Source organism: Micromonospora sp. NPDC050187 (genome assembly GCF_044459745.1).
GTDB lineage: Bacteria > Actinomycetota > Actinomycetes > Mycobacteriales > Micromonosporaceae > Micromonospora.
Window position 1 is genome coordinate 1 of the sequence record NZ_JBITJH010000030.1, and the last position, 57,671, is coordinate 57,671.

At 73.5% G+C, this 57,671-nt stretch carries 43 protein-coding genes and 1 pseudogene; 18 read left to right on the forward strand and 26 right to left on the reverse strand.

Annotation, left to right across the window (positions count from 1 at the left end; genetic code table 11):
- Positions 1 to 150 precede the first annotated feature (150 nt).
- Positions 151 to 1,176, forward strand: coding sequence for a LacI family DNA-binding transcriptional regulator (locus ACIBJE_RS28905; protein ID WP_396753438.1), 1,026 nt, complete (start codon positions 151 to 153; stop codon positions 1,174 to 1,176).
- A 78-nt stretch (positions 1,177 to 1,254) separates the two neighbouring features.
- Complete coding sequence (locus tag ACIBJE_RS28910; RefSeq protein ID WP_396753479.1) at positions 1,255 to 2,913, forward strand: glycoside hydrolase family 13 protein; 1,659 nt, start codon at positions 1,255 to 1,257, stop codon at positions 2,911 to 2,913.
- Between the two features lie 109 nt (positions 2,914 to 3,022).
- Here ACIBJE_RS28910 and ACIBJE_RS28915 read toward each other — a convergent pair whose 3' ends face one another.
- Genes ACIBJE_RS28915 through xylA form a run of 4 tightly spaced genes read right to left on the reverse strand, consistent with a single transcriptional unit; the run spans position 3,023 to position 8,418 of the window.
- The gene (locus tag ACIBJE_RS28915) at positions 3,023 to 4,426 is read right to left on the reverse strand and encodes an MFS transporter (protein WP_396753439.1); all 1,404 of its coding nucleotides are present in this window, start codon (positions 4,424 to 4,426) and stop codon (positions 3,023 to 3,025) included.
- A 53-nt stretch (positions 4,427 to 4,479) separates the two neighbouring features.
- Positions 4,480 to 5,679, reverse strand: coding sequence for a DUF5925 domain-containing protein (locus ACIBJE_RS28920; RefSeq protein ID WP_396753440.1), 1,200 nt, complete (start codon positions 5,677 to 5,679; stop codon positions 4,480 to 4,482).
- Between the two features lie 40 nt (positions 5,680 to 5,719).
- Complete coding sequence (locus ACIBJE_RS28925) at positions 5,720 to 7,219, reverse strand: xylulokinase (protein WP_396753441.1); 1,500 nt, start codon at positions 7,217 to 7,219, stop codon at positions 5,720 to 5,722.
- Positions 7,220 to 7,230: 11 nt separating this feature from the next.
- Complete coding sequence (gene xylA, locus ACIBJE_RS28930) at positions 7,231 to 8,418, reverse strand: xylose isomerase (RefSeq protein ID WP_396753442.1); 1,188 nt, start codon at positions 8,416 to 8,418, stop codon at positions 7,231 to 7,233.
- A gap of 80 nt (positions 8,419 to 8,498) precedes the next feature.
- Between xylA and ACIBJE_RS28935 the strand changes: the two genes are divergently transcribed.
- The 3 genes from ACIBJE_RS28935 to ACIBJE_RS28945 all read left to right on the forward strand — a co-directional run bounded on the left by ACIBJE_RS28935 (position 8,499) and on the right by ACIBJE_RS28945 (position 12,642).
- Positions 8,499 to 9,737, forward strand: a complete 1,239-nt coding sequence (locus tag ACIBJE_RS28935) for an ROK family protein (RefSeq protein WP_396753443.1) — start codon at positions 8,499 to 8,501, stop codon at positions 9,735 to 9,737.
- Positions 9,738 to 9,880: 143 nt separating this feature from the next.
- A complete protein-coding gene (locus ACIBJE_RS28940; RefSeq protein WP_396753444.1) occupies positions 9,881 to 11,653 on the forward strand; it encodes a PP2C family protein-serine/threonine phosphatase in 1,773 nt (590 codons plus the stop codon).
- A 77-nt stretch (positions 11,654 to 11,730) separates the two neighbouring features.
- Complete coding sequence (locus ACIBJE_RS28945) at positions 11,731 to 12,642, forward strand: B12-binding domain-containing protein (RefSeq protein ID WP_396753445.1); 912 nt, start codon at positions 11,731 to 11,733, stop codon at positions 12,640 to 12,642.
- 5 nt (positions 12,643 to 12,647) lie between these two features.
- On the opposite strand, the gene ACIBJE_RS28950 is transcribed toward ACIBJE_RS28945, so the two are convergent.
- The gene (locus ACIBJE_RS28950) at positions 12,648 to 13,247 is read right to left on the reverse strand and encodes a MarR family winged helix-turn-helix transcriptional regulator (protein ID WP_396753446.1); all 600 of its coding nucleotides are present in this window, start codon (positions 13,245 to 13,247) and stop codon (positions 12,648 to 12,650) included.
- Positions 13,248 to 13,343: 96 nt separating this feature from the next.
- Between ACIBJE_RS28950 and ACIBJE_RS28955 the strand changes: the two genes are divergently transcribed.
- Positions 13,344 to 14,474: a PP2C family protein-serine/threonine phosphatase gene (locus ACIBJE_RS28955; protein ID WP_396753447.1), complete on the forward strand. Its 1,131-nt coding sequence runs from the start codon at positions 13,344 to 13,346 to the stop codon at positions 14,472 to 14,474.
- A gap of 15 nt (positions 14,475 to 14,489) precedes the next feature.
- Here ACIBJE_RS28955 and ACIBJE_RS28960 read toward each other — a convergent pair whose 3' ends face one another.
- From ACIBJE_RS28960 to ACIBJE_RS29000, 9 genes and pseudogenes are all read right to left on the reverse strand, one after another.
- On the reverse strand, positions 14,490 to 15,941 hold the full coding sequence (locus ACIBJE_RS28960) for a sugar transferase (RefSeq protein WP_396753480.1): 1,452 nt from the start codon (positions 15,939 to 15,941) through the stop codon (positions 14,490 to 14,492).
- A gap of 230 nt (positions 15,942 to 16,171) precedes the next feature.
- Positions 16,172 to 17,908: a substrate-binding domain-containing protein gene (locus ACIBJE_RS28965; protein ID WP_396753448.1), complete on the reverse strand. Its 1,737-nt coding sequence runs from the start codon at positions 17,906 to 17,908 to the stop codon at positions 16,172 to 16,174.
- Between the two features lie 143 nt (positions 17,909 to 18,051).
- Entirely contained in the window at positions 18,052 to 19,089 is a 1,038-nt protein-coding gene (locus ACIBJE_RS28970; RefSeq protein WP_396753449.1) for a lactonase family protein, read from the reverse strand.
- Positions 19,090 to 19,196: 107 nt separating this feature from the next.
- Positions 19,197 to 19,793: a GTP-binding protein gene (locus tag ACIBJE_RS28975; protein WP_396753450.1), complete on the reverse strand. Its 597-nt coding sequence runs from the start codon at positions 19,791 to 19,793 to the stop codon at positions 19,197 to 19,199.
- Positions 19,774 to 20,163 (reverse strand): DUF742 domain-containing protein, encoded by a 390-nt coding sequence (locus ACIBJE_RS28980; RefSeq protein ID WP_396753451.1) that lies wholly within the window; start codon positions 20,161 to 20,163, stop codon positions 19,774 to 19,776. Before ACIBJE_RS28980 ends, ACIBJE_RS28975 begins: the two co-directional genes overlap by 20 nt.
- A complete protein-coding gene (locus tag ACIBJE_RS28985; protein WP_396753481.1) occupies positions 20,153 to 20,512 on the reverse strand; it encodes a roadblock/LC7 domain-containing protein in 360 nt (119 codons plus the stop codon). The genes ACIBJE_RS28980 and ACIBJE_RS28985 overlap by 11 nt, the downstream gene beginning before the upstream one ends.
- Before the next feature lie 191 nt (positions 20,513 to 20,703).
- Positions 20,704 to 23,013: pseudogene (locus ACIBJE_RS28990) on the reverse strand (nitrate- and nitrite sensing domain-containing protein); the annotation flags it as partial.
- Between the two features lie 252 nt (positions 23,014 to 23,265).
- Positions 23,266 to 24,282, reverse strand: coding sequence for a cupin-like domain-containing protein (locus ACIBJE_RS28995; protein ID WP_396753452.1), 1,017 nt, complete (start codon positions 24,280 to 24,282; stop codon positions 23,266 to 23,268).
- The gene (locus tag ACIBJE_RS29000; RefSeq protein ID WP_396753453.1) at positions 24,279 to 24,560 is read right to left on the reverse strand and encodes a hypothetical protein; all 282 of its coding nucleotides are present in this window, start codon (positions 24,558 to 24,560) and stop codon (positions 24,279 to 24,281) included. The genes ACIBJE_RS28995 and ACIBJE_RS29000 overlap by 4 nt, the downstream gene beginning before the upstream one ends.
- Before the next feature lie 160 nt (positions 24,561 to 24,720).
- Here ACIBJE_RS29000 and ACIBJE_RS29005 point away from each other — a divergent pair, with 160 nt between their 5' ends.
- The 5 genes from ACIBJE_RS29005 (at position 24,721) to ACIBJE_RS29025 (ending at position 29,717) form a co-directional block, all read left to right on the forward strand.
- Complete coding sequence (locus ACIBJE_RS29005; RefSeq protein ID WP_396753454.1) at positions 24,721 to 26,658, forward strand: sensor histidine kinase; 1,938 nt, start codon at positions 24,721 to 24,723, stop codon at positions 26,656 to 26,658.
- The gene (locus ACIBJE_RS29010; RefSeq protein WP_396753455.1) at positions 26,655 to 27,311 is read left to right on the forward strand and encodes a response regulator; all 657 of its coding nucleotides are present in this window, start codon (positions 26,655 to 26,657) and stop codon (positions 27,309 to 27,311) included. Before ACIBJE_RS29005 ends, ACIBJE_RS29010 begins: the two co-directional genes overlap by 4 nt.
- Positions 27,312 to 27,485: 174 nt before the next feature.
- Entirely contained in the window at positions 27,486 to 28,088 is a 603-nt protein-coding gene (locus ACIBJE_RS29015) for a hypothetical protein (protein WP_396753456.1), read from the forward strand.
- A gap of 13 nt (positions 28,089 to 28,101) precedes the next feature.
- Positions 28,102 to 29,139 (forward strand): hypothetical protein, encoded by a 1,038-nt coding sequence (locus ACIBJE_RS29020; protein ID WP_396753457.1) that lies wholly within the window; start codon positions 28,102 to 28,104, stop codon positions 29,137 to 29,139.
- Between the two features lie 209 nt (positions 29,140 to 29,348).
- On the forward strand, positions 29,349 to 29,717 hold the full coding sequence (locus ACIBJE_RS29025) for a hypothetical protein (protein ID WP_396753458.1): 369 nt from the start codon (positions 29,349 to 29,351) through the stop codon (positions 29,715 to 29,717).
- Positions 29,718 to 29,831: 114 nt separating this feature from the next.
- Here the strand turns inward: ACIBJE_RS29025 and ACIBJE_RS29030 are convergent, their stop codons facing one another.
- Positions 29,832 to 31,610, reverse strand: coding sequence for a glycoside hydrolase family 6 protein (locus tag ACIBJE_RS29030; RefSeq protein ID WP_396753459.1), 1,779 nt, complete (start codon positions 31,608 to 31,610; stop codon positions 29,832 to 29,834).
- Positions 31,611 to 32,104: 494 nt separating this feature from the next.
- On the opposite strand from ACIBJE_RS29030, the gene ACIBJE_RS29035 reads away from it, so the two are divergent.
- Complete coding sequence (locus tag ACIBJE_RS29035) at positions 32,105 to 33,256, forward strand: hypothetical protein (protein WP_396753460.1); 1,152 nt, start codon at positions 32,105 to 32,107, stop codon at positions 33,254 to 33,256.
- Positions 33,240 to 33,965, forward strand: a complete 726-nt coding sequence (locus ACIBJE_RS29040; protein ID WP_396753461.1) for a class F sortase — start codon at positions 33,240 to 33,242, stop codon at positions 33,963 to 33,965. Before ACIBJE_RS29035 ends, ACIBJE_RS29040 begins: the two co-directional genes overlap by 17 nt.
- Positions 33,966 to 34,038: 73 nt before the next feature.
- Here ACIBJE_RS29040 and ACIBJE_RS29045 read toward each other — a convergent pair whose 3' ends face one another.
- A complete protein-coding gene (locus ACIBJE_RS29045) occupies positions 34,039 to 39,120 on the reverse strand; it encodes an NAD-glutamate dehydrogenase (RefSeq protein WP_396753462.1) in 5,082 nt (1,693 codons plus the stop codon).
- 275 nt (positions 39,121 to 39,395) lie between these two features.
- On the opposite strand from ACIBJE_RS29045, the gene ACIBJE_RS29050 reads away from it, so the two are divergent.
- Positions 39,396 to 41,351 carry a penicillin-binding transpeptidase domain-containing protein gene (locus ACIBJE_RS29050; RefSeq protein WP_396753463.1) on the forward strand — a complete coding sequence of 652 codons (1,956 nt, stop codon included), beginning with the start codon at positions 39,396 to 39,398 and terminating at the stop codon, positions 41,349 to 41,351.
- Between the two features lie 323 nt (positions 41,352 to 41,674).
- Here the strand turns inward: ACIBJE_RS29050 and ACIBJE_RS29055 are convergent, their stop codons facing one another.
- From ACIBJE_RS29055 to ACIBJE_RS29080, 6 genes are all read right to left on the reverse strand, one after another.
- Positions 41,675 to 42,775 carry an arginase family protein gene (locus ACIBJE_RS29055; RefSeq protein ID WP_396753464.1) on the reverse strand — a complete coding sequence of 367 codons (1,101 nt, stop codon included), beginning with the start codon at positions 42,773 to 42,775 and terminating at the stop codon, positions 41,675 to 41,677.
- 68 nt (positions 42,776 to 42,843) lie between these two features.
- Positions 42,844 to 43,761 (reverse strand): tetratricopeptide repeat protein, encoded by a 918-nt coding sequence (locus tag ACIBJE_RS29060; RefSeq protein ID WP_396753465.1) that lies wholly within the window; start codon positions 43,759 to 43,761, stop codon positions 42,844 to 42,846.
- Between the two features lie 126 nt (positions 43,762 to 43,887).
- Positions 43,888 to 45,576, reverse strand: a complete 1,689-nt coding sequence (locus tag ACIBJE_RS29065; RefSeq protein WP_396753466.1) for a methylmalonyl-CoA mutase — start codon at positions 45,574 to 45,576, stop codon at positions 43,888 to 43,890.
- Between the two features lie 84 nt (positions 45,577 to 45,660).
- Positions 45,661 to 46,074, reverse strand: a complete 414-nt coding sequence (locus ACIBJE_RS29070) for an Asp23/Gls24 family envelope stress response protein (RefSeq protein WP_396753467.1) — start codon at positions 46,072 to 46,074, stop codon at positions 45,661 to 45,663.
- An 85-nt stretch (positions 46,075 to 46,159) separates the two neighbouring features.
- Entirely contained in the window at positions 46,160 to 47,095 is a 936-nt protein-coding gene (gene meaB, locus ACIBJE_RS29075; protein WP_396753482.1) for a methylmalonyl Co-A mutase-associated GTPase MeaB, read from the reverse strand.
- Between the two features lie 50 nt (positions 47,096 to 47,145).
- Positions 47,146 to 48,345, reverse strand: a complete 1,200-nt coding sequence (locus tag ACIBJE_RS29080) for an acetyl-CoA C-acetyltransferase (RefSeq protein ID WP_396753468.1) — start codon at positions 48,343 to 48,345, stop codon at positions 47,146 to 47,148.
- Positions 48,346 to 48,409: 64 nt separating this feature from the next.
- Between ACIBJE_RS29080 and mce the strand changes: the two genes are divergently transcribed.
- The 4 genes from mce (at position 48,410) to bla (ending at position 53,718) form a co-directional block, all read left to right on the forward strand.
- Positions 48,410 to 48,874, forward strand: coding sequence for a methylmalonyl-CoA epimerase (gene mce / locus ACIBJE_RS29085; protein ID WP_396753469.1), 465 nt, complete (start codon positions 48,410 to 48,412; stop codon positions 48,872 to 48,874).
- Positions 48,875 to 49,340: 466 nt separating this feature from the next.
- Complete coding sequence (locus tag ACIBJE_RS29090) at positions 49,341 to 50,600, forward strand: DivIVA domain-containing protein (RefSeq protein WP_396753470.1); 1,260 nt, start codon at positions 49,341 to 49,343, stop codon at positions 50,598 to 50,600.
- 182 nt (positions 50,601 to 50,782) lie between these two features.
- Positions 50,783 to 52,771: a hypothetical protein gene (locus tag ACIBJE_RS29095; RefSeq protein ID WP_396753483.1), complete on the forward strand. Its 1,989-nt coding sequence runs from the start codon at positions 50,783 to 50,785 to the stop codon at positions 52,769 to 52,771.
- Between the two features lie 11 nt (positions 52,772 to 52,782).
- Complete coding sequence (bla, locus tag ACIBJE_RS29100; protein WP_396753471.1) at positions 52,783 to 53,718, forward strand: class A beta-lactamase; 936 nt, start codon at positions 52,783 to 52,785, stop codon at positions 53,716 to 53,718.
- A 19-nt stretch (positions 53,719 to 53,737) separates the two neighbouring features.
- On the opposite strand, the gene ACIBJE_RS29105 is transcribed toward bla, so the two are convergent.
- The 4 genes from ACIBJE_RS29105 to ACIBJE_RS29120 form a co-directional block, all read right to left on the reverse strand.
- Positions 53,738 to 54,538 carry an alpha/beta hydrolase gene (locus tag ACIBJE_RS29105; protein ID WP_396753472.1) on the reverse strand — a complete coding sequence of 267 codons (801 nt, stop codon included), beginning with the start codon at positions 54,536 to 54,538 and terminating at the stop codon, positions 53,738 to 53,740.
- A gap of 67 nt (positions 54,539 to 54,605) precedes the next feature.
- Entirely contained in the window at positions 54,606 to 54,935 is a 330-nt protein-coding gene (locus ACIBJE_RS29110) for a hypothetical protein (protein ID WP_396753473.1), read from the reverse strand.
- Positions 54,936 to 55,052: 117 nt separating this feature from the next.
- Positions 55,053 to 56,843 (reverse strand): 3-hydroxyacyl-CoA dehydrogenase family protein, encoded by a 1,791-nt coding sequence (locus ACIBJE_RS29115; RefSeq protein ID WP_396753474.1) that lies wholly within the window; start codon positions 56,841 to 56,843, stop codon positions 55,053 to 55,055.
- A 103-nt stretch (positions 56,844 to 56,946) separates the two neighbouring features.
- The gene (locus ACIBJE_RS29120) at positions 56,947 to 57,414 is read right to left on the reverse strand and encodes an FHA domain-containing protein (protein ID WP_396753475.1); all 468 of its coding nucleotides are present in this window, start codon (positions 57,412 to 57,414) and stop codon (positions 56,947 to 56,949) included.
- Positions 57,415 to 57,671: the final 257 nt, after the last annotated feature.

Here is a 57,671-nt window from a genome sequence, read left to right on the forward strand (position 1 = left end):
TCCCCTTGGTCGTACCGTTGTTGGTGGCCGGGGCCCTGCTGGGTTAGTGGGGGGGGGGGGGGGGGGGGGGTGGGGGGGGGGGGTGGGGGGGGGGGGGCCCGCCCCGGGGGGGTGGGGGGGGGCGCCCGACGTGGGCGGATCGGGGAGACCGTGACCAGGATTGATGACGTTGCCCGGCTCGCGGGGGTCTCCACGGCCACCGTGTCCCGGGCGCTGCGCGGGCTTCCGACGGTGTCGGCGGCGACCCGAAGACGGGTGCTCGCCGCCGCCGAAGAACTCGACTACGCCGTCTCACCGAGCGCCTCCCGCCTGGCCGGGGGCCGCACCGGCACGGTTGCGGTGGTCGTCCCCCGGATCACCCGGTGGTTCTTCGGCACCGTGGTCGAGGCGGTCGAGGAGGTCCTCCACTCCGCCGGGTACGACCTGCTCCTCTACAACCTCGGCGGCCAGGCCCAGGCGCGGCAACGGGTGCTGCGGACCGCCAACCTGCACAAACGGGCCGACGCGGTGCTGCTGGTCGCCACCCCCCTGCGGTCGGCGGACCTGACCGCGCTCACCGCGCTCGACCTGCCCGGCGTCATCGTCAGCTCCGGCACCGTCGTCCCCGGCTGGCCGTACGTACGGATCGACGACGTGGCCGCCGCCCGGACCGCCACGACGCACCTGCTCGACCTCGGCCACCGCCGGATCGCGCACCTCTCCGGCGACCCCGAGGACGAACTGGCGTTCACCACCCACATCGACCGGCGGCGCGGCTACCAGGAGGCGCTGCGGGCGGCCGGGGTGCAGCCGGACCCGCGCCTGGACGTGGAGTCCCAGTTCACCATCGACGGCGGCAACCAGGCCACCGTCGAGCTGCTGCGCCGGGGTGACCCGCCCACGGCGATCTTCGCCGCCTGCGACGAGATGGCGATGGGCGCGATCGCCGCGCTGCGCGAGGCCGGGCTACGGGTGCCGCAGGACGTCAGCGTCATCGGCATCGACGACCACGACCTCTCCACCGTGCTGGGGCTCAGCACGGTGGCGCAGCCCGCCGCCGAGCAGGGCCAGCTCGCCGCCCGGATCGTGCTCGACCCGCTCGTCGGCGCCGCCGGGGCCGGTCGGCCCGCCTCGTCGGTGATTCTCCCCACTCGCCTGGTGGTACGTGATTCCACCGCCCCTCCGCGGGCACACTGAACGGATTCGACCGCCCCGGCCGGGCAGCGTGGCGACGGCCGGTGAGAACCCGTCCGGCTCGACACTCGGGAGAAGGCCCTGAACACCCACCACGACCCGCAGGCATCCTCCGGTGGCCCGGTCACCGGCTGGTGGACCGAAGCCGTCATCTACCAGATCTACCCACGATCCTTCGCCGACTCCGACGGCGACGGCATCGGTGACCTGCCGGGCATCACCGCCCGGCTCGGGCACCTCGCCGACCTCGGGGTGGACGCGGTCTGGCTGTCCCCGTTCTACCCGTCGCCGCAGGCCGACGCCGGCTACGACGTGGCCGACTACCGGGACGTCGAACCGCTCTTCGGCACGCTCGCCGACGCGGACCGGTTGATCGCCGACGCGCACGCCCGCGGCATGAGGGTGATCGTCGACCTGGTGCCCAACCACACCTCGTCGGCGCACGCCTGGTTCCGGGCCGCGCTGGCCGCCGCTCCGGGCAGCCCGGAGCGACAGCGGTACGTCTTCCGGGACGGCCTCGGCCCGGACGGCGCGGAGCCGCCGAACGACTGGGAGAGCGTCTTCGGCGGGCCGGCGTGGACCCGGGTGGAGGACGGCCAGTGGTACCTCCACCTGTTCGACACCGCCCAGCCCGACCTGAACTGGGACAACCCCGAGGTACGGGCGGAGTTCCTCGACGTGTTGCGGTTCTGGCTGGACCGGGGCGTCGACGGCTTCCGGGTCGACGTCGCGCACGGACTGATCAAGCAGGCCGACCTGGCGGACTGGCAGGAGCCTCAGGAGATCCTCTCCTCCGGCCAGGAGGTCGACAAGCCCCGTCCGCCGATGTGGGACCAGGAGGGCGTGCACGACATCTACCGCGACTGGCGTCGCCTGCTGGACAGCTACGACGGTGAACGCATCCTGGTCGCCGAGGCGTGGGTGGAGCCGGCCGAGCGGCTGGCCCGCTACGTCCGCCCCGACGAGATGCACCAGGCGTTCAACTTCGAGTACCTGCTCGCCTCCTGGACCGCGCCGGCCCAGTACGCGGTGATCACCCGCTCGCTGGAGGCCACCGACGCGGTCGGCGCGCCGACCACCTGGGTGCTCTCCAACCACGACGTGGTCCGGCACGCCTCCCGGCTCGGGCTGCCGATCGGCACGCCCCGCCCCAACGGCATCGGCGTGGACGACCCGCAGCCGGACGCCGCGCTCGGCCTGCGCCGGGCGCGGGCGGCCACCCTGCTGATGCTCGCCCTGCCCGGCTCGGCCTACCTCTACCAGGGTGAGGAGTTGGGGCTGCCGGAGCACACCTCCCTCCCCGACGAGGTCCGGCAGGACCCGACCTGGGAGCGCAGCGGGCACACCGAGCGGGGCCGGGACGGCTGCCGGGTGCCGATCCCGTGGGAGGCCGACGCCCCGTCGTACGGCTTCGGGCCGACCGACGCGAGCTGGCTGCCGCAGCCGCCGCTCTGGGCCGAGTACGCGCTGGACCGGCAGCGCGACGTGCCCGGCTCGACGTACGAGCTGTACCGCACCGCGCTGCGCCTGCGCCGGGAACACGGCCTGGGCCGGGGCACCCTGCGCTGGCTGGCCGCCGGCGACGAGGTGCTGCACTTCGACAACGGCGCGGTGGGTGTGCTGACCAACTTCGGCGCGGCGTCGGTGCCGCTGCCGGACGGCGCCGAGCCGCTGCACGCCAGCGGCCCCCTCGACGACGGCCTGGTCCCCACCGACGTCACGGTCTGGTACCGCGCCTGAGGTGGTAGCAGGGGTCCCCTGTTACCGCTTTTTGCCGTGCAGGGGTCCCCTGCTACCGCGCAGGCGGGTGCGGGGGGCTCCTGCTACCGCGCCCGGGGGTGCGGGGGGGTCAGAGGCGTTCGGCGCGGGTGTGCAGGAGCGTGTGCACGTCGGCGATGTCCCGGGCCGAGGTCCGCGACGCGAGCCAGTACATGATTCCGGTCGGGATGAAGAAGAGCTGGAACGCGGCCAGCCCGACGGCGAAGTTCAACGGCGGCGGGAACGCCCCCCGCAGGGCGTGGAAGACCACCCCGACCAGACCGTTCCCGGCCGCCCGGCCGACCCCGTTCACCAGATTGCCGAGACTGTAGACGGTGCCCCGGTGCTCGGGCGGGTTGACGTCGGCGATCAGGGCGAACCAGTTCGGCGAGTTGGCCGAGGTCAGGGCGAGCGCCAGGATGGCGGTGAGCAGGCTCAGCCCGACCGTCGGTTCGGTCAGCACGCTGGCCAGCACCGCGGCGGTCACCGCACCGGCGCCCGCGCCGTCCGGCACGTCGATCCGGATCGGTACGAAGAAGAGCACCACGTACAGCGGGACGGCCGCGAGGATGCCGACCGAGGCGACCAGGGCCCGGCCGCGCGGGGTGCGTCGTTGCAGCGCGTCGCCGACCAGGCCGCCGACGATGGAGAAGACCCCGCCGAGCTGGAACAGGGTGGCGAAGATGCTGCCCACCACGATCGCGGTGGCCGGAGAGTATCCCTGGTCCTCGGCCCGTTCGGTGAACAGCACCGGCAGCCAGACCAGCGAACCGAAGGCGGCCTGCGCGGTGAGTCCCTGGAGGACCAGCCAACGGTTGGTCCGCCGGTCCAGGATCCGGGGCAGGTCGGACCGGCTGATCCGGTAGTCGTACTCGGCGCCGTGGGCGAGCGCGCCGGCCAGTTCCGGTTCGCTCTGTCCACGCCGGACGTCGTAGGTGAACAGGTAGGCCGCCGTGGCAGCCAGACCGACCACGCTGAGCAGCAGGAACGGCCGGCGCCAGTCCGCCGCGCCGAGGATCCCGCCGACCAGGGTGCCGGCAAGCGTGCCGATGCCCTGGGAGAGCCCCCAGAAGCTCATCACCAGGCCCCGGCGGCGGGGCGAGATCAGGTCGGTGACCACCGAGAAGCCGACCGAGCCGACCGCGCCGAGCCCGACCGCCGCGACCAGCTGCGCCAGCAGGAAGGCCGGGTAGCCGGGGGCGAACGCGCTGCCGGCCGTGCCGGCCGCCCAGAGCAGCGTGCCGGCCATGAGCAGCGGCTTGCGGTTGGTCCGGTCGCCGACGTACGCCCAGCCGACCGCGGCCACCGCGCTGACCAGGAAGGTCACCGCGGTGACCAGGCCGACCATCCGCTGCGGCACGTCCAGCGAGTCGGCGATCGGACCGTACAGCGGCGGTACCAGTCCGATCGCGACGTTGTCCAGCGAGGCGAGCAGCACGAAGACGACGACGCTGTAGAGCCGGTGTGCCCGCGTACCGCCGCTGGTGGTGGTCATGTCCGGCACTGAACCAGGATCAGGTCACGACCGGGTGACGACGCGCGGACGCCTCAGAGGTATCCGCCCGGTTCGTGTCGGTCGGCCGGCGGGGTGGGGGCTCCGGCGCGCAGCGCGTACAGCTCGGCGAGGGTGGCCCCGCCGGGCGGCACCGCCGTGGCCCTGCCGGACGGCGCCCCGGTGTCCCCGCCGGACGGCGCGCCGTCGTCGTCGGTGGCACCACCGAGCCAGCCAATCGCCTCATGGTGGGACAGCGGACCCACCTCGATCCGGGCCAGGCACCGGCCGGGACGGGTGACCGCCGGGTGCAGCCGGGACAGGTCCTCGTTGGTGGTGATCGCGACGAGGACGTCCCGTCCCTGACCGAGCAGCCCGTCGGTGAGGTTGAGCAGCCGGGACAGGGCCTGGCCGGACGTCTGTCGGGCCTCACCCCGAATCAGCTCGTCGCAGTCCTCGACGATCAGCAGTCGCCAACGGGGACCGCCCTCCGCCTCGTCCTCGTTGCCGACCGCCGCCTCGGAGAGGTACCCGGCGTCGGCGAAGAGGACGTCCGGGTCGAGGACGCAGTCGACCTGGCACCACTGCCGCCAGGCGTGCGCGAGAGCCCGCAACGCGGTGGTCTTGCCGGTGCCGGGCGCACCGTGCAGGAGCACCAGTCGCCCCACCACGCCTTCCGGGGTGACGGTCATCAGCCGGTCGAGCTCGCGGCGGGCGGTGGCGGTGTAGTTGCCCCGGATGGTGGCCCACTCGGGGGTGGCCACGGTACGCACGTCCCGCTGCGCGCCCCGGCGCGGGTTCTGGTGCCAGAACCCGATCCGGCCCGATCCGGCGTCCTCCGGGGCGGTCGCCCCGGCCACGATCCGGTCGAGCGCGGCCTGGCCGATCTCGCCGCTGACCGCGGTGACGGTCACCTCCGCGCCGTAGCCCTTCCAGGTGACCACCCGCGCGGTCCAGCCGTCGCCGCCGAGCAACTGGGAACGTTGCCGGGCCTCGATGGCGGTGCGCAGCAGCCGCCCGTCGGCGGGGACGAGCGGCGCGTCGGGACGGGCGCGGGGCAGGCGGACGGTGTGCGACCAGGGGTGCCGCCCGGTGATGAAGTCGGCGAGTGCCAGCGCGTCGATGACGTCGCACGGAGTGTCCGTGTCGTCGTGACGCAGGACGGACGGCAGGGCCGGGACGGGCTCCGCCGCCGGCGCGGTGGCGGGCGGGTGGGGTAGGTCGAGCGGCGGGGTGGGGAGGTCGAGCGACGACATCTGTCGATAATCGCGAGCCCGGCCTCCCCCGTACAGTCGATTACCCGTCAGCGGGGCGGGCGAGGAAGCGTTCCCGCGCCTCGGCGTACCGCTCGCGGATCGCCGGGACCGGTTCGGCGGCGTACTCCCCGGTGTCGCCGACCGACCACCGCGGTGCCGCCGCGCCACCGAGCGCGACCCAGGCGGCCTGGCGGGCCGCGCCGTCGGCGACGTACTCGCCGGGTGGCGGGACGAGCACCGGGCAGCCGAAGACCTGCGGCGCGATCCGACGGACGGCCTCCGACCGCGCACCCCCGCCGACCAGGACGACCCGCTCGACCCGGGCGCCCTGGGCGAGCAGGGCGTCGAGCCCGTCGGCGAGCGCGCAGAGCATCCCCTCGACGGCGGCGCGGGCCAGGTGCGCGGGGGTGGAGGTGCGCAGCGTCAGCCCGTGCACCGCGCCGCTGGCGTCCGGCCGGTTCGGGGTCCGCTCGCCCTCCAGGTAGGGCACCAGGACCAGCCCGTCCGCCCCGGGCGGGGCGGACAGCGCCAGGTCGGCCAGGCCGGCCAGGTCGACCCGGAGCAGCGCGGCGGCGGCGTCCAGCACCCGGGCGGCGTTGAGCGTGCAGACCAGCGGCAGGTAGTGGCCGGTGGCGTCGGCGAATCCGGCGACCGTGCCGCTGGCGTCGGCGGCCGGGGTGTCGGCGACGCTGAACACGGTGCCGGAGGTGCCGATGGAGACCACCACGTCACCGGGGCGGGCCCCGACGCCGAGCGCCGCCGCGGCGTTGTCGCCGGCACCGGGGCCGAGCAGCGCCCCACCGGGCAGCCCTCCGAGCGTGCCGGCGGACGTGGCGGGGCCGAGCACGACGGGCACCTCCGGTCGCCGGCCGAGGGCCTGTTCGAGCAGGTCGAGTCGGTACTCCCCGGTTGCCGGGGACCAGTAGCCGGTGCCGCTGGCGTCGCTGCGGTCGGTGCGGAGCGCGGACAGGTCGCCGTTGCCGTCACTGCGATCGGTGCGGAGCGCGGACAGGTCGCCGCTGGCGTCGCTGCGGTCGGTGGACCGGCCGCCGCCGCCGAGCCGCCAGGTCAGCCAGTCGTGCGGCAGGCAGACCGCCGCCACCCGGTCGGCGTTGGCCGGCTCGTGCCGGGCCAGCCAGCGCAGCTTGGCCACGGTGAGGCTGGCCACCGGCACGGTGCCGACCGCGTCGGCCCAGAACCGCTGGCCGGCCTCCCCCGGACCCGCCTCGGCGACCAGCTCGGCGGCGGCCCCGGCGGAGCGGGTGTCGTTCCAGAGCAGCGCGGGACGGACCACCCGGCCGGCGTCGTCCAGGCAGACCATGCCGTGCTGCTGCCCGGCGACGGACACGGCGGCCACGTCGGCCAGGCCACCGGCGGTGGCGACGGCCGTGGTCAGCGCCTGCCACCAGGCCTCCGGATCGACCTCGGTGCCGTCCGGATGCCGGGCCCGGGCCTGCCGGACCAGCGTGCCGGTCTCCGCGTCCCGGACGACGATCTTGCACGACTGCGTCGACGAGTCGACGCCCGCGACGAGCGGCATTTGCCGCCTCCTCAGCGCGCGCCGAGCAGGTGCTCGACGGCGAGCTGGTTGAGCCGGACGAAGCCGAAGCCCTTCGCGGCCACCGCGTCGACGTCCAGGTCCTCGAAGGCGGAGCGGTCGGCGAGCAGGTCGGTGACGGTCTCGCCGGGGGCGAGGGTGGGCTCGGCCAACTCGGCGACCCGGCTGGCGGCGAGCGCCCCGGCCACCTCGGGGTCGGCCCGGAACGCCGCCGCCCGCTCCTTGAGCAGCAGGTACGTCCGCATGTTCGCCTCGGCCGACGCCCACACCCCGGTGACGTCCTCGGTGCGGGATGGCTTGTAGTCGAAGTGCCGGGGACCGTCGTAGCCGGGGGCACCGGTGACGCCGCCGTGTTCGAGGAGGTCGACCAGGGCGAAGGCGTTGAGCAGGTCGCCGTGGCCGAAGACGAGGTCCTGGTCGTACTTGACGCCGCGCTGGCCGTTGAGGTCGATGTGGAACAGCTTGTCCTGCCAGAGCGCCTGGGCGATGCCGTGCACGAAGTTCAGCCCGGCCATCTGCTCGTGCCCGACCTCGGGGTTGAGGCCGACCATCTCGGGGTGGGCCAGGGTGGAGATGAACGCCAGCGCGTGCCCGACGGTGGGGAGCAGGATGTCACCGCGCGGCTCGTTCGGCTTGGGTTCGAGGGCGAAGCGCAGGTCGTAGCCGTTGTCGACGACGTACTGGGTGAGCAGGTCGACGGCCTCCCGGTAGCGGTCCAGCGCGGCCCGGACGTCCTTCGCGACGTCGTACTCGCCGCCCTCCCGGCCGCCCCACATGACGAAGGTCTTGGCCCCCAGTTCGGCGGCGAGGTCGATGTTGCGCAGCACCTTGCGCAGCGCGTACCGCCGGACCTGCCGGTCGTTGCTGGTGAAGCCGCCGTCCTTGAAGACCGGGTGGGTGAAGAGGTTCGTGGTGACCATGGGCACGACCAGGCCGGTGTCGGCAAGGGCCTTGCGGAACCGGGCGATCCCCCGGTCCCGGGTGGTCGCGTCCGCGCCGAAGGGCACGAGGTCGTCGTCGTGGAAGGTGATCCCGTACGCGCCGAGGTCGGCGAGGCGGTGCACCGCCTCGACCGGGTCCAGCTCGGGTCGGGTGGCGTCGCCGAACGGGTCGCGGCCCTGCCAGCCGACCGTCCAGAGCCCGAAGGAGAACTTGTCGGCGGGGGTGGGACGGGGTGCCATGGCGGACCTCCGGGGGTGGGGACGGGGGCTATTTGTTCACCGGTTGAATTATTTGGTCGCGGTGTGGCAGTGTCAAGGCCGTGAGCAGTCCCGCCGACACCGTGCAGGCCGGGGCGGTCCGCCAGGCCAGCCTCCGCGAGATCAACCTCGCCCTGCTGCTCGGGCGGATCGCCGCCGCGCACCGACCGCCGTCCCGCGCCGAGTTGGCCACCGCGACCGGACTCACCCGGGCGACCGTCTCCGCCGTGGTCGACGACCTGATCGGCGGCGGGCTGGTCGCCGAGGCCGACCCGGCGCCGCGCACCGGGGCTGGCCGACCGGCCCGCGGCCTGCTGCTCGCCGGACACGGTCCGGCCGGTCTCGGCCTGGAGATCAACGTCGACTACCTGGCGGTCTGCGTGCTCGACCTGGCCGGCGCGGTCCGCCACCGGGCCGTGCGCCGGGCCGACCTGCGTCCGCTCTCCCCCGCCGAGACCCTCGCCCGCGTCGCCGAGATGGCCCGGCAAGCCCGGGTCGACGCCGAGGCGCAGGGGCTCACCCTGGCCGGGGCGGCGCTCGCCGCGCCCGGCCTGGTGGACGCCGACGGCGTGGTCCGGCTCGCCCCCAACCTCGGCTGGCGGGAGGTGGACGTGCCCGCGCTGCTCGCCGCCCACCCGCCGCTCACCGGAGCGGTTCCCGGCCTGCCCGCGTTGGTGGTGGAGAACGAGGCCAACCTGGCTGCCCTGGGCGAGCTGCACGCCGGAAACCACGGGGTCACCGACTTCCTCTACGTCTCCGGCGAGGTGGGCATCGGGGCCGGGATCGTGCTGGACGGGGCGCTGTACCGGGGGGCCCGGGGGTTCAGCGGCGAGATCGGCCATCTCCCGGTCCACCCGGAGGGCCGCCCCTGCCGCTGCGGCGGGCGGGGCTGCCTGGAGCCGTACGCCGGCCAGGAGGCGATCCTCACCGCCGCCGGCCTGACCGGGGCGGACGTGGCCGGCGACGCCGTACGGCTGGCCCGGCTGGCCGCCGGGGGCGACGCGGCGACCCTCACCGCGCTGGCCGGGGCGGGGACGGCGCTCGGCGTGGCGGTCGCCGGGGTGGTGAACCTGCTGGACCTGGACACCGTGGTCCTCGGCGGCGGCTACGCCCCGCTCGCCCAGTGGCTGATCCCGCCGGTGACCGCCGAGCTGTGCCGACGGGTGCTCGCCGCACCCTGGTCCCCGGTCACCGTCCGCCCGGCGCTGCTCGGCGGGGACGCCGCCGCGATCGGCGCGGCGGGATCGGTGGTGCGGCGGGTCGTCGCCCGGCCCACCGCCTGGCTGGCCCGCGCCAACTGACCCGCGTCGGCTGACCGACGTCGGCTGACGGGCGTTCGGCCGACGGGCTCGGTACGCTTGCCGCCGAGCAACTAATCCGGACGCAAGGAGTTCCTCCCGAGCATGTGCACAGGTCAGCAGACCAGGGCGTCCGGCGACCGACGGTGACCACCACCCAACGCGAGGGGCAGGCCGGTCCGGTCAGCGGCGCCGGGCGGGCCCCGCGATCCGCCGCCCGCCCCGACGCCGACCGGAGTGCCGCCGACCGGAGTGCCCCCACCGACGCCACGCTCGCCCGTGAGCTGCTCGACGGGCTGGCCGAGGCGGTCGTCACCGCCGACGCGCGGGGCGTGGTGAGCCTGGCCAACGCGATGGCCGGCGAACTGCTGCCCGAGGTCACCCCGGGCAGCACGTTGGCGCGGGTCGCCGTACCGCCGCTGGCCGAGGCGGTCCGTGGCGGCGCGACCATCTTCGAGGCCGAGCACCGGGGGCGGCAGCTGCACGGCATCCGCCGGGATCTGCGGGCCGGCGGCTGCGCCTGGTACGTCCGGGACGCCACCGAGGATCGGGCCCGCACCGACGCGCTGCTGGCCGAGCGATCCCGCACCGCGTTCCTCGCCCGGGCCGGCAGCCGGCTCGGGCTCTCCCTGCACCGGGAGCAGACGCTGCGGACGTCGGTCACGCTGGCCGTGCCCTACCTCGCCGACGCCGCCGTGGTCGTCCACCGGCCGCCGCCGCCGGCCCCGGCCGACGCCGGGCCGGTCTGGGTACGGTTCGCCGACGGTTACCCCGCGCCGGTCAGCGGGAGCGGTCCGGCCGAGCTTCCCGGATCGGTGCCCGGACTCGCCGAGGCGCTCGACGGGGAGCGTACCGACGCCAGGCCGTGGCTCGACGGGGAGCGTACCGACGCCAGGCCGTGGCTCGACGGGGAGCGTACCGACGCCAGGCCGTGGCTCGACGCCGAACTGTCCGGCCTCGGTCACCTGCTGCCGGAGGACTTCGGGCGTCCCGGCGCCGCCCTGGTCACCCCGATGCTCGGAGCGGGCGGCACGGTCGGGGCATTGATCATGGTGCGCCGATCTGGCCGGGCCGGCTTCGACCAGCGCGACGTCGAGGTGGTCCGGGAGTTCGCCGCGCGGGCCGGGGCCGCCCTGGCCACCGCCGACCTCCACGGCGAGCAGACCCACCTGGCCCGGGTGCTCCAGAACAGCCTGCTCCCGCCCGAACTGCCCGAGATACCCGGTGTGTCGTTGGCCGGCGGCTACCGGGCAGCCGGCGACAGCCTGCGGATCGGGGGCGACTTCTACGACGTCTCGGTCACCGCCGACGGCGGCACGTTCGCCCTCGGCGACGTCTGCGGCAAGGGCGTCGGGGCGGCTGTGCTCACCGGCCGGGTGCGCCAGTCCCTACAGACCCTGCGCCTGGTCGAACCGCGTCCGCTGGAGCTGATGGCGCTGCTCAACCGGGCCCTGTTCGACGCGCCTGAGGCGGCCCGGCGCAACCAGTTCACCACGCTGCTGCTCGGCAGCTTCACCACCGGGCCGGACGGCGCGCTGTGCCTGCGCGTCGCCGGGGGCGGTCACCCGTCACCGCTGGTCGTCGGGGTCGACGGCGATGTCCGCCCGGTGACCGTCGGCGGGATGCCGGTCGGAGCGCTCGGTTCCGCGCGGTTCGTCGAGACGCGGATCCGACTCGCCCCCGGTGAGCTGCTGCTGGCGTACACCGACGGGGTGACCGAGGCGCGCGGCGGCCCGGGGATGCTGGAGATGTTCGGCGAGACCCGGTTGCGCCAGGTGCTCGCCTCGGCGGCCGGGCTGCCACCCCGGGCCATGATCGACCGAGTGCTGCAACTGGTCGACGAGTGGCTGGACGGGCAGAGCCAGGACGACATCGCCATGCTCGCCATCGCCCCGACGTCGCCCCGCCCCGGGTCGTGACCGGGGACGGCGGGTCGCCCGGAGAGGTTGCGTGCGACGCGGGTGCCGTCGGGACGTACCTCGACCGCCTGGACCGGGTGGACCCGGAGGGCGCCGTCCGGCTCGCGCTCGACCTGCTGGACCGGGGCTGGTCGGTCGCGGACGTCCTGGTCGACGTGGTGGCCGTCGCGCAGCGGGAGATCGGCCGGCGCTGGCTGGCCGGACGGTGGAGCGTGGTCCAGGAGCACGCCGCGACCCACGTGAGCGAGCAGGTGGTGGCGGCCGTCGGCCGCCGGACCGGCCGGCCGACCGGTCCCGGCCATGTGGTCATGGCCTGTGTCGAGGGCGAGTGGCACGCGCTGGCCGCGCGGATCGTCGCCGAGGTGGTCCGGGCCGGCGGCTGGCGGGTCACCTTCCTCGGTGCCAGCGTGCCGCCCCGCCACCTGGTCAGCTATCTGCACCAGACCGGGCCGGACGCGGTGCTGTTGAGTTGTGTGCAGTCGACCCGGCTGGTCCGGGCCGCCCGGATGGTCGCGGCGTGCCGGGCGGTTGACGTGCCGGTCGTCGCCGGTGGACCCGGCTTCGGGGCGGACGGCCGTTGGGCCACGGCGGTGGGCGCCACCGCGTGGGGCGCCTCCGCGCGGGACGCGGTGGAGCTGCTGGACCGCCACGACCACCGGGTTCCGGCGGGTGCGCCGGCACCGCCCGACGACGAGCACGTCGCGGTGCTGCGCCGCCGCCGCGAGATGGTGCAGGGTCTCACCCGGGCCCTGGTCCCGGCCGGGGCCGACGCGGAGCCGGTGGCGCATGCCGCGGCCCAGGTGCTGGACGCGCTCGCCGCCGCGCTCCTGGTCGGCGACCCCGAACTGCTCGCCGGATTCGTCCGGTGGCAACGTCAGGCTCTCGGCAACCGTGGTGCCCTGCTCGATCCACTCCTGGCCGGCTGCGCCACCGCGCTAGCCGACCACCCCCGCGCCCTCAGCTACCTGCGCCTCACCCGCTCCGACTGAGGATTTCAGGCGGGGCGGGCGGTGGAGGTCGGCGGCTCGTGGGTCCGACGGGGCTCGACCGGCGCGACCGTGGACCGCTGCTCGGGCAGCGCGACCGGAGGCCGGTACGGCTCGGGCGCTCCGGCCTGGGACCGGTACGGCTCGCCCCCGGGTCCCCCCGGATCGGGCGGGAAGCGGGGTGGCCCGGCAGGCGGCACCCGGCGGGCCGCCTCCCGGAAATCGCCCAGCCCGCGCCGCAGCGCCTCCCGCCCGGCCGGGCTCATCCCGGCGATGACCTCGGCCAGTCGTGCCTGCCGGTCGGCCCGCAGCCCGGCGAGGAGCCGCGCGGCCTCCGGGGTGAGGTGCAGGGATATCTCCCGACGGTCGGACCGGCCGGGCTCGCGTTCGAGCATGCCGGCGGCGACCAGCCGGTCGCACAGCCGACTGGCCGAGGAGAGCAGCATCCCGAGGGTGGTGGCCAGTCGCCGGAGGTTGATCCCGTCGTGCTGCTCCACCACCATGACGACCCGGAGCTGCGCGGTGGAGAGCCGGTTCGTCGTCCGCTCCCGTGCTTCCTCCCACACCGACAGCAGGGCGGCCACCGCATCGTCGAGCGCGGCGGCCATACTCGCTTCTGGTTCGGGCGGACGGTGTTCTTCGGCCATCGTGTGCCTGAGACTACCCCCGACCCGCAGGTGGGCGGGCCGGCAGAAGGAGCGACCATGAGCGGACCGGTCAATCGGGCACGTCGGGCCCTGACCGACGCACCGACGGATCTCCTAATGGACCGGGTCGCCGCCGAACTGGCCCGGTCGTACGCGATCACCAGCGCCGAGTTGTTCCAGGTCGACTACCGGTTGTCGGTGCTGCTGCCGCTGCGCGACGGGGAGCCGCTGACCGAGCCCGGCCACCCGGGCTGGCGCTGCTTCGACCACCAGGAGCCGGCCCTGGCCGCCGGGACGGGTTACTTCCCGGTGAGCATGCGGGGCGAGCGGCGCGGCGTGCTCCGGCTGACCCCGGTGCCGGAGGACCCGGCGGTCGTCGCCGAACTGGCCGAGATCGCCACCGTGCTCGGGCACGAGTTGGCCGCCGTGTCGGCCGGCACCGACGTCTACCGCACGGCACGGCGCAGCCGGCGACTCACCCTCGCCGCCGAGATGCAGTGGGAGCTGCTGCCCGGACGCAGCCGGGCCCGGCCCTCGTTCAGCCTGGCCGGGCAGCTCGAACCGGCGTACGCGGTGCGCGGCGACAGCTTCGACTGGTCCGACGACGGGACCCGGCTCTGGCTGTCGGTGATCAACGGGATGGGCGAGGGTGTCGCCGCCTCGATGCTGACCTCGCTCGTCGTGCACGCGCTGCGCAACGCCCGGCGGGCCGGACTGTGCCTGGCCGACCAGGCCGCGCTGGCCGACCAGGCGGTCTACGCGGTGCACCACGGCGACCAGTACCTCTCCGTGCTGCTGTTGGAGCTGGACCTGCACGACGGGACGGTGACCGTGGTCGACGCGGGATCGCCGCGGCTGGTGCTGCTGCGCGGGGGCGAGGTGCGCGAGCAACCGCTGGAGGCGCAGTTCCCGCTCGGCATGTTCGACGGGACCGACTACGGATCCCAGCAGTTCCGGCTGGAGCGCGACGACCGGCTCTTCGTGGTCAGCGACGGGGTGCTCGAAGCCGCCGGGCAGGAGGTCCGGTACGGCGACACGGCGCTGGCCCGGTTCCTGCGCCGGACCGGCCCGATGGAACCGCTGGACGCCGTCCGGTCGCTCATCGGCGACCTGCGTGCCTTCGTCGCCGGGGACCTGGTCGACGACGCGGTCGTGGTGTGCCTGGACTGGACCGGCCCCCAGCCCTGACGGCCGGTCGACCGGTCAGTAGGCGCCGCGACTGTTGACCACCGCGCCGAAGGTCTTCCACAGGATGGTCAGGTCGGCCGCGAGGGACCAGTTCTCCACGTAGTAGAGATCGAGCCGGATGCCGTCCTCCCAGCTCAGGTCCGAGCGCCCGCTGACCTGCCAGAGGCCGGTCATGCCCGGCTTGACCAGCAACCGGCGGGCGACGTCGCCGTCGTAGCGGGCCACCTCGGAGGGGAGCGGCGGACGCGGGCCGACCAGGCTCATGTGCCCGATCAGCACGTTGGCGAGCTGGGGCAGCTCGTCGAGGGACCACTTGCGCAGCAGGCGGCCGACCCGGGTCACCCGGGGGTCGTCACGCATCTTGAACAGCAGCCCGTCGGTCTCGTTCCGGACGGCCAGCTCGGCGAGCATCGCGTCGGCGTTGACCACCATGGTGCGGAACTTGAACACACCGAACTCACGCCCGCCCTGCCCGACCCGGACCTGCCGGAACAGCACCGGGCCCCGGCTGTCCAACCGGATCGCCAGGGCGATCAGCGCCAGCAGCGGCCCCAGCAGGGCCAACGCGAACAGCGAGATCGACCGGTCGACGAGCCCCTTGACCAGCTTGCGGGCGCCCCGGAACTCGGGGGCCTCCACGTGGATCAACGGCAGACCGGCGACCGGTCGGGTGTGGATGCGCGGGCCGGCCACGTCGGTCAGCGCCGGGGCCAGCACCATGTCGATCCCGGTGCCCTCCAGCTGCCAGCCGAGCCGGCGCAGCCGGGTCGCGGTCAGCTCGGCGGAGGCGGTGATCGCCACGGTGTCCGCCCCGATGGCCTCGGCCGCCTCCACGATGCCCCGGAACGACCCGACCACCGGCACGTCCCCGAGCCGCTGCGGGACCGGGGCGAGCAGGGCGTCCGGGATGCAGGCACCGACCACGTGGTAGCCGGCGTACGGCTCGCGGCGCAGGGTGTGCACGAGTTCGAGCACATGCGGGGTGTCCCCCACCGCCAGCACCCGGCGGGACCAGCCGGCCCCCCGGCACCGGTCGAGGTGCAGCCGTTTACGGGCGGCGAACCGGGCCACCAGCAGCCCGACGGTGCCGACCGCCAGGGTGATGGCGAGGAAGCCACGCGAGACGCCCACGTCGGCGATGTAACCGGTGATGGCGATCGTCGCGGCCAGCCGGAGGCTCGCCGAGGTGACCCGACGGTACTCGTCGGCACCGTAGCCGAGGAGCCGGTCGTCGTAGCAGCGCAGGACCTTCAGGGAGAGCAGCCAGGCGATCATCAGCCCGGGGGCCACCAGGACGTACGGGATCTCCGAGCCACGCGGCTCGTACTCGCCGAAGCGGGTGACGTAACCCACCAGCACGGCCACGGCGATGATGGCGGTGTCGAGCACCACCAACGTCCGGATGTAGGCCCGTTCGTCGGCTCGGGTCGCCCGCGTCGACCGCTTACCGGCGGACGCGGACGACATCGAGGCGGGGGTCAACAGCGCCGAGGTCAACGACCCTCCCCACTAGCGTCGATGGCACCCCGCCCGGACCGACCTCCAGTGGCCGGCGCTGCAGAGCACCCGGACATCTTCCCCCGAGAGCCGTCGGTCAGGGTAGCCACGGACGGAATGCCGTCAGTAACAATGTCCGATGTGGACGACATGGGCATCGTGTCCCGCGACGCGAAGCCGCCCGTCACCTGTCCGGCCGGTCAGCGCGGTACGTTCGGCCGGAGCGCGACCGCCCGGAGGAAGATTTCGCCGATCTTGTTCGGGTCCTCGGTGACGAAGACCCCGCCACCGGTGACCTTGGTGATCGCCTCCAACTCGGCACGGCTGACGTCCCCGCCGATCCCGATGATCACGACCTGGACGGGTCGCTCCGGGTCGGCGATCCGGGTCAGCTCGGTGAGCAGCTCCCGCTGGCTGATCCCGTCGGCGTCCTCGTTCTTGCCGTCGGTGAAGAGCACCAGCGAGTTGACCCGGCCGGGCTCCCAGTCGTCCTGGACCGTCCGGTAGGCGGCGAGCACCGTGTCGTAGAGGCCGGTGTCCCCGTCCGGCGTGGGCCGGATCGTCCCGAGCGCGGCCTTCAGCTGGCTCCGCTGGGTGGAGAGCGGCCCGATCGGGAGCAGTTCCCGGTAGTCACGGCGGCCGACCATCTCGGTGGAGAAGGTCCACAGCCCGACCGCCCAGGAGTCGTCGACGAGTTCCATGCCCCGAAGGGCGGCGGCGACGGTGACCTGTGCCCGGTTGGCGTTGCCGGCGGTCGGCACCGGCTGCTTCATCGAGCCGGAGACGTCGATGACGCAGAGCATCCGACCGGACTGGGTGGCGATCGACCAGCCCGACACGGCGGCTTCGACCGCCGAGGGATCCGGCCCGCCGGCCGCCCTGCCGCCGTTGCCCTGCGGCGGGGCCAGGCCCCCGGCCGGTGCCCCCGTCGGAGTCTCGAACCCGGCCCCGCCGACCCCGTCCGGCCCGCGCAGCGCCTCTCCGGCCAACCGGTCCCGGAACGCCGGGGCGGTGAGCGCCCCGAACAGCACCTCCGCGGCGGACGCCTTGGCCGGCTCGATCCCGGGCAGCACCGCGTACGGGTAGTCCAGCGGCAGCGGCGCGGGGTCCAGGTAGAGCGCGGCGAGCGGCACCGGCGGCTTGCTCCGGTTGTAGGCGATCACGTCTTCCTCGGAGAGTGCGGCGGCGCCGAGACCGGCGGCGATGGCGGCCGGATCGGTGGAGCGGGGGAACCGGGCGAGCAGGTCCTGCCGCAGCGCGGACCGGCCGGTCGCCAGTGCCCGCAGGGCCGCCGTCTTGGCCTGCTGGCTGTCTCCCCCGCCCGCGCCCGCCGCCGTGGTGAGGGCGAGCAGCCCGGCGAGGCCGGCGGCGTCCCGGGTCGGTTCGACGATCCCGGTCCGCAGCTTCGTGTCGGTGCTCATCTGCCGGACGAGGTCCACCCAGGTCAGCTTCTGCTGCGGCCAGCCCAGCCGGGCGGCGACCGGCTCGGGCATGGCGACCACGACAGGGCTGCGGGCGATCGACCCGCCGTTGTCGGGGGCGAAGGCGGTGGCGCCGCTGTTCCTGATCCGCAGCAGCCAGGTCGAGGAGTCCGGCACCCAGACGTCGGGGGTGATCGCCGTGCCGCTGGCCTGACCCACGCCGGGCAGGGTGACGCCGTGCTTGCCGGCGACCGCCGCCGCGACCTCGACCGGGTCCTGGGCGGAGACCTGGACGGTGATGCAGGTGCCTCCGGCCGCCGCGCCCTCGGCCTCCCACTGCCCGGCCGCCGCCTGCACCACGGGGGCGATCTCGGGGGCGGCGGCGACGGTCAGCTCGACCTGCCCGGAGCAGCCCGGCCGGGCCAGCTGGCGGTAGCCGAACCACGCCCCGGCAACGACGACAACAAGCGCCGTCGCCGAGGCGACGGCGCCTGCTCCGCGAAAACCTGAACGCATGCGATGGCGGCCCGACACCCTGACAATGTTGCGGACCGATGAACGGTCCGGCTACCACCGTTCGGACGAAAGTTACACAGGATGAACAGCTGACCTGCAGTTATTCACAATCCTTCACACAGGGTGAGTAGCCGGCGGGACGGTCAGAGCAGGACGCAGCTCGGGCTCGGCACCGGCACCGGTTCACCCGCCGGCTCGGGCACGCCGGTGGCCGGGTCGACGCGGAAGGCCCGGACCATGTCGGCCCGCTGGTCGGCCACGTAGAGGTCCCGCCCGGACCAGGCGAAGTGCCGGGGCCACTCCCCGCCGGTGTCCACTTCGGCGACGAGTTCCGGCAGCTCGCCGTCGATGGCGAAGACCGCCAGCGTGCCGACGCCCCGGTTGGCGACGTAGAGGAAGCGCCCCTGCGGACCCACCGCGACCTCCGACGGCTGGACGTGCCCGGTCCGGCCGCTCGCCGGCACCCGACCCCGCTGGTGCAGCGCCCCCTCGGCGTTCCGCTCCAGGGCGGTGACCGTGCCGTCCAGTTCGCCGACCAGGTAGACCCGGCGGCCGTCCGGGTGGCGGGTCAGATGCCGGGGGCCGGTTCCGGCGTGGGTCCGCACCCGGGGCGCACGGGGCACCAGCCGGCCGGTGGCGGCGTCCAGGTCGTACCGGTACACCGAGTCGGTGCCGAGGTCGACCACGTAGATCGGCCCGCCGTCGGGGTCCGGCGAGACCATGTGCGCGTGGGCCGTCTCCTGCCGCTGCGGATCCGGGCCGTGCCCGGAGTGCACCACCAGGTCACTGCGCCCGGCCGGCACCCCCGCCCCGTCGAGCGGGAAGACCGCCACGCTCCCCCCGCCGTAGTTGGCGGCGACCAGGTGGCAGCCGTCCGGGGTGACCGCCAGGTGGCAGGGCTCCGCCCCGCCCGTGTCGCCGGTGCCCAGCGGCGCGAGGTCGCCGTCCGGCCCGATCCGCCAGGCGCTGACCTGCCCCTCGGGCAGTTCGTTCGCCGCGTACAGCACCGGCAGGGTCGGATGCCGGACCAGGAACGACGGCGACGCGGTGACCGCCACCGTGCCGAGCGGCGTCAGCGCGCCGGTCTCCGGGTCGCGGCGGGCGGCGACGATGCCGTCGCCCTTCCCGTCGCTCTCCCTGGTGTAGCCGCCGATGTGGACGACGTCCCCCTGGTCGGTCACGGCGCCGTCTCTCCTCTCGTCCGGGTCGATCCCACCAGCCTTCCCCGCATCACCGGCCGGTGAACCCGGTTCCCCGGACTTTTCCGCCCGCCCCGGGCGGAACGGGGTCAGGCGGCCGGCTCGCCGCGCTGCGCGGCGACGTGCTCCACCAGGGCGACCAGCACCAGCTTGCCGGACTGGCGGTCACGGGCGTCGCAGAGCACCAGCGGCACGTCCGGGTCGAGGTCCAGCGCGTGCCGCACCGAGTTGAGGCTGAACCGGCGGGACCCGTCGAAGCAGTTCACCCCGACCACGAACGGGATGCCCCGTTGCTCGAAGTAGTCCACCGAGGGGAAGCAGTCGGCCAGCCGACGGGTGTCGGCGAGCACCACCGCGCCCAGCGCGCCGAAGGCCAGCTCGTCCCAGAGGAACCAGAACCGGTCCTGCCCCGGCGTGCCGAAGAGGTAGACCTGGAGGTCCTCGTTGATGGTGATCCGGCCGAAGTCCATGGCGACCGTGGTGGTGGACTTGCCCTCCACGCCGAAGGTGTCGTCGGTGCCGACGCCGGCGCTGGTGAGCACCTCCTCGGTCTGCAACGGACGGACCTCGCTCAGCGCACTTACCAGGGTCGTCTTGCCGGCCCCGAAGCCCCCGGCGATCAGGATCTTCAGTGCCAGCGGAACCCGCTGGCCGGATCCGGCACGTTCAGAGTGCACGGAGCCCATTCGCCACCGCCTTGAGGATGTTGTCGTCGGGAAGGTACGCCGTGGACGGCGGCTCGTGCACGGTGACGAGTCCGCCGGTGAGCAGGTCGCCGAGGAGCACCCGGACCACGCCGAGGGCGAGGTTGAGGTGCGCGGCGAGTTCCGCCACCGACACCGGCTCGACGGCCAGCTCGACCAGGTGCCGGTGCTCCGGGTGCAGGTGGGGGTGGTCGTCCGGGTCGGTGTCCCGGGTCGCCAGCACGAACGCGACCAGGTCGAAGTCGCCGGCGGCCGGGACCACCCGTCCACCGGTGACGGCGTACGGGCGGACGACCGGTCCCGCCTCGTCGTCCAGCCACTCGTGCCGGGGCCCCGGCGGCTCAGCCTGCATCGGCCACGACCGCCGAGGCCCGGGACGGGGTACTGAGCGTCTCGCCGACCCGGGTCACCAGCATGGCCATCTCGTACGCCACCAGGCCGATGTCCGTGTCGGCGTCGCTGAGCACGGCCAGACACGCGCCCTGGCCGGCGGAGGTGACGAAGAGGTACGCCGACTCCATCTCGACCACCGTCTGACGCACCGGTCCGGCGGCGAAGTGCCGACTGGCCCCCTTCGCCAGGCTGGCGAAGCCGGACGCCATGGCGCAGAAGTGCTCGGCCGCGTCCCGTTCCAGCCCGGCGGAGGCTCCCATGAGCAACCCGTCCGCGGAGAGGACCACCGCCTGCTGGGCGGCCGGCATCCGGTCCACCAGTTCGTCGAGCAGCCAGTCGAGATCGGCGGTCTGCCTCGTGGGTTGCACCACTACCCGTCCCTTCCACGTCCGGTGACAGTTTCGACGGACGCCCCACCGGGCTGCACCCGGGGTAGCTCCGTGGTCGGTTGGTCCGCCGCCACCTCGACCGACACGGCCGGGGCGAGCGGCACCGTGGGGGCGTCGACCGGCCCGGTGCCGGGGGCGGGCGGAGCGGCAGAGGAGGCGGGCGGCCCGACGGCAGGCCCGGCCGGAGCGGACGGCGTACGGCCGGGCCCGTCCGGGTGCGCGCCCGCGCGCCGGCCCCGCTCGGTGCCCGACTGGAGTGCCGCCATCGCCGCCCGCACCTGCTCCGGCGTGCGCGGCGACGGCTCGACGGGAACCGGGCGGGTCTGCCGGGCCGGGCCCCGCTGCCGGATCCGCCGGGGCAGCCCGTCCGGGCCGAGCGGAATCTCGGCCGGTCCCGGCCGCGCCGCCGCCAGTGGCACCACCGAGGGCGGCTCCGACCGCCGGCGGGCCGAGCGGACCGAGCGGGGCCGGGGCAGCGTGCTCAGCTTCGTCACCTTGGCCATCCGGTCACCGGTCCGGTCGACGGCCGGCCGCGGCGGCTCGGCGGTCACCAGGTCGGGCGGCAGGAGCACCACGGCGGTCATCCCGCCCTGCGCGCCGGCGACCAGCCGCACCCGGACGCCGTGCCGGGCCGCGAGCCGGGCCACCACGAAGTGACCGAGGCGGGCGCTGACCGTCGGGTCGAACTCCGGGGCGCGGGCCAGTTGGCGGTTGGCCTCCTCGATCGCGTCGGCGGTCATCCCGAGACCCCGGTCGGAGACCTCGACGGCGTACCCGTTGGGCAGCATCTCACCGTGCACCCGCACGCGGGTGTCCGGGGAGGAGAAGGAGGTGGCGTTCTCGATCAGCTCGGCCAGCAGGTGGATCACGTCGCCGACGGCCCGGCCGACCACCGCCGCCGGCCGCATCGGGGCGATGTCCACCCGGTCGTACGCCTCGACCTCCGAGATGGCGCCCCGGACGACGTCGAGCACGGCGACCGGATTGCGCCAGCCACGCCCCGGCGCCGCTCCGGCGAGGATGACCAGGGCCTCGGCGTGCCGGCGCATCCGGGTGGCGAGGTGGTCGACCTGAAACAGCTCGGCCAGCTCCTCCGGGTCCTCGGTTCGACGCTCCATCCGGTCGAGCAGGGCGAGCTGCCGGTGCACCAGCCCCTGGCTGCGCCGGGCGATGTTGAGGAAGACCTGGTTGAGCCCGTGCCGCAGGGCGGCCTCGTCCACGGCCGACCGGACCGCGGTCCGCTGGACGACGCCGAACGCCTGCCCGACCTGACCGATCTCGTCGGTGCCGAACTCCAGGAGCGGGGCCTCCCGGGCGACGTCGACCTCCGCGCCCCGGCGCAGCCGGGCCACCACGTCGGGCAGTCTCCGCTCGGCCAGCTCGGTGGCGGCCGTCCGGACCCCGGTCAGCCGCCGGACCAGCGAGCGGCCGACCCGCAACGCCACCACCAGGGAGACCACCACGGCCACCAGGCCGAGCAGTCCGGCGGCGGCGAGCCGGCCGAGGATGCCGAGGGCCGCCGGCACCGACCGGTCGGTCAGCGCCTCCGCCTCGGCCAGCTCGAAGTCCCGCAGCTGGCGCTGCACGACGTCGTGGGTGGTCTGCCAGGTCCGGGCGTCCACCGACGGCAGGTCGCCCGGATCGGCGGCGATCAGCTCGTCCTGCATCCGCCGCAGCCGGAGGAAGTCCGCCCCGTCGGTGAGCCGCTGGAAGGCGCTGCGGGTGGCCGGCGGCAGGTCGTCGACGGCGACGGCGGTGACGTACCGCTGGTTGCCGATGGTCTGCACGAGCGCGGTGTGCTCGCCCCGGGCGAACCGGCCGGCGGTGAACGCCCCGGCGGCGAGCGCGTCGGCCTGGCCGAGCAGTTCCCGGGCCTGGCCGAGGGCGCTGATCGCGCGCGCCTGCCGGGTCAGGTCGACGTCCGGGCCGCTGGCCATGGCGGAGTAGGTCTGGAACAGCGTGGCGAGCATGCCGGTGTAGAGACCGTGCGCACCGGCCCGGTCCACCTGCCGCTGGTCGATGAACCTCCGCCCGGCGGGAAGCGCGTCCAGGGCGGTGAGGAGCCGGTCGAGGCGGGCGTCGACCAGGTCGTCGGCGGCGTCTCGCAGGTCCCGGCCGCCGGCCCGGCTCCGCAACCCGGCCACCGCCTCGTCGGTCCGCAGCCGCTGGTCGCGCAGCTCGGCCACCTCGCCGGAGCCGGCGAGCTGCACCACCGAGAGCCGACGCTCCCGTTGCAGCTCGACCACCACCCGGTCACCGGGCAGGCCCAGGTCCCGCAGCAGGGTGCCGGCGGCGAGCAGGTCGAGGGCCGGCCCGAGGGCCAGCGTGGTGGCAAAGATCCACAGTGCCAGCAGGGCGGCCACCGGGACGACGACCAGCGCGGTCAGCTTGGTGCGGATCGGCCAGTCGCGGGAGTTCATCAGCACCTCGCCCGGAAGGTGTGGCAGGGGTGGCGCCGGCAACCGGCCGGGCAGCGACGCCCGGCGCACCGGGCACCGGTACGAGCGCCTTGGGCAGGATACGTAATCGTGCGCTGATGCACTACCGTCCGTTCCGTCCGCTCGGGTCGGCCCGATTCCCTCCACCGTGGACGAACGTACGCGGACACCCCGCCACGGGTGCGACGGGGTGTCCGGTGACGCGTCACGGTCGGGCGTGCCCGGCGGTACCGGTCAGTCGTCCTGGCCGGCGGCGGGCGGCGTCGCCATCCGGTGGTTCTGCCCCGGCGTGTCGAAGTGGTGGAACGTGACCGTGGCGCTCACCTCCAGTGCCTCCACCCAGTGCCACCAGCCCACCGGCACGAGCAGCATCTGACCGGGTTCCAGGACGGTTTCCAGCACGGCGGCCTCGGCGAACCTCGGGTGCCGGACGGGGTCCGGGTTGGCCGCGTCGACCGCACTGAACGTGCCGCCCCGAGGGTAGACGAGGTGTCGTTCGTACGACGGCACGAGCCGGACGTGCTTGCGGCCGAGCACCTGGCAGAGCAGGACGCTGCTGTTGTCCACGTGCAGCGGCGTGACCGTGCCGGCCGGGCCGAGCAGCAGGTGCCCGACGGCCTCCGGATCCACGATGCCCTCCGGGGGCCGCACGTCGGCGGCGAGGGGCCGCAGCGGCCCGGACCAGTTCTCGTTGCGGGGGACCATGTAGTAGTCGTTGGTGCGGACGCCGGAGCCGAGGGCCGCCAGGTAGTCGCGGAACGGCATGGTGGTGCGGTGCCGGTCGTACTGCCAGGCGTGGTCCGGGTTGGCGTCCCGACCGGTCATCACCTCGACCAGGGCGTCGCCGCACGCCGTGGCGAGGCTCTCCAGCGTCCAGTCGAGGGCGGGCCAGTCCGTCATCCGGCCGTCGAGCACGACGGGGCGGTTCCCGAAGTAGTACCGGGAGAAGAACTCCTCCGGTGTGAGGTCCGCGCGGTGCTCCAGGGTGCGTCCCCCGTCGCTGTCGCGCAGCGCCCGGTAGGTGTCCAGCACGGACTCCATCCAGTCGTAGCGCAACGCGAGGCGGCGGCAGACGGCGAAGTACGGGTGGGCGGTGAGTTCCGCCAGTTCCGCGTCGACGGCGTCGGCGTCGCCGCACCCGGCCACGGCGGCCGCCCGCGCCTGGTCGACGGAGGCGCCCATGGCCAGGTTCTCGGCGAGCCACTCCCGCCAGGGGTCGCCGAGCCGGGTCGGGGCGTGCAGCGTCGTCATGCCGCTGCGGGCTGGGCGGTCAGTTGGGCCGCCCGCACGCTGTCGTTGCAGGTCGGGTACGAGTTCTTGACGTGCGCCGGGAAGTGCTCGGCGGCCGGCGGCGGGGTGAGCCGCGCCTCCCGGGCATACTCGTAACAGTTGACGTAGGTGTTCTTGACGTGCGCCGGGAAGTGCTCGGCGGCCGGCGGCGGGGTGAGCCGCGCCTCCCGGGCGTACTCGGAGCAGTTGACGTAGGAACCCTTGACGTGGGCCGGGATGTGGTCCGGAAGAGAGGTCATGTCCGACAGTCAACGGGCCGCGCCGTCCCGGTCGCCAGGGACCGGCGTCCCGTTCCGGCCGGGACACCCGGGATCACCCGAACGGTCGTACCGCGTCGTCCCGGCCTGTCCGGCCGATCGGTGGTCCGCTGCCGGCGACCACTGACACAGTGGATGGATCATGCCGACTCCCCGTCCGCCCGACCGGATCGCCGCCTGGGTGGTTCTCGCCGTCACCGCCGGGTGCACCACCGGCGCGATCGTGATGTGGTGCGTCGCGCTGCCGGCGTTCACCGACACCCAGTTGTACTCGCTGGTGGACCTCATGGACGGGATCGTCTACGGCGGTGTCGCGTGGCTCGTGCTGAGCCGGCGGCGGACCGGCGGCCGGCTCGCCGGGTGGATCGCCGCGGCAGCCGGGGTCGGCGGCTCCCTGTCCGCGTTCGCCGCCCAATGGGGCCAGCTGTCCACCGGCCCGTACTGGTTGCTGTCCGCGCACCACTGGGCCTGGGTCCCCGGGCTGTACGCGCTGGTCGTGGTGATGCCGTGGCTGCTGCCGGAACGGACGCCGGCCCGCGTCGAGCGGGTCGCGGTCGCCGTCGGGCTCGGGTACGTGGCACTGGCGTCGGTCGTCGTGCTGACCGCGCCGCCGCCGCGCGGGCTGGTCCCGCTCGGGCCCACCGCCATGGCGGCCCGCGCCGCGCTCGCCGGGCCGGCCGGGTACGCCCTGGTGCTGCTCGGTCTGCTCGCCGCGGCGGCCTGTGGGTGGCGCTGGCGGCACGGCCCGCAGGAGCAGCGGCACGGCATGGGCTGGGCGACCGCGGGCAGTACGCTGCTGACCCTCGCGTTCCTGGTCACCGTGCTGCCACCGGTGCTGCCCGCCTCGGTACCCGCCCTGCTGATGCTCGCCTCGCAGGCGTTCTTCCCGGCGGCGGTCGCCGTGGTGGTGCTCCGGCAGCAGATGTGGGGGCTGCGGTTGGCGGTCCGGCGGGCTCTGGTGTGGTATTTGATGACCGCCGGGGCGATCGCCGGCTACAGCGCCGGGGTCACCGTGCTCGACCGGGTGCTGCCAGACGCGTCGTCCGCGCCCCGGATCGTGGTGACCGCCGCCATCGCGGTCGCCTTCCAGCCGGTGCGGCAGTGGGTGCAGCGTGGCGTGGACCGGCTGGTGCACGGCGACAGCCCGGAGCCCCTGATGCGCCGGGTCGCCCACAGCCTGCACAGCTCCGCCGAGCTGGGGCCGGTGATCGCCGCCGCGCTGCGCCTCGCCGAGGTGCTGGTCACCGCCGACGGGCCCGAGCCGCCCCCGCGCGCCGGGGGCACGCCGGTGACCGTGCCGCTGACCAGCGGGGGTCGCCAGGTCGGGTACCTGCACGCCTGGCCGCGTCCGGGGGAACTGCTCGGCGGCCGGGTCACCGACGCGCTCACCGGACTCGCCCCGGTGGTCGCCGCCGTGGTGGACCTCGCCCGAACCAACGAGGAGCTGGCACGCTCGCGGCGGCGGCTCGCCGAGGCCCGCGACGAGGAGCGCCGGGCACTGCGTCGGGACCTGCACGACGGACTCGGTCCGGCGTTGAGCGGCATCGGTCTCGGCCTCGCCGCCACCCGTAACCTGCTGCACCGCGACCCGGCCCGCGCGGACGAACTGCTGGACCGGCTGATCATCGAGCTGACCACGCGCGCCGAGGACGTCCGGGACCTAGCGCACGGGCTGTTGCCGCCGGTGCTCGCCGACGGCGGTCTGGAACCTGCGGTGGACACCCTGCGCGACCGGTACGCGCGGGCCGGGCTGGACGTCGCCGTGCACATCCCGGTGCCGCTCGACCCGCTGCCCGGCTCGGTCGCCACCGCCGCGTACGGGGTGACCGCGGAAGCGGTGCGCAACGTGCACCGGCACGCCGGGGTGGACCGCTGCACGGTCACCCTGGACCGGCGGCCGGACCTGCTGCGGATCGTCGTCACCGACCATGGTCAGGGCCCGCCCGTCGGGCCGACCCGGGGCGTCGGCCTGCACGCGATGCGGGAACGGGCCGACGGCATCGGTGGAACCCTCACCATCGGCCCGGCCGACCCGCGCGGCACCATGGTGCGGCTGACCATCCCCCTGGAGCTGTCGTGAGCGCACCGATCCAGGTCGTCGTGGTGGACGACCACCCCGTCTTCCGGCTCGGCATGACGGCGTTGCTGTCCACACTCGACGGCATCGACTGCGTGGGCGAGGCCGCCGACGTGGCGACCGCGTTGCAGGTCGTCACGCGCGTACGGCCCACGGTCGTGCTGATGGACCTGCACTTCGGGCAGGGGTCCGGTGTCGAGGCGACCCGGGTGCTCACCCGCGACCACCCCGAGGTCGGCGTGCTGGTCGTCACCATGCTCTCCGACGACGCGTCGCTGGTCGCGGCGATGCGCGCCGGGGCCCGTGGCTACCTGCTCAAGGGTGCCAGCGCCGCCGACGTGGAGCGCAGTATCCGTGCGGTGGCCAGCGGGGACCTGGTTCTCGGCGCTGCCGTCGCGGGTCGCGCCGCGATGCTGTTCCGCGCCGGTCCGGGCCGCCCGGAGCCGTTCCCGCAGCTCACCGACCGGGAACGGGAGATCCTCGGCCTGCTGGCCCGGGGCCTGCCCAACGCCGGGATCGCGCAGCGGCTCGGGCTGAGTCCCAAGACGGTGCGCAACAACGTCTCCGCCATCCTGGTGAAGCTCCAGGTGAGCAGCCGCGTCGAGGCGATCACCGCAGCCCGGGACGAGGGACTCGGCACCCCCTCGCCCGGGTGACGCCCGGAGCAAACCGGCATGACTCCCCCAAACCAACTTTCTGGAATCAGTCAAGTTTCTGGCAAAGATCACCATGTGGGGCCGGTCATGTCGGACACGTCAGCGGGAAAGTAGGCGCAATCGGGATTGGCGATCAGGTCGACGCGGGAATAGCAGGTGACGAAGGAGGAGGCCATGTCGCCCACGCAGGTAGTCGTCATCGTTCTCGTCGTACTCGTGATCGCCGCCGGGATCGCGCTGGCCGTGACCGCCGCGCGCCGCCGTCAGCTGCGCCAGCGGTTCGGACCCGAGTACGACCGGGTGGTCGCCGAGCGGGCCAGCCGCAGCGAGGCGGAGAAGGAACTCCGCGACCGCGAGCGTCGGCACGCCGAGCTGACCCTGACCCCGCTCGACCCCGAGTCGCGCGCCCGTTACGCCGCCGCGTGGGAGGAGGTCCAGCTCCGCTTCGTCGACACCCCCGCCGAGGCGGTCGGCGACGCCGACGCGCTGGTGTCCCGGCTGGTCGCCGAGCGCGGCTACCCGACCGGGGACTTCGACGAGCAGGCCGCCCACCTCTCTGTCGCGCACGCCCGCACGCTGACCCGTTACCGCGAGGCCCACGAGATCCACCTGCGCAACGAGCGCGGCGAGGCCAGCACCGAGGAACTGCGGCAGGCGGTCGTCCACTACCGGGCGCTCGTCGCCGACCTGCTCGGTGGCGAGCCGGTCGCGGCCCAGCCGCCGGCACCGCGCCGCGCCGAGGAGAGCGAGACCCCGCACGACGTCACGAGCCGCTGAGGAGGCCGCCGCCATGCGCCAGCAGGAGCAGCAGACCGATCAGACCGAGGTGGTCCGCTCGGAGCCCGTACCGGTGCCGCCGCCGGACGGCACGGCGGCCCGGCGCGGGGACCGCGCCGAGCGGACCGAGGTGCCCGAGGACGCGCTCGACGACCGGGGCACCTTCGACGACCCGTCCGTGGCACCGCGTCGGGACGGTCCGGGCCACGACCGGGCCGCGGAGCTCCGGAACGACCCACGTGGGGCCGAGGCGAACCGGCCGGCGGACTTCCACGAGCCCGGCCCGGTGCCGACCGCCTTCGGCGCGACCACGGTCGGCGGTGCGGTGGCCGCCTCGGCGCTGGCCAGCCCGATCCCCGCCGACGAGCCGGACCCGCGCGAGGAACGCACCGCCCGCCCCGGAGACGGTGCCGTCGGCGAACAGGAGTCCGGCCGCCGGGCTGACCCCACCGCACTGCTGCACGGCCACCACCGCGCACAGACCGTCGACGAGGCCGAGCCGACCGGCCGGCACCGGGACGAGGCAACCGGCGACACGGCCGGCGGCGACCGGACCAGCGGCGACCGGACCGGGGACCGCCGGGACACCGGGCAGAACCGGGACGCCGGGGCAGGCCGGGACGCCGGGATGCGGCGGGACACCGCCGCCGGTGCCGGCTACGGCAGCCCGGCCCCGGCGATGGTGGACCCCGACGCCGCCCCGGTGCCGGTGTCCACCGACGGTGCCCCGGACACACTCACCGCCGCCGGCACGACCGGCTCCTCCGCGTCCGCCCTCGCCGAACCGGCGTCGCTCTTCGACCCGGGGACCGCGCAGGGCTTCCGGGACCGCTGGCGGGACGTCCAGCTTCGCTTCGTCGACGATCCCAAGGCCGCGGCCGGGCAGGCGCAGGGGCTGGTGGAGGAGGCGATCCACGCGCTCGCCGCGGCCCTGGCCGAGCAGAAGAACCGGATCGGCGGGTGGCAGGACGACGGCTCCGCCGACACCGAGCAGCTCCGCCAGGCGGTACGCCAGTACCGCGACTTCCTCGACCGGGTCCTCGGCCGCTGAACCAGCCGACCCGACACCTCCCGAAACACCCCGGACGCGTCGCGTCCGGGGTGTTTCCCCGTGGACGGGGCGTAGCGGAACCGGCGGGCACCACCGTGCGCCGGGCGGCCGTCGGTGTCGACGGCGCGAGCCGCCGGGCGCATGGGGTGGGGTCTGCGGGGTACGCGGGAGGGATCAGGGAACGCGCCTGGGGACAGGAGGGCGACAACATGACGGATCGCGACCGCAACGCCGACCGGCCGCTGGAGGAGAGCCCCGAGATGGCCGCCGCGGCGGACGACGAGACGACGGTGCCGCAGTTGGTGACCGGTGGCGGCCCGGACGACGAGAACCCGGACTTCGTGCCCCCGGGCGAGTCCCCGGCGGAGCGCGGTGGCACCGACGAGCTGGTCGGCGACGCGTTCCGGAGCACCAGCGGCGGGGAGCGCACGACCGTCCGTACCGGCGCGGAGCAGCCCTGGGAACCGGAGGACCTGGCCGTCGCCCGGGGCCAGGACCCGGATCCGGCAAACGTCGAGCGGGCCCGGCGCGACCTGGAGCGGGAGGGCCGGGCGGCGGTCGAGCGCACCGTGCCCTGACCGCGTACGGGGCAGGGCCCCCGGCCGACCGCGTGGGTCGGGCCGGGGGCCCCAGGGGAGGCCCGCCGCCTCCGGCGCCTCACTACCGGAAGCGGCGGGCAGGTGTGGTGGAGGTCAGGACAACGGCGGGTACGCGTTGCGCATGAGCTCCTGGAACTGCGCGGAGAACCAGGCACCGGAGATCGGCGCGTTGTCCAGCGCCCCGCTCATGTTGTTGCCGTTGCGCGGGTTACCGGTGTAGGTCGGGTCGCACATCCGGTCGAAGCCCTTGCCCTCGTCGTTCGGGATGAGCTTGCTGGAGCCGTCCGACTCGCCCGGGGGCTTGACCCAGACGTAGGCGTCGATGCCCGGCTCGGGGGCGACCTTCGGCCGCTCGCCGAGGCCCGCACCGGCCTGGTTGCACCAGTTGCCGGCGTGGATCCGGCGGTCGATCCGGCCACCGTTGACGTAGGTGTCCACGTTGGTCGTCGCACCCGGACCGGTGGGCCGGGCGGCACCGCCCCAACCGTTGCGGGAGGTGTCGATCAGCATGCCGATGCCGGAGTTGAAGCCGACCCGGACCAGCTCGTTGCGGAACGCCTGGGCGAAGGTGAGCTCGTCGGTGTACTGGTTCCAGTCGATCCACTTGGACTGGCGCACGGTCTGGCCGTTCACCGTGTCAGTGATCTTGACGTACGGCTCCTTGAGGGCGGAGTAGTTCGCCGTGTTGACGATGAAGCCGTGCACGTGGTTCACCGTGCTGCCGGAGGCGACAGCGGCCTCCTTGAGCTGGTTGGCGGTCGGGGTGAAGTTGCTGTCCCAGCCGATCCATCCGTGGTGAGCGGCGTCGATGTAGTTGTAGACGTTGCCGAGCGCGCCCAGCTTGGCCAGGGCGTAACCGACACCCTGGACGTACGCCCCGTTCGCCTTCACGACGTCACAGGCCGCGGTGCCACCCGGGTTGCCCGAGGTGTTGGTCACCAGGTTGGGCAGCGAGTCGATCTCGATGATGTTGATGATCCGCAGGCTGGCGTACTTCGGGTCGGCCTGGATCGCGGCGATCGGGTCGATGTACTGGGCCTTGTACTTGGGCAGTTCGTCAGCCTTCAGCTCGCCGTTGGAGGCGAGGGCGGCACAGTCCCGGCCGGGCAGGTTGTAGATGACGAACTGGATGTAGCCCGCGCCCTGGGCGAGAGCGGTGTCCAGGTGGTCCCGCACGCCCATCGAACCGTTCGAGCTGCTGTCGTCGGTGCCCTCGATGGCGGCGATCCGGTCCAGCCACACGGCCGTCGGGTTGTTGGAGATCCGGTTACCGCCGGGCTCCCGCTCCGCCTTGGCCTTCCACTCCGGATTGACGTAGCCCTTCACCCCGGCGTACGGGTTGTCCACCTTGGGGCCACCGGGCGGCGGCGTGGTGGGCGGCGGGGTCGTGGGGGGCGGGGTGGTCGGCGGCGGCGTGGTGGGGGGCGGGGTGGTGGGGGGCGTTCCGCCGTTGCACGCGGTGCCGTTGATGGTGAACGACGTGGGCTTCGGGTTGCTGCCGCTCCAGGCGCCGTTGAAGCCGATGGTCGTGCTGGCTCCGGTGGCGAGCGCGCCGTTGTAGGACTCGCTCTGCGCGGTGACGTTCCGGCCCGACTGCGACCAGCGTGCCGACCAGCCCTGCTGCACCCGCTGGTTGGCGTCCGGGAAGGCGAAGCCGAGCGTCCAGCCGTTCAGCGGGTCGCCGAGGTTCTTGATGGTGACGGAGGCGGTGAACCCGCCCTGCCAGTCGCTGGACGTGTAGTTGACATCGCACTGGGTCGCGGCGTGCGCCACGGTGACCGGAATGGTCACCAGGCCACCGGCGACCAGGGCGCTCGCGCCGGTCAGCGCGAGTGCCCGCCGCCTGGCGGACAGACTTCTCCACAGATTCATGCCACTGATCTCCTTGGGCGAGACCGGGACCAGGGAACGGCCCGGCTGCTTTCAGGCCCTGGAAACGTCGTTCCACAGAGGCCCTCGGGGGTGATGGGGATGCCCGACCCGGACGGGCAGCGGTGGTGCGGTGCGGCCAAACGGAGCCGACCGACGGTGCGGCCGCGGCGTCGTCCGGTGGGACCGGCTGCCCTCGACGCTCCGGCTGCGCGGTGTGGCTCCTCGTACGCAGTGCAGTGATTCTTGCATGGGAGCGCTTCCATGACAACCTCTCGATACCTGCACGTCACTGACCGGGAATTTCCGGGCGATAAGCCGGTAACGACGCGGCCCACGCGCGGAAGGGCGAACCACGCTTACCACCCGGCGAAGCCGCTTGGCCGACACACTCCTAAACACGAATCTTTCCTCTCATAGGTCGCGAATCGGTCTAACGTCTGACCTAGCTCGGCTGCCGCCGGGTCAGGACGAAAAGGGATGGAGTGACGCAGGTCATGGCTACCAACAAGCTCGGGAAGGTCGTCGCTGGCGCTGCCCTCGGCGGGGCCTCCTTGCTGGTCTTCACGCCGGGAATCGCCTTCGCCGACAACGGCGGCGGGCACGACGACCACCACAAGGGCAAGGTCTACGCCGACCCGTACGCCGTGCGGCCGGGTCACGAGGTCAAGCTCATCGAGGTCTGCGCGGAGCGCCAGGAGCACGCCTACGTCTGGTCGAAGGTGACCGGGAAGGTCAAGCTCCACCCCCGGGACCACCACAAGAAGGACCACGAGAACGACTGGCAGGGCGAGGAGTCCGGGAACGGCTCCGAGAAGGGCCACGACTCGCACAAGGGCCACGACAAGGGCCACCACTCAGACAAGGGCCACCACTCGGACAAGGGCCACCACTCGGACAAGGGCCACGACAAGGGCCACGACTGGGGGAACGGCAACGACTGGGGCAACGGCAACGACTCCGGGAGCGGCAACGACTGGGGCAACGGCAGCGACACCGGGACCGGCCCCTCCGGGAACGGCACCGACACCGGAAACGACTGGGGCAACGGCAACAACTCCGAAAACGGCCCCGCCGCGAACGACAGCAAGGACGGTGGCGACAAGGACGGCAACGGCAACCGTTCGGAGAGCGGTGACCGCGCCGGGGACGGGCCGTCCAGCCAGCAGTCCGACGAGAGCGGACAGCCGGGCATGAACGAGTCCGGCGGCTGGGGTGCCGGCGACGAGGCCAAGGACGAGGCCGCGAAGAAGGCCGACGAAGAGGCCGCGAAGAAGAAGGCCGACGAAGAGGCCGCGCGGAAGAAGGCCGAGGCCGAGGCCGCCGCCGAGGAGGACAAGGCCCGCGAGGACCGGGGCACCGAGGAGGAGTCCGCCGAGGAGGGCAAGAAGGACCGGGGACCGAGGTTCGTGTACTACGGCGAGGCCGAGATCCCGTGGGACGCCGAGCCCGGCAAGTACGAGCTCAAGGGCTCCTGCGGCGAGGGCACCCTGATCGTCCTGCCCAGGGGACACGTCAAGGGCGGCGACGGGGGCGCCACCGGCACCGACCGCGACGCGACGGTCGGTGGAGCGGCGATGCTCGGCGCTGCGGCGCTCGGCGGCATCGTGCTGATGCGGCGTCGTCGGACCGATGAGTCGCTGGTCTGACGCGGGGACACTCGCCGGCGGCCGTCACGGGAGACCGTGGCGCGCCGCCGGCGCGGCCGCGGTGGTCCTGACCGGCGTCCTCGGGATCGGGCTGCTCGGCGTGGGGCTGACCGGACCGGACCCGGCCCGGCCACCGCAGCCGATCGTCGGGGCCGGCACCCTGCCCTCATCGGTGTACCCGGACGCCACCGGGAGCGACCCCGACGTGGCCGTCGCGCCGGAGTCCGACGATCCGGGCGAGACGGTCGGGATGGCCCGGTCCGAGCCGACCACCATCACCATTCCCCGGATCGGCGTGGATGCTTCGATCATGTCGCTGGGCGTGGAGGCGGACGGAACCGTCCAGGTGCCTCCGTTGCAACAGGCCCAGCTCGCCGGCTGGTACCGGCTCGGTCCCGCCCCCGGCGAGATCGGCAACGCGGTGGTCGTCGGGCACGTCGACTCCAGTTACATCGGGCCCGCCGTCTTCTACGACCTCGGCGCGCTGCTGCCCGGCGACACCATCAACGTCGCGCGGCAGGACGGCAGCACCGCCACCTTCCGCGTCGACGCGGTGCGGTCGTACCCGAAGACGGAGTTCCCCACCGAACTGGTCTACGGTCCGAACGACCGGGCCGCGCTGCGGGTGGTCACCTGCGGCGGGAAGTTCGACGAACAGGCCCGTGACTACCTGGACAACGTGATCGTCTTCGCCACCCTCGTGATCTGAGCCGGGGTGGCGGACCGACCGTCCCGCGCGCCCGGTGGGAACGTCCCACCGGGCGCGCGGCGTGCGTGCCTCCTCAGCTCGCCGAGGAGGTGCGCACCAGCGTCCGGATCTGCCGGAGCAGGACCGAGAGCGCGGCCAGGTCGGCCCGGGACTCGTCGAACTCCCCCATCGCCCGGTGGGCCCGGTGGATCGACACGGCGTTGGACTGCTCCCAGACCTGCACCCGCTCCTGCGGCGACAGGGCCGCGTCGGTGGAGTCGAGCACCTCGCTGGTGAGCGCGGCCAGGGCGGCGTAGAGGTCGTACCGCAACGCCATCCGGGCCAGGGTCTGCCAGCGGTCCTCCCGGGGCAGCAGGGAGATCTTCGACAGCAGTGAGTCGACCCGGAACCGGTCGGAGAGGACGAAGTAGACCGAGGCCACCTCGCCGACGTCCTTGCCGGTCTGCGCCGCCGTCTCCACCACGTCCAGCAGGCCGAAGCTGTACATCAGCCGGGTGGCCCGCTCGGCCAGTTCCCGGGGCAGCCCCCGCTTGGTCGTCATGTCGACGTGCGCGGCCAGCGCCTCCCGCTCGGCACCGTAGAAGAGGCTCTCCAGCTCCGGCAGGAGCCGGGCCACCCCGTCGCGCAGGCGGGCGATCTCCGCCGGCACGTCGATCGGCGAACGCCGGTTGGTGACCAGCCAGCGCACCGCCCGGTCCAGCAGCCGCCGGGTGTCCAGGTAGCCGCTGGTCTGCAGCTCCGGGGCGATCCGGTTGTCCAACGACTCGATCGCGTCCCACAGCTGCCGGAGTCCGAAGACCTCCTGGACCACCAGGTACGCGCGGATCACGTCCGCCGGGGAGGCCGCCGTCTCCTCGACCACCCGGAACACGAACGTGATGCCGCCCCGGTTGATCGCCTCGTTGACCAGCACGGTGGTGACGATGTCCCGGCGCAGCCGGTGCTGCCCCATCCGGTCGGCGAAACGCTGCCGCATCGGCGTCGGGAAGTAGTTGACCAGGACGTCGGTCGTCCACTCCTCGTCGGGCAGCCCGTCGGCGAGGATCTCCCGCTCGAGCGCGATCTTCACGTACGCGAGCAGCACCGCGAACTCCGGCGCGGTCAAACCCGACTCGGCCCGGGCGGCCAGTTCCTCGTCGGACGGGAGCGCCTCCAGCGCCCGGTTGAGCACACCGGAGCGTTCCAGGTCGCTGATCATCCGGCGGTGCACCGGCAGCAGCGACGCGGACTGGGCCTGGGCGTTGTTCAGCGCCCGTGCCTGGTCGTAGTTGTCCCGCAGCACCAGCTCGGCGACCTCGTCGGTCATCTCGGCGAGCAGCTCGTCCCGCTCCGGGACGGTCAGCTCGCCGTCGGCGACCGCCGTGTTGAGCAGGATCTTGATGTTCACCTCGTGGTCGGAGCAGTCCACCCCGGCCGCGTTGTCGATGAAGTCGGTGTAGATCCGCCCGCCGGACTGGGCGTACTCGATCCGGCCGGCCTGGGTCCAGCCCAGGTTGCCGCCCTCGCCGGCCACCCGGCAGCGCAGGTCCTTCCCGCTGACCCGGATCGGGTCGTTGGACTTGTCCCCCACCTCCGCGTTGGTCTCGCTGGACGCCTTGACGTAGGTGCCGATGCCGCCGTTCCAGAAGAGGTCCACCGGGGCGGTCAGGATCGCCTTCATCAGCTCCGGCGGCGACATCTGGGTGACGTCGTCGTCGAGGCCGAGCACCGCGCGGACCTGCGGCGAGACCGGCACCGACTTGGCGGTACGCGGGAACACGCCACCGCCTTCGGAGATCAGTTCCGGGTCGTAGTCCTGCCACGACGACCGGGACAGCTCGAACAGCCGCCTCCGTTCGGCGTACGAGGTGGCCGCGTCCGGGTCCGGGTCGAGGAAGATGTGCCGGTGGTCGAAGGCGGCCACCAGACGGATGTGCTCGCTGAGCAGCATCCCGTTGCCGAACACGTCACCGGACATGTCGCCCACGCCCACCACGGTGAAGTCCTCGGACTGGGTGTCGTGTCCCAGCTCCCGGAAGTGCCGCTTGACCGACTCCCAGGCGCCCCGGGCGGTGATGCCCATCTTCTTGTGGTCGTAGCCGGCCGAGCCGCCGGAGGCGAACGCGTCGCCCAGCCAGAACCCGTGCGCGGTCGAGATCTCGTTGGCGATGTCGGAGAAGGTCGCCGTCCCCTTGTCCGCCGCGACCACCAGGTACGGGTCGTCGCCGTCGTGCCGGACCACGTCGGTCGGCGGCACCACGTCGCCGCTGACGATGTTGTCGGTGACGTCCAGCAGGGCCGAGATGAACTCCTGGTAGCAGGCGACCGCCTCGTCCCGGTCCCCCGGCTTCTGCTTGAGCACGAAGCCGCCCTTAGCGCCCACCGGCACGATCACGGCGTTCTTCACCATCTGCGCCTTGACCAGGCCCAGCACCTCGGTACGGAAGTCCTCCCGCCGGTCGGACCAGCGCAACCCGCCCCGGGCCACCGGACCGTACCGGAGGTGCACGCCCTCGAACCGGGGCGAGTAGACGAAGATCTCGTACTTCGGGCGGGGCGCCGGCAGGTCCGGGATGGCCTGCGGATCCAGCTTGAACGCCACGTACGACTTCGGCCGCCCGCCCTCCTCCATCTTCTGGAAGAAGCTGGTCCGCAGGGTGGCCCGGATCAGCGTCAGGTACGACCGCAGGATGCGGTCCTGGTCCAGGCTGGACACGTCGTCCAGGGCGGCGTTGACGGTGTCGGCCAGTTCCGCGCCGCGCCGGTCCCGTTCCTCGGGCGTGAGCCCGGCGGCCGGGTCGAAGCGCACCTCGAAGAGTTCCACCAGCAGGGTGGCGATCCTCGGGTAGGCGATGAACGTGGACTCCATGTAGTCCTGCGAGAAGACCGTGCCCGCCTGGCGCAGGTACTTCGCATACGCGCGCAGCACCACCACCTGCCGCCAGGTGAGCCCGGCGCGCAGCACCAGCTCGTTGAAGCCGTCCACCTCGGCCTCGCCCCGCCACGCGGCGGCGAAGGCGTTCTCCACGTGCGGGCGCACCTCGGACAGCTCCTGGTGCCCCTCGGGCAGTTGCAGGCCGAAGTCGTAGAGGTAGATCCGCCCGTCGATCCGGTCCACCTCGTACGGGTGCTCGTCGACCACCCGGACGCCGAGGGAGTGCAGCACCGGCAGCACGTCGGACAGGAGCATCGGCTCGGCGTTGCGGTAGACCTTGAACCGGACGTCCATCGCCTCGGCCGCGTCGCCCGCGACCCGCGCGCCGTTGCGCGGGGCGAGCTGCTTGCGGAACAGGTGCATCTCGAGCTGGCCGGGTTCCTCCAGCAGCTCCAGCTTGGCCAGGTCCTTCATCGCCTCGTACGGCGTGTGCCCGTCCTTGTAGCCCTCGGGGAAGGCGTCGGCGTACCGGGTGAACAGGTGCTTGGCCTGCTCGTCGCCGAGCTTGCGCTCCAGCACCAGCCGGTAGTCGTCGTCCCACAGCCGGGTCGCGTCGGCGAGTTCCTCGGCGAGCAGGTCGGCGTCGACGTCCCCGGGCGGGTCGGTCGGGTCGGTCCGGACGATGAAGTGCACCCGGGCGAGCATCGACTCGGTGACCCGGGTGGTGTAGTCCACCCCGACCCCGTTCAGCTCGCGCAGCAGGATGTCCTGCATGCGGAGCCGGTTCTGCGTGGTGAACCGGTCCCGGGGCAGGTAGATCAGGCAGGAGATGAACCGGCCGTAGCCGTCCCGGCGCAGGAACACCCGAAGCTGGCGACGCCCGGCCATCCGGAGCACACCGATCACCGCGTGGTACAGGTCGTCGGTCTTGATCTGGAACAGCTCGTCGCGTGGGTAGGTCTCCAGGATCTGGAGCAGGTCCTTGCCGGAGTGGCTGCGCGGGCTCAGCCCGGAGCGTTCCATCACCTCGGCCACCTTGCGGCGGACCACCGGCAGCTCACGCACGCTCGTCCGGTACGCGGCGGTGGAGAAGAGCCCGAGGAAGCGCCGCTCCCCGATCACCTCACCGTGCTCGTCGAAGATCTTGAAGCCGATGTAGTCGAGGTACGCCGAGCGGTGCACGGTCGCCCGGGAGTTCGCCTTCGTGATGATGAGCAGGCGCTTCTCCAGCACCTTCTCGTGCGCCTCCGGCGTCATCGACGACAGCGTCCGGGGCTCGGTGCGGTCCTGCCGGAGGATGCCCAGGCCGGTGCCGAGCACCGCCTCCAGCGCCTGGCCACGCGGCTGCTCGCCGGCGCCGTCCCCGTCCACCTCGACCAGGCGGTACTCGCGGTAGCCGAGGAAGGTGAAGTGGTCGTGGGCCAGCCAGCGCAGCAGCTCCACCGAGTCGGTGATGTCCTTCTCCGGCACCGGTGGCCGGAGCTCCGAGGTCCGCGCGGCGGAGAGCCCCTCGGCGAGGTCGAGAGCCTGCTGGCGCATCTTCGGCCAGTCCTCGACGGCCTCCCGCACGTCGGTGAGCACCCGCTGCAACTCGGTGCGCAGCCGGTCCCGCTGGGTCGCGTCCCGGATCGGGTCGATCTCGATGTGCATCCAGCTCTCGACGATGTCACCGTCGATCGCGTCGTCCGGCTCGACGTCCGCCGCCACCTCGACCAGCCGGCCCAGCGGCTCCCGCCGCACCACCACCAGCGGGTGCACCAGCAGGTGCACGTCGAGGTGGTGGGAGTTAAGCAACGAGGTCACCGAGTCGACCAGGAACGGCATGTCGTCGGTGACGATCTCGACCACCGTGTGGTGCTGCTCGGCGTCCGGCTCGTGGATCCGCAGCTTCAACTCACCCGGGACCCGCTGCTCGGCCAACTCGCGGTGGGCCCGCGCGGCGTCGAGCATCTCCTCGGCGGTGAACCCGATCAGCTCCTCGTCCGGCGCGAACCGCCAGAACCGGTCGACCAGGGTGGCCGCGCCGTGGTCGTCGCCGGCCAGCGCGACCGCCTGGGCGACCAGGCGCTCCGCGTTGGGCACCGGCTCGTCGAGTTCGGCGTCCTCCACGTCGTCACCGAGCGCCTCCGGCGGCAGGCCGAGGTCGTACAACGTGTCGATACTAGAGCCGGACATCCCGGTCACTCCTGCATGAAGACGGCCGAACCCATCCCGGTCGGTCGCCGACTCGTAACTGTCGTCGCGGCCGGAGCCATCCGGCCGGAGGTCGGGTCCCGGTTTGATCGCCGGACGCCGGTCCATCGGTGCCACTCCCCTCGACCCACCGCGTTGTGGGTCACTCACCGTCCAGCCTAGGCCCTGTGGATCACGTTGCTCCTCGGCGGACCACTGGCTGGACTTCCGGTTCGGGACTGTCGCCCATCCACCCGTTGCGGGTTCGAGGTGGCCGGGGCAGGAGTACCCCGACAGGCGATGTTCATCACACCACCCCGGGTCCGACTTCGCGGCCCCGGCGCGGGACCACAGGTGAACGGCCGGCGTACTACCGTGCAGGTCAGGCCGAGATCGGAGGGTCCATGCCCCTGTCCTACCCGCCCCACCACCGGCGTACCCGCCGTATCCGTAACGCCCTTTTCGCGGCGGTCGTCACCGCCACCGCGCTGGTGGGCTGTTCGGGCAGCGACGGACCGGAGAAGAGCGTCGACGCCTTCCTCACCGGCTGGCGCTCCGGCGACCTGCACGCGGTCGGCTTCCGCGACCCGACCGGGGCCCGGGTGCCGGCGGAGCGGGTGACCGAGGAGATCCGGGCACTCTCCGGTGAGCTGGCCGACCGGCCACCGACTCTGCGCCGGTCCGGGGAACCCACGATCACCCGGGACTCCGCCGAGGGACGCATCAGCGTGGAGTGGACGCTGCCCGGCGACACCCGGTGGAGCTACGAGCGCCCGATCCGACTGGCCCGCACCGGGGACGGCGCGTGGCAGATCATCTGGGAGCCCGCCCTGGTGCAGGAGGCGTTGCTGCGCGGGGACCGGCTGGCCGTACGCCGGGTCGCCGCGCCCCGCGCCGGAGTGCTCGACGGGTCCGGTGCGCCGATCGTCGCACCCCGGCCCGTGGTCCGGGTCGGGGTGCAACCGAGCGAGGTCACCGACACGGCCGGACTGGCCCGCCGGCTGGACGCCGCGTTCCGGGCGGTACGCCCGGCGATCACCCCACCGGTCGACCTGTCCGACCTGCCGAAACGGCTGTCGGACGCCAAACCGGACGCCTTCGTCGAGGTGGTCACCCTGCGGGACGAGGCGTACCAGCAGATCCGGGACCGCATCTACGACCTGCCCGGCACGAAGTTCCGCAGCGAGAAGCTGGAGCTGGCCCCGACCCGGGAGTTCGCCCGAGCCCTGCTCGGCTCGGTCGACCCGGCCACCGCCGAGGACCTGGCCGCCAAGCCCGCCGTCTACGCCGAGGGTGACCAGGTCGGCCACGGCGGCCTCCAGGGCCGGTACGACGAGCGGCTGCGCGGCGCCGCCGGGATCAGCGTGGTCACCGAACGCCTGGGGCCGGAGGGCACCTGGGCGGCGACCGGCACCGAGGTTTTCCGGAAGGACCCGCAACCCGGACAGGCCGTGAAGACCACCCTCGACCCGGCGGTGCAGAACGCGGCGGACGCCGCCCTGCGCGGGGAGCGACGTCGAGCCGCCCTGGTCGCGGTCCGCGTCAGCGACGGTGCCGTGCTCGCCGTGGCCAACGGCCCCGGCGCGGCCGGGGAGAACCTCGCGTTCACCGCCCAGGTGCCGCCCGGCTCGACCTTCAAGATGGTCAGCACGCTCGGCCTGCTCGACCGGGGCGCGGTGACCCTGGACGGGCCGGTCGACTGCCCGAAGACCTTCACCGTCGACGGCCGGTCCTTCAAGAACTCGGACGACTTCGCCCTGGGTAAGGTGCCGTTCCGGACCGACTTCGCCAAGTCCTGCAACACCGCTTTCGCCGCGCTCGCCCCGGAGCTCGACGCGAACGGCCTCGCCGACGCCGGCCGGGCGCTCGGCCTGGAGGCCACCTGGAACCTCGGCGTGGACGCCTTCACCGGCAAGGTCTCCACCGGCGGCTCCCCTGCCGAGCTGGCCGCCGCCGCGTTCGGGCAGGGCACCACCCTGGTCAGCCCGGTCGCCATGGCCGCCGCCACCGCCGCCGTCGCCCGGGGCCACTGGGAACAGCCGAAACTGGTGCTCGACCCGGTCCCCGGCCAGCCCGCGCCGGCCGGGCCGCAACTGCGTCCCGAGTCGGTCGAGCCGCTGCGCACGATGATGCGCGAGGTGGTCACCGCCGGCACCGGCACCGCCCTGCGCGGCGTGCCCGGCAAACCGGTGCACGGCAAGACCGGCACCGCCGAGTACGACGACAACCCGGCGAACACGCACTCCTGGTTCGTCGGCTGGCAGGGCGACGTCGCGGTCGCCGTCTTCGTGGAGAAGGGCGGATCCAGCACCGAGTCGGCCGTACCGATCACCGCCCGTTTCCTCCGCGCCCTCGCCTGACCCGGGGCAGGCCAGGCGCCGGGTCAGCGACCCTCCGCCCGTTCGGCCACGAACCCCCAGACCCTGATGACTCCCAGCTAGAACCCGCGTCGTGGACGAAGCCGCCCTCCCGGACGGAGGAGGTGATGTGCGGAGACTGTAGAGCTGCTCGCACAGACGGGGCAGACGTCCGACGCACCGTGCTGACGGCCATCAGAGCGGTGGTTCGGGATGGGCGCACAGACGGGGCAGCTCTACAGCGTCCGGGTAGGAACCATGCCGCCTCCTCGGCCCGTGCCACGTCACTGATCGAACGGGGAGAAGAACGGACGGCCGGCCGCGAGTCAGCCGGCGGCGACCGGCCCCAGGTCGTCGGCGTCCCCGGAGGACGACCGGCCCCGGACGCCGGCTGCCGACGGGTCGGCGACGGGTGAAAGCGACTGCTCCGGGGCGGCCTCCGCGAACGACGCGGCGGCGGCCGGACGGGGCGGCGGAACGGGCCGGGGCGGCAGCAGCTTGGGTGGCACCGCGCCCGGGGCGGTGACCGGGGCCAGGCCGGCGACCAGGGTGTTGACGATCTCGGCGGCGTACGCGCCGTCCGGGTCGTAGTCGGGGTCGAAGACGGTGAGTTCGACCCCGAGGCAGTGCGGGGTGTCGACCAGCCCGGCGATCAGGATCTCCAGCTCGGCGAAGGCGATGCCGCCCGGGTCGGGGGCGTCCACCGCCGGCATCACCGCCGGGTCGAGCACGTCCACGTCGACGTGCAGCCAGTAGCCGGCGCAGTCGGCGAGCTGCTCGTGGGCCCACTGCGCGGTCCGGGCCGCCCCCTCGGCCCGTAGCGCCGGCACCGGCCGGGTGACGATGCCGGCCGCCTGGAGGTCGAGGCGGTACTCGTCCTGGGCCCGGATGCCGAGCACCACCACGTCGACGTCCCGGAAGTACGGCCGGCGGCCCTCGATCGCGGCCAGGTCGGCCTGCCCCCGGCCGGTCACCAGGGCGAGGTCCTCCCCGGCGGCGGCCCCGACGTAGGAGGCGTTACCGGGGTGCCGGAAATCGGAGTGACCGTCGACGAAGATCAGGCCGATCCGGCCGCCGACCGACTCACCGAGGCGGTGCATCGCCAGTGCGGAACCGAGCAGGACCGAGCAGTCCCCGCCGAGCACCACCGGGAACTCACCCCGGTCGATGATGTCCCCGATCCGCCCGGCCAGCGCCACCGAGTAGTCCGCGATCTCCCGGGAGTGGCAGACCCCGTCTCCGGGCCGCCAGTCCTCCGGGTCGTACCGGGGCGGGGTCAGGCAGCCGGCGTCCCGGGCCCGCAGCCGGGCGAGGAGCCCGTGGTCGCGCAACGCCCCCGGAGCCTTGCCGCAGCCCGGCACGCTGGTGAGCGTGGGTGGGCGCAGGCCGAGATTTGTCGGCGCGTCGAGGACGGCGATCCGGCGCATCTTGGGCTCCCGTCCTCGTGAGGGTCGGGCGGGCCGGCCACCGCCGGCCCGCGCTGGCGTAGGGGTGGTCAGAACAGGGCGCTGGCCAGGGCTCGGCGGGCCTTGGCGACCGCAGGGTCGTCCGGTCCGGCGACAGTGAACAGCGAGACCAGGTGCTGGCGGGCCTTCTCCCGGTCGTCGCCGGCCGTCCGCCGGACCAGGGCGACCAGCCGAGCGTACGCCGCCTCGGCCTGACCGCTGAGCACCTCGACGTCGGCGGCGAGAAGTTGCGCCTCCACGTCGTCGTGGTTGGCCTCGGCGGCGGCGAACACGGCGACCGGGTCGGCACCGCCCACCCGGCGGACCAGACCGACCTGGGCCAGCCCCGCCTCGGCTGCGGCGTCCGCCGGGGTCTCGGCGAGGATCTTCCGGTACGCCGCCTCGGCTGCGTCGAGGTCGCCGACCATCAGCGCGTCGTCGGCCTCGTCGAGGCGGGGATCGCCCGCCGGCTCGACGGTGACGCCACCGGCCTTGAGCACGGCCTGGATCCACTGCCGCAGCTGCGCCTCCGGCACCACGCCGGAGAAGGCGTCGATCGGCTGCCCGCCGACGACCGCGAAGACCATCGGGATGCCCTGCACCCGGAACATCTGGGCCAGTCGGGGGTTGGCCTCGACGTCGACCTTGGCGAGCACCCACGCGCCGCCACCCTCGGCGGCGAGCTTCTCCAGCACCGGGGAGAGCTGCTTGCAGGGCTCGCACCACTCGGCCCAGAAGTCGACCACGACCGGCGTGCTGAGGGACCGTTCCAGCACCTCGGACTGGAAGGTGGCCTCGGTAACGTCGATCACCGCGACCCCGGCACCCGGTGTGGCACCGCCCGGCACACCGGCGGGCGGGCCGCCCTGGGTGGGGGCGGCGGAACGGGCGGGGGCGGACGGGCGCAGCGCGCTGAGGTCGACCGCGCCACGGGTGAAGATCGACGAGGTGATCCGTGGGTCGCTCATGGTTATCTAGTCTCGCACGTACCCGGTCCGGTTCAGATCAGCCGACGTGCCGACACATGTGACTTCCACGGCTGGTCGCGGGGGGGGGGGGCCCCCGGGGGGGCCCCCCCCCCCCCGCGCCGGGAGTCAGAACCTCGCGGGTTCCCGGTAGACGCCCCACTCGGCACGCAGCGCGTCGCAGATCTCGCCGAGCGTGGCCTCGGCGCGGACCGCGTCGAGCATCGCCGGGATCATGTTTTCGTCGGTACGGCTGACCGCCACCATCCGCTCGACAGCGGCCTTGACCGCGTCGTTGTCCCGGCCGGCCTTGCGCTCGGCGAGCAGCTTGCGCTGCTCCAGCTCCACCTCGTGGGAGATGCGCAGGATCTCCAGGTCCTTGGCGACCGTGCCGGTGTGGCAGTTCACGCCGACGATCTTCTTGTCGCCCTTCTCCAACGCCTGCTGGTAGACGAAGGCCGCCTCGGCGATGTGCCCGGTGAACCAGCCGTCCTCGATGCCCCGCAGGATGCCGGAGGTCATCGGGCCGATGGTGTGCGGGCCGTCCCCGCCGAGCTGCCGGATCCGGGCGAAGATCTCCTCCGCCTCGGCCTCGATCCGGTCGGTGAGCGCCTCGACGTACCAGGAGCCGCCGAGCGGGTCGGCGACGTTGGTGACGCCGATCTCCTCCATCAGCACCTGCTGGGTACGCAGGGCGATCTCGGCGGACTCGTCGGTGGGCAGCGCGAGGGTCTCGTCGAGGGCGTTGGTGTGCAGCGAGTTGGTGCCGCCGAGCACCGCCGCCAGGGCTTCCACCGCCGTACGGACCACGTTGTTCACCGGCTGCTGGGCGGTCAGCGACACCCCGGCGGTCTGGGTGTGGAACCGCATCCACATCGCCTTCTCGCTGGTGGCGCCGTAGACCTCCTTCAGCCAGCGGGCCCAGATCCGCCGGGCGGCCCGGAACTTGGCGATCTCCTCGAAGAAGTCGACGTGCGAGTCGAAGAAGAAGCTCAGTCCGGGGGCGAAGACGTTGACGTCCAGGCCCCGGGAGAGGCCCAGCTCGACGTAGCCGAACCCGTCGGCGAGGGTGTACGCCAGCTCCTGCGCGGCGGTCGAGCCGGCCTCGCGGATGTGGTACCCGGAGACCGACAGCGGCTTGTAGCGCGGGATGTCCCGGGCGCAGTACTCCATCAGGTCGCCGATCAGGCGCAGGTGCGGCTCGGGGTCGAAGAGCCACTCCTTCTGCGCGATGTACTCCTTGAAGATGTCGGTCTGGAGCGTGCCGTCCAGCGTGCCGATGTCGGCGCCCTGCCGCTCGGCGGCGACCAGGTACATGCAGAACACCGGCACCGCCGGGCCGGAGATGGTCATGCTGGTGGTGACCCCGGCCAGGTCGATGCCCTCGAAGAGCGCCTCCATGTCGGCGGCGCTGTCGATGGCGACGCCGCAGTGGCCGACCTCGCCGAGCGACTGCGGGTCGTCGGAGTCCCGCCCCATCAGCGTGGGCATGTCGAAGGCCACGGAGAGCCCGCCGCCACCCGCGCCGAGGATCATCTTGTAGCGCTCGTTGGTCTGCTGGGCGTTGCCGAAGCCGGCGAACTGCCGGATCGTCCAGGTGCGTCCCCGGTAGCCGGTGGGGTACAGACCCCGGGTGTACGGGTACTCCCCCGGCCAGCCGATGCGCTCGAAGCCCGGGTAGGCGGCGCCCTCCGGCGGGCCGTACACCGGCTCGACCTCCAGCCCGGAGAGCGTGGTGAAGTCCGCGTCCCGCTTGCGCGCGGCGTCGTACCGGGCCTGCCAGCGGGCCCGGCCGGCGGCGATCTCGTCGGCGTTCATGCGCAGGGCTCCTCCTCGAGTCCTCGACTGCACGTCGAGTGTAGAGCCCATCCTGAACGATGGCTAAGGAAGTCGTCCCGACCGTCAGGCCGACGGCGTCGTCGGGTCGCCCAGGGCCACGTCGTCGACCCGGATGTTGACCTCGTCGACCCGCAGCCCGTACGCCTCGACAGCCTGGGAGACGGCGGCCCGGACCCCGTCGGTCACCTGGGGCACCGGGTGGCCGGCGTCGATCACGATCACCAGGTTCACCACCACCGCGCCGTCGGTGACGTGCGCGGAGCAGCCGCGCCGAGCGTCGCCGACCTGGTCCAGACCGACCTTGTCGAGCACTGCGTTAAAGAAGCGGGCCACGTCACCACCCAGCTCGGTCACCCCGGGCACCGACTTCGCGGCGGCCACCGCGATCTTCTCCACCACCTCGTCGGCGACGTGCGTCGTGCCACCCGCCACCGCGCCCGGCGTCACGGTCAGCTCCTTCGTCGCCTCGTCAGCCATGCTCTCCCCACAGACGCTCGTACCGCCCCACGCCGGCCGTGCGGCGGTGCGAGCGTACTAGGCCGGACGGGTCCGCGGTGGACCTTCAGGTGCCGAGCTGGGACAGCAACTCGTCCGCCGCGGCGTACGGGTCCAGCGCCCCCTCGGCCACCCGGGCGGCGAGCGTCGGCAGCTCCGTACCGTCGCGGAGCGAACCGATCCGGGCGCGGAGCACGCCGAGCGCGATCGCCTCGATCTCGGCGGCGGCCCGCGCCTCGCGGCGGCGGCGCAGCTCGCCGTGCTCGACCAGCCAGCCCCGGTGCTTGTCGATCGCGGCGGCGATGTCGTCGATCCCCTCGCCGCGCGCGGCGATCGAGCGCACCACCTGGGGCCGCCACTCGCCCGGCCCCCGCTCACCGAGCGCGATCATGCCGTTGATGTCGCGGACGGTGGCGTCGGCGCCGTCCCGGTCGGCCTTGTTGACCACGAAGACGTCGGCGATCTCCAGGATGCCGGCCTTGACCGCCTGGATCGCGTCGCCCATGCCCGGGGCGAGCAGCACCAGCGTGGTGTCGGCGAGCGAGGCCACCTCGACCTCGGCCTGCCCGACCCCGACCGTCTCCACCAGCACCACGTCGCAGCCCGCGCCCTCCAGCACCCGGACCGCCTGCGGGGTGGCCGCCGAGAGCCCGCCGAGATGCCCCCGGCTGGACATCGAGCGGATGTAGACGCCGGGGTCGGTGGCGTGGTCCTGCATCCGGACCCGGTCGCCGAGGATCGCCCCGCCGGTGAACGGGCTGGACGGGTCGACGGCGAGCACGCCGACCCGGTTCCCCCGGGCCCGCAGCGCCCGGACCAGCTCGTTGGTGGTGGTCGACTTGCCCACCCCGGGCGAGCCGGTCAGCCCCACCACCTGGGCCTGCCCGGAGTACGGCGCGAGGGCCGCCGCGACCTGCGGCAACACCTCGTCGCCGGACTCGACCAGGGTGATCAGCCGGGCCACCGCACGGGGGTCGCCCGTCCGGGCCCGCTCCACCAGCATCGGTACGTCCCGACTGCGCCGGACCGACGGGACGGCGGTGGCCGGCTCGCTCACTGGGCGTTCTCTCCGTCTTCGGGGACGTGGATGATCAATGCGTCGCCCTGGCCGCCACCGCCGCAGAGCGCCGCCGCTCCGGTCCCGCCGCCGCGCCGCTTCAGCTCGAGCGCGAGGGTGAGCACCAGCCGGGCACCGGACATGCCGATCGGGTGACCGAGCGCGATCGCCCCACCGTTCGGGTTGACGATCGCCGGGTCGACGCCGAGGTCACGGGTGGACTGGATGCCGACTGCGGCGAACGCCTCGTTGATCTCGATGAGGTCGAGGTCGGAGATGCTCAGCCCACCCTTCTTCAGGGCGTGCACGATCGCGTTGGAGGGCTGCGAGTGCAGGGAGTTGTCCGGGCCGGCCACGTTGCCGTGCGCACCGACCTCGGCCAGCCAGGTCAACCCCAGCTCCTTGGCCTTCGCCATGCTCATCACCACCACGGCGGCGGCTCCGTCGGAGATCGGCGACGCGCTGCCCGCGGTGATCGTGCCGTCCTTGGCGAACGCCGGACGGAGCCTGCCCAGCGACTCGACCGTGGTGTCCGGCCGGATGCCCTCGTCCTCGCTGATCACCAACGGGTCACCCTTGCGCTGCGGGATCAGCACCGGAGTGATCTCGTCGGCGAAGTGGCCGTTCTTCTGCGCGGCGGCGGCCCGGGTGTGGCTGGCCGCGGCGAAGGCGTCCTGCTCCTCGCGGGTGATGCCGTGCCGGACGCCGTGCCGCTCGGTGGACTCGCCCATCGAGCAGCAGTCCCAGGCGTCGGTGAGCCCGTCCAACGCCATGTGGTCCTTGATGGTCACGTCGCCGTACTTGTAGCCGGCACGCTGGCCGAGCAGCAGGTGCGGGGCGTTGGTCATCGACTCCATGCCGCCGGCCACCACGATGTCGAACTCGCCGGCCCGGATGAGCTGGTCGGCCAGGGCGATCGCGTCGAGCCCGGAGAGACAGACCTTGTTGATGGTCAGGGCCGGCACCGACATCGGGATGCCCGCCTCGACCGCCGCCTGCCGGGCGGGGATCTGGCCGGTGCCGGCCTGGAGCACCTGCCCCATGATCACGTACTGCACCTGCTCCGGAGCGACCCCGGCACGCTCCAGGGCGGCCTTGATCGCCACCCCGCCGAGCTGGGTCGCGGAGAGGTCCTTGAGGTTGCCCAGCAGGCGCCCCATCGGGGTCCGCGCGCCGCTGACGATCACCGAAGCCATGGTCTGCCTCCGAAAGGGGTGCCGAACCTGTACGCCTTAACGTTTGTTCGGTCAGACTAGCGCCATGGCTGAGAACTCCCCCGTCGAGCCCGCTGCGGACTACGTCACAGACATCGGCATCCGCCGAATCGATCACGTCGGCGTGGCGGTCGCGGACCTGGACGCGGCGATCGACTTCTACCAGCGCACCTTCGGCATGCGCTGCGTGCACACCGAGACCAACACCGAGCAGGGTGTCCGCGAGGCGATGCTGGCGGTCGGCCCCACCACCGACGGCGGCTGCCTGCAACTGCTCGCCCCGCTCACCCCGGAGTCGACCATCGCGAAGTTCCTGGACCGCAACGGGCCGGGGGTGCAGCAGGTCGCGTACACCGTCACCGACATCGACGCGGCCTGTGCGGCGCTGCGCGAGCGCGGCATGCGGGTGCTCTACGAGACCCCACGCCGGGGCACCGCAGGTTCCCGGGTCAACTTCGTGCACCCCAAGGACGCCGGCGGCGTCCTCGTCGAACTGGTCCAGCCCGCCTGAGGTGGTAGCAGGGGTCCCCTGTTACCGCTTTTTGCCGAACAGGGGACCCCTGCACACACCCCCACCCAACCCCGCCCCGCCCGTCGTGAGGACGCCGGCGGAAGGGCTCGGCGTACGCGATCACGAGCGGCGTTCGCGGCACCTGGCCGGCCATCAACCGAGTCCGTGGCCACCGGCCTGTCGCAACCGGACCGGATCGTGATTGCCGCGACCGGCATTGGCTTTCGTCGGTGCTCGGCAGGCGACGAATCCTTCGATACACACGGTGCCCCGGAAAAGAGGCGGCCCGGCGCCGGTGGGTGTCCTTTTCCGGCCCGGCGGGCACGCCCCGCGCCCCGGCCCGGACCTGCCAAGATCGGCTGTCCCGGACGGCCTCCGGGGCACCCGGACGTGACCCTGTAAAGAGGACACGAAAGCTCCGCACCGCTCTTGCGAAGCACCCCGGTACGTCTGCGAGTATGGGCCAATGCCCCAGCAGCAGTCCTCCCCTCTCGCGTTCTTCGATAACGCGAACTCCCAGCCGGATTTCACCGTTGGCCTGCGCGGATACAACACCGGTCAGGTCGACGACTTCATCGGGCGGCTGACCGCCGCGCTGACCCAGTCCGAGCAGGCCCGCGCCGAGGCCGAGCAGCGGATGAACGACGCGCAGCGCCGGCTCCGGCAGGCTGAGCAGCGCCTCGCGGCGCTGGAGCAGAAACTCGCCGAGACCAACAAGCAGCTCGAGGAGAACAGCCGGCCGACCCTCTCCGGTCTCGGCACCCGGGTCGAGCAGATCCTGCGGCTGGCCGAGGAGCAGGCCAACGACCACCGCAACGAGGCCAAGCGCGAGTCCGAGGGCATCCTCTCCGCGGCCCGCCTGGAGGCCCGCGAGATCACCGACAAGGCGCGGGCCGAGGCGGCGGCCATGAAGGCCACTGCGGAGCGCGAGGCGGGCAGCGTCCGCACCACCGCCGAGCGGGAGGCGGCCGAGGTCCGGGTGCAGGCCCGGCGGGAGGCCGACACGCTGCGTGCCGACGCGGAGCGGGAGACCAAGCAGCTCCGCACGGTCACCGCGCACGAGGTGGCCGAGCTGAAGTCGACTGTCGAGCGTGAGGTGGCCACCCTGCGGGCCACCGCCGAGCGGGAGATCACCCAGCAGCGGGCCAAGGCAGCCCGCGAGGCCGAGGAGAAGCGCGCCGAGGCGACCAAGCTGCTCACCGACGCCCGCGACAAGCGGGACAAGGACCTCCAGGCCCTGGAGCTCCAGCTCGCCGAGCGGCGGGAGAAGGCCGAGCGCGAGGAGTCCGAGCGGCACGCCGCGCAGGTCGCGCAGACCCAGAAGCTGGTCGGTGAGGCCGAGCAGCGGGCCCGCGCCGCGCAGGAGCGCGCCAAGGAGATCGAGCAGCGCGCCGAGGCCCGGCGGGTCGAGTCGGAGCGCACCGCCACCGAGACCGTCGAGAAGGCCAAGTCGCTGGCCGAGAAGACGCTCGCCGAGGCCAAGGCCGAGTCGCAGCGCCTGCTGAACGAGGCCCGCACCGAGGCGGAGCTGACCACCCAGGCCGCCCGGCGCGAGGTCGATGACCTCACCCGCCAGAAGGACGCGGTCACTTCGCAGCTCGGGCAGATGCTCTCCGGCCTGGCCGGCATCGTGCCGGGAGTGCCGCAGCAGAAGGCCGAGCCGGCGACGCCGGCGAAGGCCGAGGAGGCCGCCGCCGAGCGGGTTTCCGCGGAGAAGTCCAACTGACGGCCCGCGCGTCGTCCGGGGCATGAGTCGTGTCGCGCGGGGTGTCACCTTGAACGGGTGCACCCCGCGCAATACGCTGCCCACCGACGCCGATCGACGCGTCCCCCGCGCCGGGTGAACTGGGTCCCATCGTCGCCATGCGTATCGCCGCACTGCGGGCGGTCGCGTGTGAGGATGGGGGTATGTCGCACGGCGAGGAACTGTTCGCTCTCGGCGGGGAAGTGACTACGGAGCCCAGCTTCGAGTCCGCCCTGCGGGGGTACGAGAAACGACAGGTCGACCGGTACGTGGCCCGTGCCGAACACGAGATCGCGGCGCTGACAGCCGAGCGGGAACAGGCGTACACCCAGATACACAAGCTCGCGGGCCAGGTGGAGGTGCTCCAGCGCGACCTGGCACACGTGCGCAAGCAGGGCACCGTGGTGGACCGGGCCTCGTTCCGGCATCTGGGGCCCCGGGTGGAGCAGATCCTCACGCTCGCCGAGGAGCAGGCCGACGACATCCTCGCCGCAGCCGGCGAGGAGATCGAGGCGCGCCGCGCGGCGGCCGAGCACATCATCGAGGAAGCCCGCGAGCAGGCCGCCAAGGCGCTGAAGGACTTCGAACTCGCCCTCGCCGCCCGACGGGCCGAGGAGGAGCGGCACAGCGCCGCCCGACGGGCCGAGGCGGCGGCGACCGTCACCGCCGCCAAGGAGGAGGCCGCCCGGCTCCGGGAGGCCGCGCAGACCGCGCTCGCCAAGGCCCAGCAGGAGGCCACCCAGCTCCGCGACACGGCCAAGGAGATCCACAACCGGGCCCAGCAGGAGGCCACGAAGCTGCGCGAGGCGGCCCGGGAGGCGCACGCCAAGGCCCAGCAGGAGGCCGCCCAGCTCCGTGACGCGGCCAAGGAGGTGCACCTCAAGGCCCAGCAGGAGGCGAAGCGCCTGACCGACCAGGCCACCGAGGCCGGCCGGGCGACGCACGCCAAGGCGCAGCAGGACGCCAAGAAACTCACCGACCAGGCGGCCGAGGCGGCGCAGGCCGTCCGGACCAAGGCTCAGCAGGAGGCGAACCAGCTCACCACCCAGGCGGCCGAGGCGGCCAAGCGCAGCCGGGCCGAGACCGAGGCGTACGTGCAGCGCATGCGCACCGAGACCGAGGCGTACGTGCAGCAGGCGCGGGCCCAGACCCAGCAGGAGCTGGGCGCCTGGCGGGCCGGGGTGGAGAAGGAGGTCGCGGCGCAGCGGGAGGCGGCCGAGCAGGAGCTGACCCGGCTCCGGGAGACCGCCGACCGGGAGTTCACCACCCGCCGCGAGGAGTTGGAGCAGCAGCACACCGTCCGCAAGGACGAACTGGAGCGGGAGTACACCGCCCGCCGGGACGAGATCGAGCAGGGGGCGGCCGGGATCCGACAGGAGGCCGAGCGGGACGCGGCGACCCTGCGGCAGACCACCGAGCAGGAGGTCGCCGCGCTGCGCCGGGTGACCGAGGAGCAGGTGGCGACGCTGCTCCGGGAGGCCGAGGAGCGGGCCACGGAGCTGCTGAGCAAGGCCGAGGCGGAGGCCACCGCGAAGCGGCGCAAGGCCGACGAGCACGTGTCGACCTCGCGGCGGCAGTTCGAGGAGTACGCCGCCACCACCCAGCAGCACCTGGCGACGACCCAGCAGCACCTCGCCGCCACCCAGCAGGAGGTGGCCGCCGGCCGGCAGCAGTTGGCCCAGGTGATGATGGAGATCGCCCAGGCTCAGCAGGAACTCGCCGACCTGCGGCAGGAGACCTGGAAGTCCCGGCAGGAGTCGGACGACCTCCAGCGGACCCTGGAGGAGATCCGCCAGCAGCTCGGTGCCGAGCAGTCCCGGCTGGACGAGACGGACACCTCGGTCCGGCAGGCCGGCGAGTCGGTGGCCCGGGCGCAGGCGGAGGCCCGCCGGTTGGCCGAGGTGGCCGCCGACGGCGACGGCGGCAGGCCGAAGACCCGGCCGGTCGCCGAGCCGGTCACCACTCTGGACGGTGGCGCCGCCAGCGCGGGGGTCGACGGGGAACCGACGGTGGCGGCGGTCCCCGGCGCGGGGGGCCGGGGCGCCACCCCGACGAAGATCACCAGCACCGGTGAGGGCGGGAAGCGACCGACCAAGCCGACCACCGACGAACGCAGCGCGAAGCCGGCCAAGGTTCGCGTCGAGTCGGAGTAGTCGACACCGGTATGGCTCTGACGGAACGTGTCCGACGCGCCGTGGCGGGTGTCGCCGTGACCGGGCTCCTCGGGTTGGCCGCCTGCGGCTCCGGGGAGCCCTCGTCCCCCGCTCCGACACCGACCAGCACCGCCGCGTCGACGCCGACGGCCGCCGCCACCCCGGCGGTGGACCGGAGCTTCGACGCACTGGAAGCGCGGTTCGGGGCGCGGCTCGGCGTCTACGCCATCGACACGGGCTCCGGCGCCACGATCGCCCACCGCGCCGACGAGCGCTTCGCCTACGCTTCCACGTTCAAGGCGCTGGTCGCCGCCGCCCTGCTGGACGCGACCACTCCCGCGCAACTCGACCGGGTCGTCCGCTACACCCGGGCCGACCTGCTGGCGCACGCGCCGGTCACCAGGAAACACGTCGAGACCGGTATGTCGCTGCGCGACCTCGCCGACGCGGCGGTGCGGTACAGCGACAACACCGCGGCCAACCTGATCCTGGCCGAGCTCGGCGGCCCGGCCGGGTTCGCCCGGCACCTGCGGGCCCTCGGCGACCGGACCACGAAGCCGGTACGCACGGAACCCGCCCTCAACGAGGCCACCCCGGGCGACGACCGGGACACCAGCACGCCCCGGGCGCTCGCCACCGACCTGCGGGCGTACGTGCTGGGCGACGCGCTGGACGCCGGGGACCGCGCGTTGCTCACCGACTGGCTGCGCCGCAACACCACCGGCGACGCGTTGATCCGGGCCGGCGTGCCGGCCGGCTGGACGGTCGGCGACAAGACGGGCACGGCGGCCTACGGCACCCGCAACGACATCGCGGTGCTCTGGCCGCCCGAGGGCGCCCCGATCGTGCTGGCGGTGCTCTCCAGCCGGGCCGCCGAGGACGCGGAACACGACGACGCGCTGATCGCCGAGGCCGCCCGGGTGACGCTCGACGCCCTGGGCCGCTGACCGGTCGGAGCAGGGGCGGTCAGTTCGCGGGCGGGCCGGGTACCGGTCGGTCGGCGAACGAGGCCACCGTCCGGTCGGCGTACGCGCTGGCGTCACCGGTCTCCATCGGGCCGTCCCAGGTGGTGGGCAGCGGCACCGGCACGGCCGGGTTCACCCGGCGGACCACCTCGTCGAGGACGGTCTCGGCGTCACCGACCCAGAGGTGCTTCGCCCCGGGCACCCCCACCACCTCGGCCTGCGGCACCGCGCCGAACCGCTGGCGGGCCTCGTCGGGACGGAGGTAGTCGTCGAACTCGGGCACCAGCGCGACCAGCGGCTTGCCGCTGTCGGCCCAGACGGCCAGGTCCTCCGGGGTGGAGTAGCGCAGCGGCGGGGAGAGCAGGACGGCCCCGGTGACCGTCGGGTCGCAGCCGTGCTTCAGGGCCAGGTCGGTGCCGAACGACCAGCCGAGCAGCCAGACGTTCGGCAACTCGGCGAACTCGGCGAACTCGACGGCGGCGGCGACGTCGTACCGCTCGCCGACCGCGTTGTCGAACTCGCCCCCGCTGGTGCCGCGGACGCTGGTGGTGCCCCGGGTGTTGAAGCGCAGCACGGCCAGGTCGGCCAGGGCCGGCAGTCGCCAGGCGGCCTTGCGGAGGACGTGGCTGTCCATCATCCCGCCGTGGGTGGGCAGCGGATGCAGGCAGACCAGGGTGGCGACCGGCTCGCGGTCGAGCGGCCGGGCCAGCTCGCCGACGAGGGTCAGGCCGTCCGCGGTATGCAGTTCGATGTCCTCGCGGTGCCCGGGCAGGATCGAGGAGGCACGGATCGGGGTGCTCACCGGTCCAGTCTCCCGCCTGATCGGTCCGCGCGCCGGCCGGGGGCGGCTCCGGGGTGACCGAGATCGCTCAACCGTGTCGCGGGGCGCCGCGACCGCGCTGGACGGCCGGGCCACGCCGGTCCCGCGCCCGCCAGCATCCGCTGTGCCAGTGCCGGCGGTCGGTCAGGTCGCCCCACCCGTCCGCCGGCCAGGCCACCAGGTGCGCCACCCCGGGGCGGATCTCCTGGTCACACCCCGGGCAGCGGTACGTCTTGCCCGACGCGCCGCCGCTGATGCCGCGCACCTGCCACTCACCGTCCCGCCACTGCTCGACCGTGGGAACGCCGTGGCGGACCCGGTCGGAGTCGACGAGGTGGGCGGTGTCGTCACGGCGGGGACGGTTGCGACGAGGGCTCACGCCGTCCAGCGTACGGGCGCTCGAGGGTCACCGGCGCTCCGGCCGTCGCCGGCCGGGCGGCGGAGCCCGACGGCACCGGACGGTGGCCGTGGCCCGGCGCGGCGACCCCGGCGGCGGTCAGCGGGACGCGTGGTCGCGGAACCCCCGGCCGTTCTCGCGGCCCAGATAACCGGCGGTGACCAGGTGCTCCAGCAGCGGCGCGGGCGCGAAGCCGGGATCGCGCAGTTCCCGGTAGAGCGTGCGCTCGATGGTCAGGGCGACGTCCAGCCCGACCGCGTCGAGCAGCGCGAACGGACCCGTCGGGTAGCCGCAGCCGAGCGTCATCGCGTGGTCGATGTCGTCAGTGGTGGAGTAACCCGCCTCCAGCATCTTCACCGCGTCGTTGAGGTACGGGAAGAGCAGCGCGTTGACGATGAACCCGGCGCGGTCCCCGCAGACCACGGCGGTCTTGTCGAGCCGGGCGGCGACCGCGCGGGCGGTCGCCACGGCGTCCGGCGAGGTGCGGATGGTCCGGACGATCTCCACCAGCGACGTCGTCGGCACCGGGTCGAAGAGGTGCACCCCCACCACGTCGGCCGGGCGCTGGGTGGCCATCGCCAGGTCGATCACCGACAGGGTGGCGGTGGCGGTGGCCAGCACCACGCCCGGCTTGCAGATCTCGTCGAGGTCGGCGAAGAGGGCCTTCGTCGCGCCCAGGTCCTCGGCCACCGCTTCGACCACCAGGTCGACGTCGGCGAGGTGGTCGAGCGCCGCCGACCAGGTGATCCGGGCGAGGGCGGCGTCCCGGTCGGCCTCGTCGAGCCGGCCCCGGGCCACGTCCTCGTCCAGCGAGGTGGTGACCGTCTCCCGGACCCGGCCAACCCCCTCCTCGCCCCGGACCACCGACACCACCTGGTAACCGGCGTGGGCCAGGGCCTCGACGATTCCGGTGGCCGTCGTCCCGCCGCCGACCACGCCGACCGTGGCGACCGTCCGCGCGCCGTCGAGGAGCGCGGCCTCCGTCGTCACCGGCGTCCGCTCGTCCGGTACGACCACCGGCGACCCCGGCCGCTCGTAGGTGTAGAAGCCCCGGCCGGACTTCCGGCCGAGCAGACCCGCGGTGACCATCTGCCGGAGCAGCGGCGCCGGCGCGTGCCGGCGGTCCCGCCCGCCCCGCCGGTACATCGTGTCCAGGATCTCGTACGCGGTGTCCAGGCCGATCAGGTCCAGCAGCGTCAACGGCCCCATCGGCAGTCCGCCGCCGAGCTTCATCGCGGCGTCGACGTCCTCGCGGGTGGCGTAGTGCGTCTCGACCATCCCGACGGCCTGGTTGAGGTAGCCGAAGAGCAGGTGGTTGGCGATGAAGCCGGCCCGGTCGCCGATGGTGACGCCGACCTTGCCGAGCCGGGCGCAGAGCGCCTCGACGTCGGCCACCACCTCGGGCGAGGTGACCACCGTCCGGACCACCTCGACCAGCTTCATCACCGGCGCCGGGTTGAAGAAGTGGACCCCGACGACCTGGTGGGGCCGCTGGGTGGCGACCGAGATCTCGGTGACGCTCAGCGACGAGGTGTTGGTGGCGAGGATGGCTGCGGGCTTGCAGACCCGGTCCAGTTCGGCGAAGAGCCGCTGCTTCATGTCGAGGCGCTCGGGGACGGCCTCGATAACCAGGTCCACCGAGTCCAGGGCCGCCAGCCCGACGGCGAAGTTCACCCGCCCCAGCAGGGCGTCCCGGTCGGCCGGGGCGAGCTTCCCCCGGGCCACCGCCCGGTCGGTGGAACCGGTCAGCGTCCGGCGACCGCGCTCCAACGCGGCGTCGGAGATCTCGACCGCCACCACGTCGATGCCGTTGCGGGCGAAGACCTCGACGATCCCGGCACCCATGGTGCCCAGTCCGACAACGCCCACGCTGGTGAACTCGCGCGCCACGACCGGCCTCCCGTCGCTCCCGGACCGCCGCTTGAACGGTCGCTAAGGTTCTGCGCGCGAGTCTGCCACGTGCCGCCGGGTCCGCGACACGTGGTGGGACCTGTCACCGGCCCCCGTCGACCGCCTGGGCCGGGGCACGCAGGACCGGCGGACCACCGGCCGGCAGGGACGGTGGACCGGCGACCGGCAGCGGCAGGGTCGCCCGCTGGTGCCGGCGCATCACGCCGAAGCTCAGCCCCACCGGGTCGGTCAGGGCCACGCCGGGGTCGAAGAAACGCAGTTCCGTCCGGCCGAGCCGGATGACGTCGCCGTCGGTGAGCGGCTGCACGTCGAAGATGCGGCGGTCGTTGAGCCAGGTGCCGTTCGTCGAGCCGAGGTCGTTCAGGGTCACCATGTCGCCCTCGCTGCGGACCACGGCGTGCCGCCGGCTCAGGTGCGCGTCGTCGACGACGATGTCCACAGTCGACGCCCGGCCGATCACCAGCAGACCCGGCCGGAGTCGGAAGCGGGCACCCCGCATCGGCCCACCGGCAACCGTCAGGACCGGCAGAAGCTCCGGATGATCCTCCATGGACAATCCGCCCCTCCACCCCACCGGTACGCCCCGTGACACAGGCTGCCACCAAACGGCCGTCGGCTCCACCACCGGCCGGGCACCTCGCCGACCACGGCCGGCCACCTCACGTTCACCGATTCGGCCGACCGGGCCGCCTCGGGGCGGTCGGGACCGGGCGACGTTACCGTGAGCCGAATCCGGGGAACACGACGACACCCCCGGCGATGAGCACACCTCGGAGTCGGGCACCGTGCGTGGCTCCGCAGCTCCGG

What these genes read in the sequence shown, in the direction of transcription:
- ACIBJE_RS28915 (WP_396753439.1), bottom strand. Translation starts at nt 4,426, where the DNA reads ATGACCACCACCAGCGGCGGTACGCGGGCACACCGGCTCTACAGCGTC.
- ACIBJE_RS28920 (WP_396753440.1), bottom strand. Translation starts at nt 5,679, where the DNA reads ATGTCGTCGCTCGACCTCCCCACCCCGCCGCTCGACCTACCCCACCCG.
- ACIBJE_RS28925 (WP_396753441.1), bottom strand. Translation starts at nt 7,219, where the DNA reads ATGCCGCTCGTCGCGGGCGTCGACTCGTCGACGCAGTCGTGCAAGATC.
- xylA (WP_396753442.1), bottom strand. Translation starts at nt 8,418, where the DNA reads ATGGCACCCCGTCCCACCCCCGCCGACAAGTTCTCCTTCGGGCTCTGG.
- ACIBJE_RS28950 (WP_396753446.1), bottom strand. Translation starts at nt 13,247, where the DNA reads ATGGCCGCCGCGCTCGACGATGCGGTGGCCGCCCTGCTGTCGGTGTGG.
- ACIBJE_RS28955 (WP_396753447.1), top strand. Translation starts at nt 13,344, where the DNA reads ATGAGCGGACCGGTCAATCGGGCACGTCGGGCCCTGACCGACGCACCG.
- ACIBJE_RS28960 (WP_396753480.1), bottom strand. Translation starts at nt 15,941, where the DNA reads ATGTCGTCCGCGTCCGCCGGTAAGCGGTCGACGCGGGCGACCCGAGCC.
- ACIBJE_RS28965 (WP_396753448.1), bottom strand. Translation starts at nt 17,908, where the DNA reads ATGCGTTCAGGTTTTCGCGGAGCAGGCGCCGTCGCCTCGGCGACGGCG.
- ACIBJE_RS28975 (WP_396753450.1), bottom strand. Translation starts at nt 19,793, where the DNA reads ATGGGCTCCGTGCACTCTGAACGTGCCGGATCCGGCCAGCGGGTTCCG.
- ACIBJE_RS28980 (WP_396753451.1), bottom strand. Translation starts at nt 20,163, where the DNA reads ATGCAGGCTGAGCCGCCGGGGCCCCGGCACGAGTGGCTGGACGACGAG.
- ACIBJE_RS28985 (WP_396753481.1), bottom strand. Translation starts at nt 20,512, where the DNA reads ATGCCGGCCGCCCAGCAGGCGGTGGTCCTCTCCGCGGACGGGTTGCTC.
- ACIBJE_RS28995 (WP_396753452.1), bottom strand. Translation starts at nt 24,282, where the DNA reads ATGACGACGCTGCACGCCCCGACCCGGCTCGGCGACCCCTGGCGGGAG.
- ACIBJE_RS29000 (WP_396753453.1), bottom strand. Translation starts at nt 24,560, where the DNA reads ATGACCTCTCTTCCGGACCACATCCCGGCCCACGTCAAGGGTTCCTAC.
- ACIBJE_RS29005 (WP_396753454.1), top strand. Translation starts at nt 24,721, where the DNA reads ATGCCGACTCCCCGTCCGCCCGACCGGATCGCCGCCTGGGTGGTTCTC.
- ACIBJE_RS29015 (WP_396753456.1), top strand. Translation starts at nt 27,486, where the DNA reads ATGTCGCCCACGCAGGTAGTCGTCATCGTTCTCGTCGTACTCGTGATC.
- ACIBJE_RS29020 (WP_396753457.1), top strand. Translation starts at nt 28,102, where the DNA reads ATGCGCCAGCAGGAGCAGCAGACCGATCAGACCGAGGTGGTCCGCTCG.
- ACIBJE_RS29025 (WP_396753458.1), top strand. Translation starts at nt 29,349, where the DNA reads ATGACGGATCGCGACCGCAACGCCGACCGGCCGCTGGAGGAGAGCCCC.
- ACIBJE_RS29030 (WP_396753459.1), bottom strand. Translation starts at nt 31,610, where the DNA reads ATGAATCTGTGGAGAAGTCTGTCCGCCAGGCGGCGGGCACTCGCGCTG.
- ACIBJE_RS29035 (WP_396753460.1), top strand. Translation starts at nt 32,105, where the DNA reads ATGGCTACCAACAAGCTCGGGAAGGTCGTCGCTGGCGCTGCCCTCGGC.
- ACIBJE_RS29040 (WP_396753461.1), top strand. Translation starts at nt 33,240, where the DNA reads ATGAGTCGCTGGTCTGACGCGGGGACACTCGCCGGCGGCCGTCACGGG.
- ACIBJE_RS29045 (WP_396753462.1), bottom strand. Translation starts at nt 39,120, where the DNA reads ATGGACCGGCGTCCGGCGATCAAACCGGGACCCGACCTCCGGCCGGAT.
- ACIBJE_RS29050 (WP_396753463.1), top strand. Translation starts at nt 39,396, where the DNA reads ATGCCCCTGTCCTACCCGCCCCACCACCGGCGTACCCGCCGTATCCGT.
- ACIBJE_RS29055 (WP_396753464.1), bottom strand. Translation starts at nt 42,775, where the DNA reads ATGCGCCGGATCGCCGTCCTCGACGCGCCGACAAATCTCGGCCTGCGC.
- ACIBJE_RS29060 (WP_396753465.1), bottom strand. Translation starts at nt 43,761, where the DNA reads ATGAGCGACCCACGGATCACCTCGTCGATCTTCACCCGTGGCGCGGTC.
- ACIBJE_RS29065 (WP_396753466.1), bottom strand. Translation starts at nt 45,576, where the DNA reads ATGAACGCCGACGAGATCGCCGCCGGCCGGGCCCGCTGGCAGGCCCGG.
- ACIBJE_RS29070 (WP_396753467.1), bottom strand. Translation starts at nt 46,074, where the DNA reads ATGGCTGACGAGGCGACGAAGGAGCTGACCGTGACGCCGGGCGCGGTG.
- meaB (WP_396753482.1), bottom strand. Translation starts at nt 47,095, where the DNA reads ATGCTGGTGGAGCGGGCCCGGACGGGCGACCCCCGTGCGGTGGCCCGG.
- ACIBJE_RS29080 (WP_396753468.1), bottom strand. Translation starts at nt 48,345, where the DNA reads ATGGCTTCGGTGATCGTCAGCGGCGCGCGGACCCCGATGGGGCGCCTG.
- mce (WP_396753469.1), top strand. Translation starts at nt 48,410, where the DNA reads ATGGCTGAGAACTCCCCCGTCGAGCCCGCTGCGGACTACGTCACAGAC.
- ACIBJE_RS29090 (WP_396753470.1), top strand. Translation starts at nt 49,341, where the DNA reads ATGCCCCAGCAGCAGTCCTCCCCTCTCGCGTTCTTCGATAACGCGAAC.
- ACIBJE_RS29095 (WP_396753483.1), top strand. Translation starts at nt 50,783, where the DNA reads ATGTCGCACGGCGAGGAACTGTTCGCTCTCGGCGGGGAAGTGACTACG.
- bla (WP_396753471.1), top strand. Translation starts at nt 52,783, where the DNA reads ATGGCTCTGACGGAACGTGTCCGACGCGCCGTGGCGGGTGTCGCCGTG.
- ACIBJE_RS29120 (WP_396753475.1), bottom strand. Translation starts at nt 57,414, where the DNA reads ATGGAGGATCATCCGGAGCTTCTGCCGGTCCTGACGGTTGCCGGTGGG.